The 57,671-nt window shown below is 25.5% G+C and carries 49 protein-coding genes, 1 tRNA gene and 1 pseudogene (2 of these 51 cut by a window edge); 16 read left to right on the top strand and 35 right to left on the bottom strand.

The genetic code is table 11. The annotated features are described in order from the left end of the window. From nuoH to ndhC, 7 genes are all read right to left on the bottom strand, one after another. Window positions 1-682, bottom strand: the 5' portion of a protein-coding gene (gene nuoH / locus G4A98_00790) for an NADH-quinone oxidoreductase subunit NuoH (GenBank protein ID QIQ41762.1). Its footprint begins 287 nt before the window's first position; the window shows 682 of its 969 coding nt (coding positions 1-682); the start codon lies at window positions 680-682; its stop codon lies off the left edge, out of view. Then, window positions 679-3,414: an NADH-quinone oxidoreductase subunit NuoG gene (gene nuoG, locus G4A98_00785; protein QIQ41761.1), complete on the bottom strand. Its 2,736-nt coding sequence runs from the start codon at window positions 3,412-3,414 to the stop codon at window positions 679-681. Before nuoG ends, nuoH begins: the two co-directional genes overlap by 4 nt. An 81-nt stretch (window positions 3,415-3,495) precedes the next feature. Beyond that, window positions 3,496-4,830, bottom strand: coding sequence for an NADH-quinone oxidoreductase subunit NuoF (gene nuoF / locus G4A98_00780; protein QIQ41760.1), 1,335 nt, complete (start codon window positions 4,828-4,830; stop codon window positions 3,496-3,498). Then, a complete protein-coding gene (gene nuoE / locus G4A98_00775) occupies window positions 4,827-5,315 on the bottom strand; it encodes an NADH-quinone oxidoreductase subunit NuoE (protein QIQ42163.1) in 489 nt (162 codons plus the stop codon). Before nuoE ends, nuoF begins: the two co-directional genes overlap by 4 nt. A gap of 22 nt (window positions 5,316-5,337) precedes the next feature. Then, entirely contained in the window at window positions 5,338-7,140 is a 1,803-nt protein-coding gene (nuoC, locus tag G4A98_00770) for an NADH-quinone oxidoreductase subunit C/D (GenBank protein QIQ41759.1), read from the bottom strand. Window positions 7,141-7,237: 97 nt separating this feature from the next. Then, on the bottom strand, window positions 7,238-7,912 hold the full coding sequence (locus G4A98_00765; GenBank protein ID QIQ41758.1) for an NADH-quinone oxidoreductase subunit B: 675 nt from the start codon (window positions 7,910-7,912) through the stop codon (window positions 7,238-7,240). A 56-nt stretch (window positions 7,913-7,968) separates the two neighbouring features. Then, the gene (gene ndhC, locus G4A98_00760) at window positions 7,969-8,355 is read right to left on the bottom strand and encodes an NAD(P)H-quinone oxidoreductase subunit 3 (protein ID QIQ41757.1); all 387 of its coding nucleotides are present in this window, start codon (window positions 8,353-8,355) and stop codon (window positions 7,969-7,971) included. A 339-nt stretch (window positions 8,356-8,694) separates the two neighbouring features. On the opposite strand from ndhC, the gene dnaK reads away from it, so the two are divergent. After that, window positions 8,695-10,608 (top strand): molecular chaperone DnaK, encoded by a 1,914-nt coding sequence (dnaK, locus tag G4A98_00755; GenBank protein QIQ41756.1) that lies wholly within the window; start codon window positions 8,695-8,697, stop codon window positions 10,606-10,608. Between the two features lie 112 nt (window positions 10,609-10,720). Continuing rightward, window positions 10,721-11,857 (top strand): molecular chaperone DnaJ, encoded by a 1,137-nt coding sequence (gene dnaJ, locus G4A98_00750; GenBank protein QIQ41755.1) that lies wholly within the window; start codon window positions 10,721-10,723, stop codon window positions 11,855-11,857. 50 nt (window positions 11,858-11,907) lie between these two features. Here the strand turns inward: dnaJ and rpsT are convergent, their stop codons facing one another. Next, on the bottom strand, window positions 11,908-12,177 hold the full coding sequence (gene rpsT / locus G4A98_00745; GenBank protein ID QIQ41754.1) for a 30S ribosomal protein S20: 270 nt from the start codon (window positions 12,175-12,177) through the stop codon (window positions 11,908-11,910). Between the two features lie 128 nt (window positions 12,178-12,305). Here rpsT and ribF point away from each other — a divergent pair, with 128 nt between their 5' ends. The 8 genes from ribF (at window position 12,306) to folA (ending at window position 23,606) form a co-directional block, all read left to right on the top strand. Further along, a complete protein-coding gene (gene ribF, locus G4A98_00740; protein ID QIQ41753.1) occupies window positions 12,306-13,274 on the top strand; it encodes a bifunctional riboflavin kinase/FAD synthetase in 969 nt (322 codons plus the stop codon). After that, window positions 13,267-16,089 (top strand): isoleucine--tRNA ligase, encoded by a 2,823-nt coding sequence (gene ileS / locus G4A98_00735; GenBank protein QIQ41752.1) that lies wholly within the window; start codon window positions 13,267-13,269, stop codon window positions 16,087-16,089. Before ribF ends, ileS begins: the two co-directional genes overlap by 8 nt. Then, window positions 16,089-16,583, top strand: coding sequence for a signal peptidase II (gene lspA / locus G4A98_00730; protein QIQ41751.1), 495 nt, complete (start codon window positions 16,089-16,091; stop codon window positions 16,581-16,583). The genes ileS and lspA overlap by 1 nt, the downstream gene beginning before the upstream one ends. A 50-nt stretch (window positions 16,584-16,633) precedes the next feature. Beyond that, the gene (ispH, locus tag G4A98_00725) at window positions 16,634-17,605 is read left to right on the top strand and encodes a 4-hydroxy-3-methylbut-2-enyl diphosphate reductase (GenBank protein ID QIQ41750.1); all 972 of its coding nucleotides are present in this window, start codon (window positions 16,634-16,636) and stop codon (window positions 17,603-17,605) included. Then, window positions 17,598-18,407, top strand: coding sequence for a 4-hydroxy-tetrahydrodipicolinate reductase (gene dapB, locus G4A98_00720; GenBank protein QIQ41749.1), 810 nt, complete (start codon window positions 17,598-17,600; stop codon window positions 18,405-18,407). The genes ispH and dapB overlap by 8 nt, the downstream gene beginning before the upstream one ends. 214 nt (window positions 18,408-18,621) lie before the next feature. Further along, a complete protein-coding gene (carA, locus tag G4A98_00715; protein QIQ41748.1) occupies window positions 18,622-19,782 on the top strand; it encodes a glutamine-hydrolyzing carbamoyl-phosphate synthase small subunit in 1,161 nt (386 codons plus the stop codon). 17 nt (window positions 19,783-19,799) lie between these two features. Next, complete coding sequence (gene carB / locus G4A98_00710) at window positions 19,800-23,039, top strand: carbamoyl-phosphate synthase large subunit (GenBank protein ID QIQ41747.1); 3,240 nt, start codon at window positions 19,800-19,802, stop codon at window positions 23,037-23,039. Between the two features lie 84 nt (window positions 23,040-23,123). Beyond that, window positions 23,124-23,606, top strand: a complete 483-nt coding sequence (folA, locus tag G4A98_00705) for a type 3 dihydrofolate reductase (GenBank protein ID QIQ41746.1) — start codon at window positions 23,124-23,126, stop codon at window positions 23,604-23,606. A 35-nt stretch (window positions 23,607-23,641) separates the two neighbouring features. On the opposite strand, the gene apaH is transcribed toward folA, so the two are convergent. Genes apaH through G4A98_00690 form a run of 3 tightly spaced genes read right to left on the bottom strand, consistent with a single transcriptional unit; the run spans window position 23,642 to window position 26,671 of the window. Further along, window positions 23,642-24,460 carry a bis(5'-nucleosyl)-tetraphosphatase (symmetrical) gene (gene apaH, locus G4A98_00700; protein QIQ41745.1) on the bottom strand — a complete coding sequence of 273 codons (819 nt, stop codon included), beginning with the start codon at window positions 24,458-24,460 and terminating at the stop codon, window positions 23,642-23,644. Window positions 24,461-24,503: 43 nt separating this feature from the next. Beyond that, a complete protein-coding gene (rsmA, locus tag G4A98_00695) occupies window positions 24,504-25,325 on the bottom strand; it encodes a 16S rRNA (adenine(1518)-N(6)/adenine(1519)-N(6))-dimethyltransferase RsmA (protein QIQ42162.1) in 822 nt (273 codons plus the stop codon). A gap of 53 nt (window positions 25,326-25,378) precedes the next feature. After that, on the bottom strand, window positions 25,379-26,671 hold the full coding sequence (locus G4A98_00690; protein ID QIQ41744.1) for a peptidylprolyl isomerase: 1,293 nt from the start codon (window positions 26,669-26,671) through the stop codon (window positions 25,379-25,381). Window positions 26,672-26,890: 219 nt separating this feature from the next. Between G4A98_00690 and G4A98_00685 the strand changes: the two genes are divergently transcribed. Next, entirely contained in the window at window positions 26,891-27,661 is a 771-nt protein-coding gene (locus G4A98_00685) for a DedA family protein (protein ID QIQ41743.1), read from the top strand. 83 nt (window positions 27,662-27,744) lie between these two features. Here the strand turns inward: G4A98_00685 and rplY are convergent, their stop codons facing one another. Further along, complete coding sequence (rplY, locus tag G4A98_00680; GenBank protein ID QIQ41742.1) at window positions 27,745-28,032, bottom strand: 50S ribosomal protein L25; 288 nt, start codon at window positions 28,030-28,032, stop codon at window positions 27,745-27,747. 34 nt (window positions 28,033-28,066) lie between these two features. Then, a complete protein-coding gene (nfo, locus tag G4A98_00675) occupies window positions 28,067-28,912 on the bottom strand; it encodes a deoxyribonuclease IV (protein QIQ41741.1) in 846 nt (281 codons plus the stop codon). A 989-nt stretch (window positions 28,913-29,901) separates the two neighbouring features. On the opposite strand from nfo, the gene glyQ reads away from it, so the two are divergent. Both glyQ and G4A98_00665 read left to right on the top strand, forming a co-directional pair. Further along, entirely contained in the window at window positions 29,902-30,840 is a 939-nt protein-coding gene (gene glyQ, locus G4A98_00670; GenBank protein QIQ41740.1) for a glycine--tRNA ligase subunit alpha, read from the top strand. Then, window positions 30,815-32,887 carry a glycine--tRNA ligase subunit beta gene (locus G4A98_00665; protein QIQ41739.1) on the top strand — a complete coding sequence of 691 codons (2,073 nt, stop codon included), beginning with the start codon at window positions 30,815-30,817 and terminating at the stop codon, window positions 32,885-32,887. Before glyQ ends, G4A98_00665 begins: the two co-directional genes overlap by 26 nt. A 60-nt stretch (window positions 32,888-32,947) precedes the next feature. Here the strand turns inward: G4A98_00665 and yajC are convergent, their stop codons facing one another. The 11 genes from yajC to ydiK form a co-directional block, all read right to left on the bottom strand. Beyond that, window positions 32,948-33,283 (bottom strand): preprotein translocase subunit YajC, encoded by a 336-nt coding sequence (yajC, locus tag G4A98_00660; GenBank protein ID QIQ41738.1) that lies wholly within the window; start codon window positions 33,281-33,283, stop codon window positions 32,948-32,950. Between the two features lie 974 nt (window positions 33,284-34,257). After that, on the bottom strand, window positions 34,258-34,440 hold the full coding sequence (locus G4A98_00655) for an S-adenosylmethionine:tRNA ribosyltransferase-isomerase (protein QIQ42161.1): 183 nt from the start codon (window positions 34,438-34,440) through the stop codon (window positions 34,258-34,260). A gap of 617 nt (window positions 34,441-35,057) precedes the next feature. Further along, window positions 35,058-35,366, bottom strand: coding sequence for an integration host factor subunit alpha (locus tag G4A98_00650; protein QIQ41737.1), 309 nt, complete (start codon window positions 35,364-35,366; stop codon window positions 35,058-35,060). Between the two features lie 4 nt (window positions 35,367-35,370). Further along, window positions 35,371-37,755 (bottom strand): phenylalanine--tRNA ligase subunit beta, encoded by a 2,385-nt coding sequence (locus G4A98_00645; GenBank protein ID QIQ41736.1) that lies wholly within the window; start codon window positions 37,753-37,755, stop codon window positions 35,371-35,373. Between the two features lie 9 nt (window positions 37,756-37,764). Next, window positions 37,765-38,754, bottom strand: coding sequence for a phenylalanine--tRNA ligase subunit alpha (gene pheS, locus G4A98_00640; GenBank protein QIQ42160.1), 990 nt, complete (start codon window positions 38,752-38,754; stop codon window positions 37,765-37,767). Between the two features lie 211 nt (window positions 38,755-38,965). Further along, complete coding sequence (rplT, locus tag G4A98_00635) at window positions 38,966-39,322, bottom strand: 50S ribosomal protein L20 (GenBank protein QIQ41735.1); 357 nt, start codon at window positions 39,320-39,322, stop codon at window positions 38,966-38,968. Window positions 39,323-39,363: 41 nt separating this feature from the next. Beyond that, window positions 39,364-39,561 carry a 50S ribosomal protein L35 gene (gene rpmI / locus G4A98_00630; protein QIQ41734.1) on the bottom strand — a complete coding sequence of 66 codons (198 nt, stop codon included), beginning with the start codon at window positions 39,559-39,561 and terminating at the stop codon, window positions 39,364-39,366. A gap of 89 nt (window positions 39,562-39,650) precedes the next feature. Beyond that, entirely contained in the window at window positions 39,651-40,190 is a 540-nt protein-coding gene (infC, locus tag G4A98_00625) for a translation initiation factor IF-3 (protein QIQ42159.1), read from the bottom strand. Window positions 40,191-40,193: 3 nt separating this feature from the next. After that, window positions 40,194-42,122, bottom strand: a complete 1,929-nt coding sequence (thrS, locus tag G4A98_00620) for a threonine--tRNA ligase (protein ID QIQ41733.1) — start codon at window positions 42,120-42,122, stop codon at window positions 40,194-40,196. Between the two features lie 191 nt (window positions 42,123-42,313). Continuing rightward, window positions 42,314-43,360 (bottom strand): 3-deoxy-7-phosphoheptulonate synthase, encoded by a 1,047-nt coding sequence (locus tag G4A98_00615; protein ID QIQ41732.1) that lies wholly within the window; start codon window positions 43,358-43,360, stop codon window positions 42,314-42,316. A gap of 358 nt (window positions 43,361-43,718) precedes the next feature. Next, on the bottom strand, window positions 43,719-44,801 hold the full coding sequence (gene ydiK, locus G4A98_00610; protein QIQ41731.1) for an AI-2E family transporter YdiK: 1,083 nt from the start codon (window positions 44,799-44,801) through the stop codon (window positions 43,719-43,721). A gap of 236 nt (window positions 44,802-45,037) precedes the next feature. On the opposite strand from ydiK, the gene G4A98_00605 reads away from it, so the two are divergent. Further along, window positions 45,038-45,430 carry an iron-sulfur cluster assembly accessory protein gene (locus G4A98_00605; protein QIQ41730.1) on the top strand — a complete coding sequence of 131 codons (393 nt, stop codon included), beginning with the start codon at window positions 45,038-45,040 and terminating at the stop codon, window positions 45,428-45,430. A 7-nt stretch (window positions 45,431-45,437) separates the two neighbouring features. Here G4A98_00605 and tyrS read toward each other — a convergent pair whose 3' ends face one another. The 10 genes from tyrS to G4A98_00555 all read right to left on the bottom strand — a co-directional run bounded on the left by tyrS (window position 45,438) and on the right by G4A98_00555 (window position 55,516). Beyond that, on the bottom strand, window positions 45,438-46,706 hold the full coding sequence (gene tyrS / locus G4A98_00600; GenBank protein QIQ41729.1) for a tyrosine--tRNA ligase: 1,269 nt from the start codon (window positions 46,704-46,706) through the stop codon (window positions 45,438-45,440). 165 nt (window positions 46,707-46,871) lie between these two features. Further along, window positions 46,872-49,049: a primosomal protein N' gene (gene priA / locus G4A98_00595; protein ID QIQ41728.1), complete on the bottom strand. Its 2,178-nt coding sequence runs from the start codon at window positions 49,047-49,049 to the stop codon at window positions 46,872-46,874. Between the two features lie 21 nt (window positions 49,050-49,070). Further along, complete coding sequence (nth, locus tag G4A98_00590) at window positions 49,071-49,703, bottom strand: endonuclease III (protein ID QIQ41727.1); 633 nt, start codon at window positions 49,701-49,703, stop codon at window positions 49,071-49,073. Continuing rightward, window positions 49,703-50,398: an electron transport complex subunit E gene (locus G4A98_00585; GenBank protein ID QIQ41726.1), complete on the bottom strand. Its 696-nt coding sequence runs from the start codon at window positions 50,396-50,398 to the stop codon at window positions 49,703-49,705. Before G4A98_00585 ends, nth begins: the two co-directional genes overlap by 1 nt. Further along, window positions 50,388-51,020: an electron transport complex subunit RsxG gene (gene rsxG, locus G4A98_00580; GenBank protein ID QIQ41725.1), complete on the bottom strand. Its 633-nt coding sequence runs from the start codon at window positions 51,018-51,020 to the stop codon at window positions 50,388-50,390. Before rsxG ends, G4A98_00585 begins: the two co-directional genes overlap by 11 nt. Next, window positions 51,017-52,078, bottom strand: coding sequence for an RnfABCDGE type electron transport complex subunit D (locus tag G4A98_00575; GenBank protein QIQ41724.1), 1,062 nt, complete (start codon window positions 52,076-52,078; stop codon window positions 51,017-51,019). The genes rsxG and G4A98_00575 overlap by 4 nt, the downstream gene beginning before the upstream one ends. Window positions 52,079-52,112: 34 nt before the next feature. Then, window positions 52,113-53,669: an electron transport complex subunit RsxC gene (gene rsxC, locus G4A98_00570; GenBank protein QIQ42158.1), complete on the bottom strand. Its 1,557-nt coding sequence runs from the start codon at window positions 53,667-53,669 to the stop codon at window positions 52,113-52,115. Window positions 53,670-53,732: 63 nt separating this feature from the next. Further along, complete coding sequence (locus tag G4A98_00565) at window positions 53,733-54,236, bottom strand: RnfABCDGE type electron transport complex subunit B (protein QIQ41723.1); 504 nt, start codon at window positions 54,234-54,236, stop codon at window positions 53,733-53,735. A 2-nt stretch (window positions 54,237-54,238) separates the two neighbouring features. After that, window positions 54,239-54,820, bottom strand: a complete 582-nt coding sequence (gene rsxA / locus G4A98_00560) for an electron transport complex subunit RsxA (GenBank protein QIQ41722.1) — start codon at window positions 54,818-54,820, stop codon at window positions 54,239-54,241. Window positions 54,821-54,907: 87 nt separating this feature from the next. Further along, complete coding sequence (locus G4A98_00555) at window positions 54,908-55,516, bottom strand: riboflavin synthase subunit alpha (protein QIQ41721.1); 609 nt, start codon at window positions 55,514-55,516, stop codon at window positions 54,908-54,910. A gap of 168 nt (window positions 55,517-55,684) precedes the next feature. On the opposite strand from G4A98_00555, the gene G4A98_00550 reads away from it, so the two are divergent. Next, window positions 55,685-55,758, top strand: a tRNA-Val gene (locus tag G4A98_00550). Between the two features lie 32 nt (window positions 55,759-55,790). Then, window positions 55,791-57,112, top strand: a pseudogene (gene tilS, locus G4A98_00545) (tRNA lysidine(34) synthetase TilS). Window positions 57,113-57,157: 45 nt separating this feature from the next. Here tilS and G4A98_00540 read toward each other — a convergent pair. After that, window positions 57,158-57,671: the final stretch of a methionine--tRNA ligase gene (locus tag G4A98_00540; protein QIQ41720.1), read on the bottom strand. The gene runs 1,133 nt beyond the window's last position; only the last 514 of its 1,647 coding nucleotides appear in the window; its start codon lies off the right edge, out of view; the stop codon is at window positions 57,158-57,160.

Here is a 57,671-nt window from a genome sequence, read left to right as displayed (position 1 = left end):
CAATATGATAACCATCAGCTAATTCTTGTTCAGATTCAGGTTGATCGAAAGGATGTCTGTGACAAACTGCTAAACCTGCTATAAAAAATGTTAAAAAACCAAAAAACTGCGGGAAAATATTCCACATATATTTTTGACTATTTATAATATCAAATATTTTAAAAGAACCCGATTGAGCTACTACACCCATCAGTGATAAACCTAAAAATACTTCATAACTTAATGTTTGAACACATGCACGCATAGCTCCTAACAACGCATACTTATTATTACTAGACCAACCAGCAAATAAAACAGCATAAACAGATAAACTAGCCATCATTAAAAAAAATAAAATTCCTATATTTAAGTTAATAATAACAAAATGAGGAGTAAAAGGAATAATTGGAATAACACATAATAAAGAAGTAAAAGCTATTACTGGTGATAAGATGAAAATAAATTTTCTACTAAAGGGCGGAACCCAATCTTCTTTAAAAAAAATTTTAATCATATCAGCACATAATTGTAAACTACCCATCCAACCAACTCGATTCGGTCCATGTCTATTTTGGAAAAAAGCTAATAATCTTCGTTCAATTACACTTAACATAGCACCAGAAAAAACCGTTAAAAATAAAATAAAAATAACTTTTAAAAAACAAAAAATTATTTTAATAATATTGATATCTAACCAAATCATTTAATGAATTCCTGTAAAAATTTAATTTTTTTACCAACGAGTGCAATGGGAAAACCTTTTCTTCCAATCGGTAAACCTATCTGTTTTTCATTTAAATATTTTGATAATTGTATTGTTAAACGATAATCTGTATTTAAACAATTAAATTCTACTATAGAATGTTTTTTTAGCCCTAACTTAAGGCTGTCTTTTAGACTGATTAAGGCATATTCCAAAGGAATATTTTCTTGTATAGTAAGAGAATATTGAGTTAATTCTTCATTCCCAAAAAGATGATAATAAGGAATTATATTCCAGTAGTTTTCTTTTATGGAATTATTTGAAATTAACTTTTCATAAACATCTACTTTACTTTTATTTTTTTTAAAGATATGTATGCCTGAATCACCAGATATTAAATTCTTTCCTACTTCTTTTTGAAATTTATTCCATGCTTGAGGTGAATTCCATCCAGGAAACCAAGCAAAGGGAATATGAGATATAGACGCGTTGGGTTGATTATATCCTTCCATAGAAAACGCAAACATACTATTAACATCCTTGGGCTGACAAGGTTCATGAACATTAATATCAGCACGTAAAGCTGTTCTGCCACTAGAACGAATAGGAGAACGAGCAATTTTTTGACCATGTACGCGAAAATTAGAATTTAATTCTTTTATTTTTATTTGCTTGAAAATTGAATATTTTTTAGAATAAGAATCTACTACATCATCTAAATTAAACCAACATACTTCTTTATTATCAATTTTTGATTTAATAAAATGTAACCATTTCCAACTATCAAAAAGACAATTACTTTTATCATAAAAATTAGGATCATAAACTTGAAAAAAACGTTGTGCCCTGCCTTCAAAATTTATTACTGTTCCAGAACTTTCAGTAAAATTTGTTGAAGGAAAAGATAACCCAGATTTTTTGTAGGTATCTGTATACTGATGATCTATAGTAATTATATTTTTTTTATTTTTAAAAAAATGATCGCAGTCGTATTGAGACATAAAACGATATAAATCGTATTCCATAAAAATTACAGCATCTGCTGTTTCTTTTTTAATTTCATTTAACGCACACTCTATAGACATACCTCCAAGTAGTTCTAAACCTAGAGAATTAGAAGTAGATGTTAAAAAAGTAACACCAACATGATGATTAGGAGTATAAATTTTAATAGCTTTAGCTATATTTATAGATGCTTGTATAGTAGAACTGCTAAAGGAATGAGAACCTGAAATAATTAATGTTTTTTTAGATGAAATTAATCGATTAGCAATTAATAATGCTTTTTCTTTTAATATAGAATTTAAATTTAAAACTTTTGGTAGACTATTATCTATTGCACAAGCAATAGCAGATGCAAAATATACTTGTTTTTCAATCGATGCAAAATAACACCATTCAGCAATATCATCTAATTTACTTTCATGTGTATGCATAATATACAAAGAATTTTTGAACTTTTCTGCAATATGAATATTAGAGGAAACATTCCATTCTGGTATTCCATGTAACTTTGTTATTTCTTTTGCCTTATTCTTAACTGCTTGACGAACAGCTAAAGCGACGCGAGGAGAAGTATGTGTTAAATCTTCTCCTAAAACTAAAATTACATCATAACTTTCAATTTCTTTTAATGTTGGAGTATATATATAGTTATTTTTTAAAAATTCTAAAATTAATCTAATACATGCCTGTTCTTTTGTAGACATTCCATTAGAAAAATTCTCTTTTCCTACTAATTCTTGCAATGCAAAATTGTTTTCTATACTTGATCGAGTTGAACCCACTCCAATTATACGATTATATTTTTTAAAAAAATCAACTCCAATTTTGATAGCTTCATCAAAATTTAATATAGTTAAATTATTACTATTATTAATATAGGTAGGCTTTTTAGGACGTGTATTTAAATTAGTATGTAAATACCCAAAACGACCAAGATCACAAAGTAAATAATGATTGATATTTTCATGATATCTATTTTCTATACGACGTATTTCACCATAACGTTCACCAATACTAATATTACATCCAACACTACAATTCTGACATATTCCTGGAGCATATTGCATATCCCATTTACGATTATATTTTTTAGAATGAGTTTTATCAGTAAATACACCAGTAGGACATAATTCTATTAAATTACCTGAATGTTCGCTTTCTAAGACACCATCTTCTACACGACCAAAGTAAACATTGTTATTAGCACCATAAACTCCAAAATCAATACCATCTGCATAATCATTATAGTATCGAACACAACGATAGCATGCAATACATCGATTCATTTCATGTTTAATAAAAGAACCTAGATATTGATTTTTATGTGTTCTTTTTTTAAATCTATAATTCCGTATACTATGTTTTGTCATTACAGTCATATCTTGTAAATGACAATGACCGCCCTCTTCACATACTGGACAATCATGTGGATGATTTGTTAATAATAGTTCAATGATAGAACTTCTAAAAATCTCTGATTCAGTACTCTTAATAGAAATTATAGCTCCATCAGTTACAGGAGTCATGCAAGACATGATTAATCGACCTTTACGATCTTCAAAACTATTATACTGTGTCACTGCACATTGACGACATGCTCCTACACTTCCCAATAAAGGATGCCAACAAAAATAAGGAATATTAACCCCTGCTGATAAACACGCCTGCAATAAATTGTCTGATTTATTAACATTGTAAATTTTACGATCTATATAAATTTTAGCCATAAGAGAATAATTCCAAAAACTTCTATTTTTAAATAAATTTATTTCAAAATAAATATTTTCTATAATAATTTCAATATTAAACTAAATATTATTAGATTGAATTCCAATAATTGTTTTATTCGAACTTACTTTATTTACATTAATTCCAGATTCAAATTCAGATCGAAAATATTTAATGGCACTTTGTAACGGTTCTATCGCTCCTGGTGCATGAGCACAAAATGTTTTTCCCGGACTTAAATGAGAACATAATCGTTCTAGATTTTGTATATCATTTTTATATCCTTGATTTTGTTCTAAACTTTTTAATATTTTTACAATCCATGGCAATCCATCTCTACATGGAGTACATAAACCACATGATTCTCGAGCAAAAAATTTCTCTATATTATATACAAGAGAAACCATATTAGTTTTATTGTCAACAGCCATAGCAAGAGCAGTACCTAAACGACTACCAGCTTGACTGATACTACTAAAATCCATGGGTAAATCTAAATGTTTTTCAATTAAAAAATCTGTACCTGCACCACCTGGCTGCCAAGCTTTTAAAGAAAAACCAGACTTCATGCCACATGCATAATCTTCTAAAATCTCACGAGCAGTAATGCCAAAAGGTAATTCCCAAACACCAGGTTTTTTTACTTTTCCTGAAAAACCCATTAATTTAGTTCCTGTATCAGAACTTTTCGACAAATTTTTATACCAATCGACGCCATGTAATATAATAGATGGAACATTAGATAATGTTTCAACATTATTTACACAAGTAGGTTTTCCCCATAAACCAAATACTGCTGGAAATGGTGGTTTAGATCTAGGATTAGCTCTGCGACCTTCTAAAGAATTAATTAAAGCTGTCTCTTCTCCACAAATATAACGTCCAGCTCCCGTATGCAAAACTAATTCAAAATTAAATTGACTTTCTAAAATATTCATACCAATATAACCAAAATTTATTGCCTCTTGTATAGATTTTTTTAAAATATATTCTGCTTGAATGTATTCTCCTCTTAAAAAAATATAGGCACGAGAAACATTTAATGCATATGATGCTAATATAATTCCTTCAATTAATTGATGAGGAATTTTTTCAATTAATAATCTATCTTTATATGTTCCAGGCTCCATTTCATCAGCATTACATACTAAATAAGAACATTGTGTAATATGAGATTTATTTTGAGACATTAAACTCCATTTTAAACCAGTAGAAAATCCTGCTCCCCCTCTTCCTTTCAAACCAGAGTTTTTTACTATGTTAACAACATCTTCTGGAAGCATATCTTTTAATGCTTTTTTTAAAGCTGCATAACCATTTTTATTACAATATTCTTTAATCCAAATAGTTTTTTGATCATCTCTTAACCGCCAAGTTAAAGGATGCGTCTCTGCAACACGTAAAATTTTATTCATTTGTATGATTCCAACAAATTTGGTATAGATTCTGGGGTTAAAAAAGAATATGTATCTTCATTAATCATAATTGTTGGACTTTTATCACAATTTCCTAAACAACAAACTGGCAACAAAGTAAATCTATTATCTTTAGTAGTTTCTCCTATTTTTATTTTTAAATAATTTTCTAAAGCTGTTTTAATTTTTTTATAACCAGTTAAGAAACAAACTACACTATCGCAATAACGAATAATATTACGACCAACAGGTTGACGAAAAATTTGACTATAAAAAGTAGCCACTCCTTCGACATCACTTGGGTTAATTTGAAGTATTTCAGCAATGGCATAAATGGCTTGATCGGAAATCCAGCCTCGTTTTTTTTGAACAATTTTTAATGCTTCTATCGAAATAGAACGAAAATTTTCATAATATTTTTTTTGATTTTCTATTTCTCTTATTTCTTCATTAGTTAATGTAAATTTTATAGAAATTTCTCGAATTTGACTTTTTTTTTATACATAATTATCTATCCACGTCAGACATGACAAAATCTATACTGCCTAAGTATACAATTAAATCTGATATTAAACTTCCACGGATTACTGAGGGTATTTGTTGTAAATGTGGAAAGCTAGGTGTACGTATTCTTGTACGATAACTCATCGTACCACCATCACTAATTAAATAATAACTATTAATCCCTTTAGTTGCTTCAATCATCTGAAAACTTTCATTCGCTGGAATAATTGGGCCCCAAGATACTTGTAAAAAATGAGTAATCATAGTTTCAATATTTTGCAAAACATATTCTTTAGAAGGAGGTGTAGTTAATGAATGTTCAGATTTAAAAGGACCTTTTGGCATATTATATAAACATTGTTTTAAAATAATAAGACTTTGATAAATTTCTTCTACTTTAATCATTACTCTTGAATAACAATCACTTATTCCCCCACCTATTGGTACTTCAAAAGTATAGTTTTGATATCCAGAATACGGACGCCATTTTCTCACATCAAAATTTAATCCTGTCGCACGTAAACCTGCTCCAGTAATGCCCCATTTTAATGCTTCTTTTTTATTATATTCAGCAATTCCCCTTGACCGATTAATTAAGATACTATTTTTTAGAGCAGTGGTTGTATAATATTTCAATCGTTTTGGCATCCAATCAAGAAATTCTTTTAATAAAATATTCCAACCATATGGTAAATCATTAGCTACTCCACCAATACGAAACCAAGCAGGATGCATGCGAGCACCTGTAATTGCTTCAACTAAATCATATATTTTTTGACGATCAGTGAAAGCAAAAAAAACAGGGGTCATACAACCTACATCCTGAATAAAAGTAGAAATATATAATAAATGACTATTTATTCGAAATAATTCTGACATCATTACTCTAATAACTTCTGCTTTTTCTGGAACTGAGATATTAGCTAATTTTTCTACAGCTAAAATATAAGGAAGTTCATTTACACAACCACCAAGATATTCAATTCGATCAGTATATGGAATATAACTATGCCATGACTGACGTTCTGCCATTTTTTCAGCTCCACGATGATGATATCCAATATCTGGAACACAATCTACAATGTTCTCGCCATCTAATTGTAAAATAATTCTAAAAGCACCATGCGCAGAGGGATGATTAGGTCCTAAATTTAAAAACATAAATTCTACATTATCATTTTTACGCTTCATACCCCATAACTCAGGTTTAAATTTTAATCCTGTCATTTCAAAATCTTCTTTCTGTTCATCTAAGAAAAAAGGTTCATACTCAGTAGCTCTTGCGGAATAATTTTTTCTTAATGGATGCCCCTTCCATGTACTAGGCATAATAATACGAGTCAAATTAGGATGTTTATCAAAAACAATACCAAACATATCCCAAGTTTCACGTTCATACCAATTGGCATTAGGAAAGATACTAGTCAACGTTGGCACGATCAAATCATGTTCTGATAATGGCACTTTAATCATAATGTCAGAATTACGTTCAATCGATATTAAATGATAAAAAACCGAAAAATCAGCTTGTGGTAAATTTTCACGATGTAATCTCACACGTTCATCTACACCATGTAAATCATAAAGCATAATATAAGGATGAGATATATTACATAAAAATTTCACTACGTCTGTTAATAATTTCTTATTAATCCAAATAACAGGAAAACCAGTCAAAGTAGTCTGATGAAAAAAAAATTCTTCACCAAAAATATTAAATAAATTTTTAATTACTGAATTAATTGATTGTTCTTCAGATTGTTTTTTCAATAAAAATGAATTTTCTTTTGGAATTAAATCTATCATGAATCTCTCACTATACTTAGTTTAAAAATATGATAATATTATTATCTAAGCAAAAGTTAGTCATATTAAAGCAATTTATATTTTTTTAATTATACAATTAAATTTTCTCTGGAGTTGGAAGATTAACAATCTTAATGATTTTACTTCTTTTTTTAACTTTTTCAGATAACATTTTTTTATGATACACACCTTGTTCGCCAATTATCCAAGATAATGGTCTTCTTTCTTCATGAATTAATTTTTGCAATAACATTAAAGCTTGCATATATGCTTCCGGACGAGGCGGACAACCAGGAATATAAATATCAACTGGCAAAAATTTATCAACTCCTTGAACAACAGAATAAATATCATACATACCTCCAGAATTAGCACATGCACCCATAGAAATAACCCATTTTGGTTCTAACATTTGATCATATAATCTTTGTATGACGGGAGCCATTTTGATAAATGGTGTACCTGCAATTACCATTACATCAGCTTGTCTAGGAGACGCACGCAATACCTCGGATCCAAAACGTGCAATATCATGTACAGAAGTAAAAGCAGAAACCATTTCTACATAGCAACAAGATAAGCCAAAATTATAAGGCCATAGAGAATTTTTACGTCCCCAATTAACTAATTTATGCAACAATTGAGCTATTTTACCCATAAAAATATTTTTTTTTAAATATTCTTTGATGGGATCTGAAACAGACTCAACAGTTTGTTTTGGATATTTTTTATTGTTTTTATTAGTATCTACTTTAGTCAAAGTATAATTCATTTTATACCTCATGAAAGTAAAATATATTATTATATTATTAATATCATAAAATATTATTAGTAATTTGAAGATGCCCAACTTAATGCCTTAATACGGATTAAATAAAATAATCCTAGTAAAAGAGACATTGTAAACATAAAAGCTTCACTAAATCCAACCCATCCAGTTTCTTTTATACTAACAGACCAAGCATACAAATAAAGTGCTTCAACATCAAAAATAACAAAAAACATAGCAATTAAATAAAATTTTACAGAAAAATAAATACGATCGCTTCCCGTTGATACAATCCCTGATTCAAAAGGAGTGTTTTTATATCTTGATGAAGATTTACCACCTAGAATCCAACTAAACAAAAGCATAAAACAACATAACCCTAAAGCAAAAATGATAAAAATAAAAAAGGCTAAACATTCATTAACTGTTTCTGTGTGTATCAACATAAATTTCTCCTGAAAACTTAAAAATTATTCTAAAATATAAATTATTTTATCTACTTAAACTGTATAAAAATAAAATTTACTATAACATTAAATATGTTATCGAATATGTTATTTTTAACAAATAAAAAAACTTATATTTAAATTATAGTTTGCTAAAACTTTATTTTTTTTGCTCTTAACCCTTGATGAGCGAAAAAGCGACCCCATCTAATAATCATTCAACATCGTAGATGTAAAGAACAATACAAACTCATGTAACTTATTAACAGCCAAAAAAATGGCCGCATAAAGGTTGCAAACCCAATTTATCAAAATATTAAATTAGGAGAAATTTTAATAATGGGTAAAATTATTGGTATTGACTTGGGAACAACCAACTCTTGTGTTGCCATTATGGATGGCAACAAACCACGTGTTTTAGAAAATGCAGAAGGTGACCGTACTACACCATCGATTATTGCGTATACTCAAGAAGGAGAAGTTTTAGTAGGACAACCCGCTAAACGTCAAGCTATAACTAATCCAAAGAATACACTGTTTGCCATAAAACGTTTAATTGGTAGAAAATTTCAAGATGATGAAGTACAACGTGATATAAAAATTATGCCCTATAGAATTGTAAATTCTGACAATGGTGATGCATGGATTGATGTAAAAAACAAAAAAATGGCACCTCCTCAAATTTCTGCAGAAGTATTGAAAAAAATGAAAAAAACTGCAGAAGATTATTTAGGAGAAACAATAAAAGAAGCTGTTATTACTGTTCCTGCATATTTTAATGATGCTCAACGTCAAGCTACTAAAGACGCTGGAAGAATTGCAGGACTAGAAGTAAAACGAATTATCAACGAACCAACAGCCGCAGCACTTGCTTATGGTTTAGATAAAGGACAAGGAAATAGAACAATAGCTGTTTATGATTTAGGTGGTGGAACTTTTGATATATCTATTATTGAAATTGATGATGTTGATAAAGAAAAAACATTTGAAGTACTTGCTACTAATGGAGACACACATCTTGGAGGAGAAGATTTTGATAGTAGATTAATTAATTATTTAGTAACAGAATTTAAAAAAGAACAAGGAATAGATTTAAGAAACGATCCATTATCTATGCAACGATTAAAAGAATCTGCAGAAAAAGCAAAGATAGAATTATCATCTGCACAACAAACAGATGTAAATCTTCCGTATATTACAGCAGATGCTCATGGTCCTAAACATTTAAACATCAAAGTCACTCGAGCAAAATTAGAATCTTTAGTAGAAGATTTAATAATTCGTTCTATTAAACCATTAGAAGTTGCATTAAAAGATGCAGGATTATCAATATCAGATATTCATGATGTAATATTAGTTGGTGGTCAAACTAGAATGCCTATGGTTCAAGCTAAAGTAGCAGATTTTTTCGGCAAAGAACCTAGAAAAGATGTCAATCCAGATGAAGCTGTCGCAGTTGGAGCTGCAGTACAAGGTGGAGTACTTTCTGGCGATGTTAAAGACGTCTTATTACTAGATGTGACTCCTTTATCACTAGGAATTGAAACTATGGGTGGTATAATGACTTCACTCATAACTAAAAACACTACTATTCCTACTAAACATAGTCAGATATTTTCAACAGCAGAAGATAATCAATCAGCAGTAACTATACATGTATTACAAGGTGAACGTAAAAGATCATTAGACAATAAATCGTTAGGACAATTCAACTTAGATGGAATTGAACCAGCACCTAGAGGAACAGCACAAATTGAAGTGACATTTGATATTGATTCTGATGGAATATTACATGTATCTGCAAAAGATAAAAAAACAGGAAAAGAACAAAAAATTACTATAAAAGCATCTTCTGGACTAAATGAAGAAGAAATTAAAAAAATGGTAAATGATGCAGAAGCTAATTCTGAAGCCGATCAAAAATTTGAAGAATTGATTCAAACAAGAAACCAAGGTGATCAATTAGTTCATAGTGTGAAGAAACAATTAAATGACAATAAAGATACAATCGAAGAAGAAAATAAAAAAAATATTCAATTAGCTTTAGATGAATTAGAAAAAACGTTAAAAGGAGAAAATAAATCTGATATTGAAAAAAATATACAAAATCTTCTAAAATTATCCTCTATGCTCACAGAAATCAATCAAAAAAAATCAGAAGAAAACAAAAAAAATGAAGATACATCGTCTAGTAAAAAAGACGAAAACGTTGTAGATGCAGAGTTTGAAGAAATAAAAGATCCCAAAAAATAATCAATTTTAATAAAATATTAAAAAGTAATTATTACAGACTTTAAACTAGCACGGGCGTAGAATCTTATCTACGCCCGTGTAATTATTTTTAAATCAGGAAGAGTAAGTAAGAATGGCAAAAAAAGACTACTATCAAATTTTGGGAGTTCCAAAATCAGCTGAAGAACGTGAAATTAAAAAAGCGTATAAACGACTTGCAATGAAGTATCATCCTGATCGCAACCAAGGAGATAAAACTGCTGAGGGAAAATTTAAAGAAATAAAAGAAGCTTACGAAATTTTGATTAATGATGAAAAAAGAAGCGCATATGATCAATACGGACATGCAGCTTTTGAAAATGGTCAGTCTAATAACACATATAGCAGTACTTTTACCAGTTCCGCAGATTTTGGAGATATTTTTGGAGATGTTTTTGGAGATATTTTTGGTGGAAATAGAACTCAAAGATCTAAAAAAGGAGCTGATTTATGCTATAATATAGAAATATTATTAGAAGAAGCAGTAAAAGGAATAAAAAAGGAAATTCATATTCCAACTCTTCAAAAATGTAAAACATGTTATGGGAGTGGTGCAAGAGTAGGAACTAAACCTCGTGCATGTTCTACATGTCATAGTAAAGGTCAAATACATATTAGAAAAGGTTTTTTTACCGTACAACAATCATGCCCTACATGTCATGGTAAAGGTTCAGTGATTACTGATCCCTGCAATTTATGCCGTGGACAAGGACGAATTGAAACATATAAAACATTATCAGTTAAAATCCCACCAGGTGTCGATACTAATGATCGAATTCGTTTGAATAATGAAGGAGAAGCTGGTTCCAATGGTGCACAATCCGGTGACCTTTATGTGCAAATTACAGTTAAAAAACATCCTATTTTTGAACGAGAAGAAAATAATTTATATTGTGAAGTACCAATAAATTTTACAATGGCTGCATTAGGAGGAGAAATAGAGGTTCCTACACTAGATGGTAGAGTGAAACTAAAAATACCACATGAAACACAATCAGGAAAGCTCTTCCGAATTCGTGGAAGAGGAGTAAAATCTGTACAAAATAGAAATCAAGGTGATTTATTATGTCGTGTTGTTGTGGAAACACCTGTAAATCTTAATGAACAACAAAAACATCTTTTACATGAATTAGGTAATAGTTTTAATGGTTTCCGAGGTGAAAAAAATAGCCCTCGTTCTAAAAGATTTTTTGATGGAGTCAAAAGATTCTTTGATGACTTAACAAGATAAAATATTATAAAGTATTGCTTCTAATATTAGAAGCAATATTATTAAAAAAGTTATATTTTACATATTCTGCTAATTTTTAATGAAAAATTAGATTTATATCGTGCAGCTTTATTTTTATGTATTAAACCTTTATTTACATGACTGTCAATAATAGGTTGCATTTTTTTAAATGCATCTTCTGCTTTTTCTTTATTTCCAGATATGATAGCTGTTCGTACTTTTTTTATAAAAGTACGAATCATAGAACGTCGACTAGCATTTTGTTTCCGACGTTTTTCAGATGTTGCTGCATCTTTTTTAGCAGATTTTATATTAGCCAATTTCTACCTCTAAAATTTTAAAAAATTAAACATTTATTTGAAAAAAAGACATTAATGAATATACTAAAAATATTATATAAAAAAAATTTTCAATGTAATTTACTTTATTTAATAAGGTTAACTTAACAATGAAGATTATACGAGGTATTCACAATATTAAGGAAATAAATACTAATTCAGTTATTACTATTGGAAACTTTGATGGAGTACACTTAGGACATCAAGAATTATTTTTACACACAAATGAAACAGGTAAAAAATATAAATTATCAACTATAATTATTTTATTTGAACCCCAACCACTAGAATTTTTAAGAAAAAATGATGCTCCTTTCCGAATTACACAATTCCGTGAAAAAGTCAAACGTATTGCTTCTTATAATTTTAATAAAATATTATGTATTAGATTTAATAAATCTTTCAAATCTCTAAGTGCAGAAGATTTTATCATAAATATACTAATAAATAAACTACATGTAAAATTTATAGTAATAGGAGATGATTTTAGATTTGGATTTCAAAAAAACGGAGATATTAATCTTTTAAAAAAATTAGCCAATCAATATCAATTTGATGTTATAAAAATCAAATCCTTGTATAAAAAAAATATAAAAATTAGTAGTACGAATATCAGAAAAGCTCTCTCTGAAAACAATATAAAACTAGCTTCTCTTTTTCTTGGTCGTACATTTAGTATATCTGGAAGAGTTATTCATGGAAATAAAATAGGAAGAACAATAAATTGTCCTACGGCTAATATACTTTTAAAAAAAAATTTTCCATTAACTAATGGAGTATATGCAGTCAAAATCAGCTATTTTTTAAATAAAAATGCTATAGGAATATCTAATATTGGAATTAAACCTAGTTTTTCAAATACTAAAAAACACACATTACTTGAAGTTCACTTATTCGATATAGAAATAAATTTATATGGAAAAGATATAGAAGTTTTTATATATAAAAAAATACGTGATGAACAAGTTTTTTCTTCAACAAAAAAACTAAAAAATCAAATTGTTAAAGATATTTTAATAGTTAAGAAATATTTTAAAACTCATGAACACTATATAGAAAAAAGAGAAAAAAATGGATAATTATAAAAAAACTTTAAACTTACCTAAAACAAAATTTTCTATGCGAGGAAATCTTGCACAAAAAGAACCAGAAATATTGAAAGATTGGTATCAAAAAAATTTGTATGAATTAATAAGAAAAAAAAATAAAGAAAAAAAAATATTTTTTCTACACGATGGTCCACCATATGCTAACGGAAATATTCATATTGGACATGCAGTAAATAAAATTTTAAAAGACATTATTATAAAATCTAAAAATCTGTCAGGTTTTGACGCACCTTATATTCCATCTTGGGATTGTCATGGATTACCGATCGAACAAAAAGTTGAAGAAAAAATTAACCTTAATCAGAAAAAAATATCGACTTCAAAGTTTCAAAAAAAATGTAGAGAATATGCACAAGATCAAGTTGAAAAACAAAAAAAAGACTTTATTAGATTAGGAGTGATAGGTGATTGGAAAAATGCTCATCTTACGATGAACTTTAAAAATGAAGCAAATATAATCAGAACCCTATCTAAAATTATCAAAAAAAAATATTTATATCAAGATTTTAAACCTATACACTGGTGTCTTCAATGTTCTTCATCACTATCAGAAGCAGAAATTGAATATTCTAAGAAACAATCAGACGCAATTATAGTTGGTTTTAAATTTAAAAAAAAAACAATTATAGAAAAGTTATTTCACTTTCAAATATTTAATAAAAAAGAAACCTATCTACTTATTTGGACAACAACACCATGGACTCTTCCATCTAGTAAAGCTATTTCAATACATCCAAATTTCAAATACCAATTAATAGAAACTGAAAAATTTAATTTAATTATAGCAAAAGAGTTAGTTAAAAATATACTAGATATATTAAAAATAAAAAAATGGATAAAAATAAGTTCTATTGAAGGAAAGAATTTAGAAAAAATAAAAGTTTTACATCCATTTTTAAAAAATATTGACTTGCCTATTATTTTAGGAAAACACGTAACTCTTGAAGCAGGTACAGGAGCTGTTCATACAGCACCAGATCATGGAGTAGATGATTATATAGTTAGTCAGAAATATAATATAAAAACAAGTAATTTAGTAGATTTTAAAGGAGATTACATCCCTGACATACATCCTAAATTAAATGGTCTAAATGTTTTAAAAGCAAATCCAATTATTATAGAACTACTTATTGAAAATAATACATTATTTCATCATGAATCTCTACTGCACAGTTATCCACATTGTTGGAGACATAAGAGTCCAATTATATATAGAGCTACTCCACAGTGGTTTATAAACATAGATCAAAAAAAATTACGTTATAAATTATTAAAAGAAATAAAAACAGTATCCTGGATACCTGCATGGGGGGAATTAAGAATAGGAGAAATGATTAGAAAAAGACCCGATTGGTGCATTTCAAGACAAAGAAAATGGGGTGTTCCAATGTCAATTTTTATACACAAGAAAACAGGAAAGATTCATCCTGATACTTTTTTTTTAATGGAAAAAGTAGCAAAAAAAGTAGAATTAGAGGGAATACAAGCATGGTGGAATATAAATGTAAAAGAAGTACTAGGTGAAGAATATCAGTCATATGAAAAAGTTTTAGATATATTAGATGTATGGTTTGAATCAGGAAATACACATACTTCGATAACATATCACAATCAAAACTATACTAAAAAAAATGCAGACATGTATTTAGAAGGATCAGATCAACATAGAGGTTGGTTTATGTCTTCATTAATAATATCAACATTAATTAATAAAAAAGCACCATATTCTCAAGTATTAACGCATGGATTCGTTGTAGATGGAAAAGGACAAAAGATGTCTAAATCTATAGGTAATACTATTAGTCCTAATGATGTAGTCAACACATTAGGAGCTGATATTTTAAGATTATGGGTCGCTGCTTCTAACTACTCTAATGACATTTCAATTTCTCATGAAATATTAAAGAGTTCATCAGATATATATAGAAGAATTAGAAATACAGCACGTTTTATGTTAGCAAATATTAGTGATTTTGATCCCAAAAAAAATATAATACCTAAAGATGATATGATTTTTTTAGATAAGTGGGCTATAGGACAAACTAAAATAGTTCAAGAAGAAATTATTGAGTTATATAAAAATTACAATTTTCATGCAGTAGTACAACGTTTAATGTATTTTTGTTCTATAGAGATGAGCTCTTTTTACCTTGATATTATAAAAGATAGACAATACACATTAAAAGAAAATAGTCAAGAAAGACGTAGTTCTCAAACAGCTATATATTATATAATTAATTCGCTTGTAAGATGGATAGCACCAATACTATCTTTTACTGCTAATGAAATATGGAGTTACTTACCAGAAAACCATTCTCAATACGTATTTATGGAAGAGTGGTTTGACAAATTATTTCATTTAGATCAAGATGAATTATTTAATTATCAATTTTGGAATGAAATTATTAATATAAAAAGCGAAATAAATAAATTTTTAGAAGAAGAAATACAAAAAAAAACCATTAATAATTCACTTGAAGCTTCAATTGTTTTATATGTTTTACCTGAATTATTCAATAAATTAAAAATATTAGGAAAAGAGATAAAATTTATCTTTTTAACATCTAAGACAAAAATAAAATTGTATTATACAGCTCCTAAAAATGTTAAAAAAAGTAAAACTATTCCATATTTAAAAATATTTTTAGAAAAAATAAAAGGAGAAAAATGTCTAAGATGTTGGCACTACTTTAATTTTTCTAAAAACCATATAAAAAATAGTAAGATTTGTAATCGCTGTGTTTCAAACACTACAGGAACTGGTGAAAAACGTATATTTATATAATGAAAAATAAATATTTTAAAAAATCAAAAAACTGGATTTATATAACTATAATAATTCTTATTCTTATTATAGATAGATCTACCAAATATTGGGTTGCAAAATCTATTAAAATATATGAAATAAAACATATTTTTTCAATATTAAATTTTTTTCATGTACATAATTATGGTGCAGCATTTAGTTTTTTGTCTGATCAACGAGGTTGGCAAATATGGTTTTTATGCATCATTAGTTTTGTTACTATATTTGTAATAATCAGAATTATTGTCAAATTAAAAGATAAAGACATCAAAAAAATCACTGCGTATTCTTTCATTCTTGCAGGTGCAATCGGTAATTTAATAGATCGAATTATTTATGGATTCGTAATAGATTTTATTGATGTACATATCAATAATTGGCATTTTGCTACATTTAATATAGCTGATTGTAGTATTTTTATTGGAATTATGATGCTTATACGAATAAATTCTTCAATATCAAGAATCAAATAGTTTTATATAATATTTAATCACTATTAATATATATTCTGGAGATCACGACAGTGAATATTATATTAACTAACCCCCGAGGTTTTTGTGCAGGTGTTAAAAGAGCAATTTTAATAGTCGAAAACGCATTAAACATTTATAAAAAAACAGTTTATATCAGACATGAACTTGTACACAATGAATATGTTGTAAATGAATTACGTCGAAAAGGCGCTATTTTTGTTGAACAGATTACACAAATTCCAGATCATTCCATAGTCATTTTTTCTGCACATGGTGTATCAAAACAAATTATACAAGAAGCAATAAAAAAAAAATTAATTATACTCGATGCCACGTGTCCATTAGTAAAAAAAGTACATATAGAAGTATCAAAATCTAGCAATAAAGGAATAGAAACAATTCTCATTGGTCATAAGGGACATCCTGAAGTAGAAGGTACATTAGGACAATACGATAATAAAAATGGAAAAATATATCTTGTTGAATCTGTAGAAGATGTAAATAATTTATCTGTTAAAAATCATCAAAAATTAAATTTTGTTACACAAACTACTTTGTCTATTACCAATACAAAAAATATTATTACTGCTTTAAAAAACAAGTTTCCAAGAATTTCTGGTCCTATTAAAGAAGATATATGTTATGCAACAACTAATCGTCAAATAGCAGTTCGTCAACTATCTCGAATAACTGATATAATATTTGTAGTAGGTTCACAAAATTCCTCTAATGCTAACCGACTTGCAGAATTAGGGAAAGAAACTGGTACATTTACTAAGCTTATCAATTCTTTTTTTGATATCAAAAAAAAATGGTTAAAAAATAGAAATTATATTGGTATTACAGCTGGTGCTTCTACACCAGAAATATTAGTCACAGAAGTAATTCAATATTTACAAACACTAGGTGCTAAAAAAGCAATAGAAATGATAGGTATTAAAGAGAAAAAAGTTTTTAAAATACCCAAAAAACTATTAAATATAAAAACAATTTTAGATTATACGGATAAAAAAAATGAATAAGAAAACTCGTATTGCAGTTACTGGTCCTATGGGTCGCATGGGTCAAATGCTCGTTAAAGAAATACAAAAAAATAAACATGCATATTTGACAACAGCTTTAGTTAAAACAAGTCACCCACTAATTGGAAAAGATATTGGTGAAATTCTTAAAATAGGAAAAATGGATGTCCTCATTAGCGACATATTAAATATAAAAAAACATGATTTTGATGTTTTAATTGATTTTACTAAACCTAGTAGTACATTACAGTATTTGCAATATTGTAATAAATTTAAAAAAAATATTATTATTGGTACAACTGGATTTTCAAGAGAAGAAATGAATACTGTAAAGTCATACTCTCAAAACATTGCTATGATTATATCATCCAATTTTAGTATAGGAATAAATTTACTGTTTCAATTAATTGAAAAAACCGCTCAAATTATAGGAAAAAATTCTGATATCGATATTATTGAATATCATCATCGAAATAAAATCGATGCCCCTTCAGGTACAGCTTTAGCAATGGGAGAAGTAATATCAAAAGTAATGCATTGGGATTTAAATAAACACTCTATATATTACAAAAAAGGAATAACTGGAATCAGAGAAACAAAAAAAATTGGGTTTTCTATTGTACGTGCAGGAAATATTATTGGAAAACATACTATTATGTTTTCTAGTTCTGGTGAAGAAATTAAAATTACTCACACCGCGTCGAATAGAATATCTTTTGCTCAAGGTGCTATACAATCAGCTATATGGATTCACAAAAAAAACCTCGGTCTATTTGAAATGAAAGATGTACTATCATTGTAAAAAAAATAATTGAATAAAAATCATCTTATTTATAATCTTTATTACGTTGAATACATACTTAGAATTAAAAAATATATATATTAAATTAGATATTAATTTTCTAAGAAAATATAAATTTTTATCTTGATAATAGACAAAAATATTAATTTTAGTTAAAATAATACGTAATTAATACAGCATTAATAACAATTCACGTATCAAAGCAAGTTTTTTAATGGAGGATGTTTTGAGTCAATCAGCAGTACTAGTTTTAGAAGATGGGACTAGATTTCACGGACGAGCTATTGGAGCTAAAGGAGTGACTGTAGGGGAAGTTGTTTTTAATACATCAATAACTGGTTACCAAGAAATAATTACTGATCCCTCTTATTCACATCAGATTGTCACATTAACTCATCCCCACATTGGAAATGTTGGAACTAATCCTCATGATGCAGAATCATCTAAAATTTATGTAAAGGGTCTTATTATCCGTGATTTATCACCAATTGCAAGTAATTACCGAAATAAAAAAAGTTTATCATCTTACTTAAAAGATAATAATATTGTTGCTATATCCGATATTGATACAAGAAAACTAACCCGTATTTTACGAATAAAGGGTTCACAAAATGGATGTATTATAGAAGATAAAAAAGAGAATTATACTATAGCACATCAAAAAGCTAGAAACTTTCTAAGTTTGCAAGGATTAGATTTAGCAAAAAAAGTATCTACTAAATCTATTTATAATTGGGATCAAGGAAGTTTTACTTTTAATAAAAAAAATTTTATTTCTATTAAAAAACAAAAATTTTTATTTCATGTTATTGTGTATGACTTTGGAGTTAAAAGAAATATACTTCGTATGCTTGTAGATAGAGGATGCCGTTTAACAATTGTTCCTGCTACAACTGATCCAAAAATTGTTTTAAATTTATTCCCAGATGGAATTTTCTTATCTAATGGTCCAGGTGATCCTAGACCTTGTGATTATGCGATTAATGCTATTCAATATTTTTTAAAAATCAATATTCCTATTTTTGGAATATGTTTGGGACATCAACTTCTCGCTTTAGCTAGCGGAGCTAAAATTATAAAAATGAAATTTGGACATCATGGAGCTAATCATCCTGTCAAAGAAATTCAAAGTAACCGAGTTATCATTACTTCTCAAAACCATAGTTTTACTGTGGATACTAACAATATGCCAAATAATATAGAAATTACACATAGTTCTCTTTTTGATGGAACATTACAAGGACTATCTTTAACTAATAAATTAGCATTTAGTTTTCAAGGTCATCCAGAAGCAAGCCCTGGACCACATGACGCTTCATCTTTATTTGATCGTTTCATTAAATTAATCATTTATAAAAAAACTAAAACTCAGTAATTAATTAGGGAAAAAAAATGCCTAAATCTACTGATATAAAATCAATTTTAATTCTTGGAGCAGGTCCAATAGTAATTGGACAAGCATGTGAATTTGACTATTCGGGTGCACAAGCTTGTAAAGCTTTAAAAGAAGAAGGATATAAAATAATACTTGTAAATTCTAATCCTGCAACTATTATGACAGATCCTTGTATGGCTGATGCTACATATGTTGAACCAATTCATTGGAAAATAGTAGAAAAAATTATTCAAAAAGAAAAACCAGATGCACTGCTTCCAACTATGGGAGGTCAAACAGCTTTAAACTGTGTCTTAGAATTAGATCATCAAGGTATTTTGGATACATATGGTGTCAAAATAATAGGAGCAACAGTTGATGCAATCAAAAAAGCTGAGAATAGAAAATTATTTGATTATTCAATGAAAAAATTAAATTTAGAAACTGCTAAATGTGGTATTGCACATAATATGCAAGAAGCATTTTCAGTTTTAGACAATGTAGGTTTTCCATGTATTATTCGTCCCTCTTTTACCATGGGTGGACATGGAGGAGGAATTGCCTATAATCACGAAGAATTTGAAATAATCTGTGAAAGAGGTCTTAAATTGTCTCCTAGCACAGAACTTCTAATTGATGAATCACTGATTGGTTGGAAAGAGTATGAAATGGAAGTTGTTCGAGATAAAAATGATAATTGTATTATAGTATGTTCAATTGAGAATTTAGATCCAATGGGTATTCATACAGGAGATTCAATTACTGTAGCACCTGCTCAAACTCTCACGGATAAAGAATATCAAATAATGAGAAATGCATCTATGTCAATTTTACGAGAGATAGGTGTAGAAACAGGTGGCTCTAATGTGCAATTTTCAATTAACCCGAAAAATGGTCGAATGATTGTTATTGAAATGAATCCTAGAGTTTCTCGTTCTTCTGCTTTAGCATCTAAAGCCACAGGATTTCCTATTGCAAAAATAGCAGCCAAATTAGCTGTTGGATATACACTAGATGAACTTGCAAATGACATAACAGGCACGAATACTACTGCATCGTTTGAACCATCAATAGATTATATAGTTACAAAAATTCCTAGATTTAATTTTGAAAAATTTCCAGGATGCGATGATAGACTTACTACACAAATGAAGTCTGTTGGAGAAGTAATGGCAATAGGTCGTACTTTCCAAGAATCTATACAAAAAGCTATACGTGGATTAGAAGTAGGTGCTAGTGGTTTTGATTCAAAAATATGTCATCTGGATCCAGAATGTTTAATAAAAATTAGACATGAATTAAAAGATGCTGGTGCCGAACGTATTTGGTACATAGGTGATGCATTCCGATCTGGTATGTCTGTTAATGATGTATTTAATTTAACATCTATTGATCCATGGTTTCTCGTACAAATTGAAGAAATTATTCTTCTAGAGAAAAAAATCATAAAAAATGGATTTATTGGATTAAAATATGACTTCTTTTATTTTATTAAAAGAAAAGGTTTTTCTGATCAACGTATTGCAATACTGACTCAGAAAAATGAAAGTGAAATCAGAAAATTACGTTATAAATTAAATTTACATCCTGTGTACAAAAGAATTGATACGTGTTCAGCTGAATTTTCAACTGAAACAGCATATATGTATTCAACATGGGAAGATGAATGTGAATCACATCCAAATAAAAATGATAAGAAAATTATTATATTAGGAGGTGGTCCCAATAGAATAGGACAGGGTATAGAATTTGACTATTGCTGTGTGCATGCAGCTCAAGCTTTGAGAGAAGATGGTTTCGAAGCAATTATGATTAACTGTAATCCAGAAACAGTATCTACTGATTATGATATTTCAGATAGACTATATTTTGAACCAATTACATTAGAAAATGTTTTAGAAATCGTCAGAATAGAAAAACCAAAAGGAATTATTATTCAGTATGGAGGACAAACCCCGTTAAAATTAGCGCGTGAATTTGAAAAAGAAGGTGTTCCTATAATAGGAACAAGTCCAGATGCTATTGATAACGCAGAAGATCGTCATCGTTTTCAAAAAACTGTTAGTAAATTACAACTAAAACAACCTTTAAATGCAACCGTCCTGAATTTAGATGAAGCTTATAAAAAAGCTGATATTATTGGATATCCAATAATGGTACGACCGTCTTATGTTTTAGGTGGTAGAGCAATGGAAATTGTTTATGGACCAGATGGTTTAGAAAATTATTTTAAAATAGCATTAAAAGAAAACAATACTACACCGATTTTATTAGACCAATATTTAGATTATGCAACAGAAGTAGATGTAGATGCTGTCTGTGATGGAAAAACAGTTTTAATTGGAGGAATTATGGAGCATATTGAACAAGCTGGAGTTCATTCTGGCGATTCTGCATGCTCATTACCAGTATATACTTTAACTAATCAGATTCAAAATACAATTAGAAAACAAGTAATAAAACTAGCTTTTGAATTATCTATAAAAGGACTAATGAATGTACAATTTGCTATTAAAAAAAATATAATCTATATTATTGAAGCAAATCCAAGAGCAGCACGAACAGTCCCATTTATTTCAAAAGCAACTGGTCTTGCATTAGCAAAAATTTCTGCACGAGTAATGTATGGTAAAACATTATTAGAACAAGGTTATATGCAGGAAATAATTCCTCCATATTTTTCAGTGAAAGAAGCTATTCTCCCATTTGATAAATTTCAAGGTGTTGATCCTATACTAGGTCCAGAAATGCGTTCTACAGGAGAAGTAATGGGTATTGGAAAGAACTTTTCTGAAGCTTTTTCAAAAGCCATGTTAGGCGCTCATACAAACATGAAAACATCAGGTCGTGTTCTTCTTTCAGTAAGAGATGATGATAAAAATAATATTATAAATCTAGCTGTTAAATTAAAAAAAATCGGATTTAAAATAGATGCAACAAAGGGTACATCTATGGCTTTAAAAAAATCTGGAATTGCATCTAGATTAGTAAATAAAGTACATGAAGGACGTCCTCACATACAAGATCGTTTAAAAAATGGAGAATATTCTTATATCGTTAACACTGCATCTTGTCATCAAGGAATAAAAGATTCAAAATTAATATGTCGTAGTGCTCTGCAATATAAAGTACACTATGATACGACAGTGAATGGAGCTTTTGCAACTGTTATAGCATTAAATGAAAATCCAATAAAAAATATTAATTCTCTACAAGAGATGCATAAAAAAATAAAATTATTTTATAATAAAAAATAATTTAATTTTACTTAAATCACATAAATGTTTATAAATATGTTGTAAAACATATTTATAATGCATATAAAGGATCTTTATCTGTTCATGAATATAAGTTTAATTGCGGCCATATCTAATAACCTAGTTATTGGGTACAATAATAAAATACCTTGGTATATTCCAGAAGATTTGAAATGGTTCAAAGAAAAAACAATAAATAAAAATATAATTATGGGTCGTATAACTTGGGAATCTATTCGAAATCCTTTACCAATGCGTAAAAATATAGTCATTAGTAGTAATGAAATTAAAACAGAAGGTATAATTTGGGCTAATTCAATATCTAATGCGATTATCTCTGCTCAATGTAATCAAGAAATTATGGTAATTGGAGGTTCTAAAATATATAAAAAAATGTTATTTTATGCTAATAAATTATATTTAACTCATATAGATATTAATATTATTGGTGATGCTTATTTTCCTGAATATAGATTATATCCATATTGGAAAGTATTATTTAGAAAAAAAATTACTAAAAATTCAAAAAATCCATATAATTATTCTTTTGAAATTTTATCTAGATAAAATAGATATTTATTAAAATATATAATTTATATCAACTATTTTGATAAAAAAGGTTGTGAAAACCATTTTTTGTCTTCCCATCGCAACATAATTAATTCTTCCCCCCAACAACAACCACCATCTAATGAAAAAAAAGGTTTCGGAACATATGTTCCTTTTAAGGAAGACCAGTGTCCAAAAAAAATAGAATAAACTTTTGAAATATTAGATGGCATTAAAAACCATGGTCGTAAAGGATCTTTAACAAGATTAGGAGATTGTTTATAAAACATGTTCAATCGAGTATCAGGATAACAATATCTCATTCTTGTAAGAGAATTTATAGCATATCGAAGTCTATCTAATTGATTTAAATTTAATCTCCAAAAATTTACATTATTATTATAATACATTTCTTTAAGAAATAAAGAATAATTTTTATGAGATAAAGAATCTTCGATTTCTAATGCACAAACTCTTGCGGTATTAATATCCCATTGCGGACTCATTCCAGCATGTGACATGATTATTTTTCGTTTTTCATCAATTTTTAAAAGAGATTGAGAACGAAGCCAATTTATTAATTCAACACTATCTGATGAAGAAAGAAATTCATCAAAACAGTTTTCTTTTTTATTTTTTTTTACACCAGCATGTACTGCAATTAAATTTATATCATGATTACCTAAAACTATTTGAACTCTATTTTGTAAAGAATAAAGATACCTGAGCACATGAAGAGAATCAGGACCTCTAGATACTAAATCACCTGCAATCCATAAGTAATCTTTTTTATTATTAAAAGATGATTTTTCTAATAGCATCCTAAATTCTTTATAACAACCATGTATATCGCTTATAAAATAAGTACTCATATTTTATACCTCTGTAAAATGAACATCAAGCATTAAAAATTTATTAATTGACTGTTAAACCAGAATTAGATTTTGTATATAAATAATTAGATAATTGACAATACTGAGAAATAGAAATATTTTCAGCTCGTAATTTGGGATTAATTTTTAACTGAATTAATTCTTTTTCAGAAAATAAATTTTTTAAACTATGACGCAAAGTTTTTCTTCTATTCTGAAAAGAATTTTTGGTAATTAAGCTTAAAATATTGATGTCATATACAAAATAAGGAAAATTAATGTGGGGAGTTAAATTCACAAAAACAGAATGGACTTTAGGAATAGGTCGAAAATCTTCAGGTATAACTTTTAATAATATTTTAATATTACAATGATATTGAGATATAATACTTAAACGACAATAAGATTTATTCCCGGGAACAGCAATTAATCTTTCTGCAACTTCTTTTTGTAACATAAAATTCATATCTTGAATCACTGTAATTTGTTTAAATAATAAAATGATTAGAGAAGTAGAAATATTATACGGTAAATTCCCAAAAATACGAATTAATTGTTTTTTTTTGTCAAATAAATCTATATAATTAAAATTTAAAGCATCTTGATGAAAAACTATTAATTTTGAATAAAATGCATACTTTTGTAAGAAGAATAATAAATTAGAATCTAATTCAATAACAATTAGTTCGTTTAATAATTGACAGATGGGTTTTGTTAATGCACCTAATCCTGGTCCAATTTCTACTAATGTTTGTTTTATATTTGGATTAATTATTTTAATGATATTTTGAATAATATTTTGATTTATCAGAAAATTTTGCCCATACCTTTTCGAAGGACGATATTTTTTAGAATGTTTTATTATCATGAATTTACAGTAAATTATTTAATGTTTAAATTTTATTGAGGAAAATATTTTTACGGTCTTATAATTTTTATATAAGAATTTTTTTTAAGTTCTTCGACCCAATGATGCTTTTCTAATATTATTTTGTGATTCAATATAATATTATAAACTTGTTGCTTTTGAAAACTATCAAATTGATGTACTTGACGCTTATCTAATAACTTAAATATATGCCAACCAATATTCGACTTAATAGGTCTACTAATTTCATTTGTATTTAAATGTAAAAATTCTTTATTCAAATTAAGATTAAGTGAGTTTTGTGAAATCCATCCTATATCACCTTTTTTATTAGATGAATAAGAATCATGAGATAAATTTTTGACTGCATCATCGAAACTATAAATACCTTGCTTAATATTTTTATATATATTAAAAATATGTTTTTTTGCTTCTAAATCTGTTAAAATAACAGAAGGTTTTATGAGACAATGTTGCATATAAAATTCAGTTTTAATATTTTCTTTATTGTTTTTAATGTCATTTACTTTTAAAATATAAAATCCTTTATTTTCTCTAAACGGACCTAAAATTTGATTTTTTTTAACAATATTTACAGTTTTAGAAAAACTATTTTGTATATTTAACCAATTCATCCAAAACATTTTTTTTACTAAAAAAACAGATTTATGTTTTTTATAATCTATCAAAAGTTTTTCAAAATCATAACCTTTCTGCAGTTTATTTACGATTCTTTCTGCTATTTTTTTTCTACTTTTAATGGTATTATCGGAATCGTTTTTAAAAACAGGTAATAAAATATAACTTAAATTTATCTTTTGAAATTTTTTATTGTCTTGTATAAATTTTTTAAAAATCACATTGACTTCTTCTTCTGAAATGTTAATTCGTTTGCGAAGCTCATAATCTTGCACTATTTTTATTTTTATTGATCTTTCAATGTTTTTTATATAATTGTCATAATAAAAATGGGTATTAAAATCATGTAATAAAATATAATTTTTTAACTGATTAACACTAATATTTTTTTTTAAAGCAATATTTTTAACAACAGAATTAATTTGTTCTTTAGTAATAGTAATATGCATTCTATTTGCTTCTTGTAATATTAAAGAATCTAAAATTAACTTTTGAATTACTTTTTCTTTTAAAAAATTATCTTTTACAGGGGTTCTAAAATTTTTCTCGTCTTTTTTTAGTAAAAAAAGAATCTCATTTAGATCGCTATTCAATATAACTTCATCATTTACAATTGCTACAATATTATCTATTTCTTTATCTTTAGCTAAAACATAGGAAACGCTAGTAAAAATATAAAAAATTAAAAAAATACATACTTTCATTACAATTCTTCTTTTTATAAATAAGTGTTTTATACTAAAATATTTTTATTATAGATTATATAATAGAAAATATTTTTTATACTTGGTTTTAAAAGTCTTTTAAAAAGTTAAAATAAATTTACAATATTTTCTTGAGGTTATTTTAAAAAAAATATAAAGTATAAAATATTTATGTAAAAATTTAGTCTTAATATAAAAAACTTAAAATGATGAAAATTTATGGAATCTTGGTTAATATCTTTTATAACACAATCTTTAACATACTCTCTCTTAGTAGTTGGAACCATTTCTTTTTTAGAATCTCTTGCATTAGTAGGATTATTGCTTCCCGGTATTATTTTAATGACTACGTTAGGCACATTCATAGGTGATGGAAGATTATTATTTTATCCAGCTTGGGCATCTGGTACAATCGGATGTTTACTAGGCGATTGGATTTCATACTATATTGGCTTGTATTTTAAAAATTGGCTATATACATTTAATTTTTTGAAAAAAAATCAAAAATTACTCGATAAAACTAAATCTATATTACATAAACATAGCATGATTACTATTATTATCGGACGATTTATAGGGCCAACTAGACCTTTAATACCAATGGTTTCTGGAATGTTAAAACTACCATTAAAAAAATTTATTTTTCCTAGTATTATTGGATGTATATTATGGCCTCCAGTATATTTTTTCCCTGGCATAGTCACGGGAATTGCTATAAAAATACCACAAAGTTCACCCAATGATTATTTTAAATGGTTTTTGTTGCTTATTTCAATTTTGATATGGTTAGGAATTTGGCTAATATCAAAATGGTGGAAAATAAGAAAAAATCATATAAATTATACTGCTTCTTTTTTTACTAAGAAAAAGATTGGATGGTTAGCTATTTTAACTATGTCATCTGGCATTTTGAGTTTTATTGCTATACAATTTCATCCTACAATGTTCATTTTTAGAAAAGTTTTTTCTACTATATTATTAGGAATATAAAAAATAATAAATAAATATTATAGTTTTAAAAAATATTTTAAAAATAAATAAAAACTTATAATATTAGATCATATTTCTTGTATTTAAGAAACATACAAAAAATCAATATGCAATAATTTTAATTTAAATGAATGTCTTTGAATAGCTTGCACTTTAACTTTATATTTTGCATCTTTAACAAGTAAGAAAAAATTTTCTCTATAAAATTCTACTTTTTTTTGCAAATTAAAAACAGAATTATGATCTAATATAAGTAAAATTTCAGTTTGATCAATTCCATATAACACTCCTGGTAATTTATTATTAATACGTAATCGTCTACTAAAACTTTTACCTTTTTCTTTTCGTATTTCTACTGGAAGCGTTAACATATTTAAACCTCTTTTATCGTAATACAGTGTTTAATTATACTTTTGATTGTGATCTTAACCAATAAATTTCTTCTTCCCAGATAACAGGATTAACTGTTTCTAAGATTATTGGAATATTACAGAAATTTTTATTTCTTATAATCCATCTAAAAGCAAATTTTCCTATTTCACCTAATCCCAAACTTTCATGACGATCAACACGACTATTAATTTTTCTTTTAGAATCGTTTAAGTGTATTCCTCTTAAATATTTTAATCCTATTATATTATTAAATTTTTCAAACGTATTTTCACAGTCTTGTTTAGTACGTAAATCATATCCTGATGCAAACAAATGACACGTATCAATACAAACTCCGACTCTAGATTTATCATCAACATTTTTAACAATTTCAGATAAATGTTCAAAAGAATATCCTACATTAGTCCCTTGTCCTGCTGTATTTTCTATCACTGCTATGACATTTTTAGTTTTTTCTAAAGCCATATTAATAGAATCAGAAATTCTTAATAAACAAGAATCTTCAGTAATTCTATTCAAATGACTTCCCGGATGAAAATTTAAAAATATCAAACCGAGCTGACTGCATCGAGTTATTTCATCAATAAAAGCAACTCTAGATTTTTTTAGTAAATTATTATCGGGATGACCTAAATTAATTAAATAACTACTATGAGGTAAAATCTGTTGAGGTGTAAATGTATATTTAATACATAATTCTTTGAAATAATCTATTTTTTTTTGAATTAATGGAGGAGATAGCCATTGACGCTGATTTCTAGTAAAAAAAGAAAAAGCTGTTGCTTTTATTTGAACAGCACGTAAAACTACTTTTTCTAAACCACCAGAAGAACTAATATGTGCGCCAATATAGTTCATTTTTTTATTTTTTTCCTATAAAAATAATTTCTATTTTAATATTGTTATATATATTTAAAAAATTAAAAAATTATGAATTAATAAGAATATATTTTTAGTAAAAATTTACTTTTTAATATAAATACAAATTTTTTTATATTATCATAATATGATACTGAGAAAGTATATTTTAATCAATAAAAATCACTTGAATATATTTGATTTATTATTTAATATTTTTTTTAATAAAAAAACTTGTTCAAAAAGATTTTTATTACATTTAAATAAATATTATGAATAAAAATTAATAAAAATTGCTATTTATGTAATACAATTAATATTTGTAAAAATAATTTAATTTTTATATTAATTACAATGTTGTGACCTTCTAATAAAATTTACATGCAATTACTATTGATTGTATAAAATGCTTTTTTTTTAAAATAATTTCCTAGCATAAAATTATGTAATTTTATTTTTTTAGATAGTTATATCGTTGTATTTTAGAAATATATAAGTATTTTTTTTTCTATATAAAAGTTATAAAGTAATATTAATTAAAAATTATTAATATAATCTCTTGCTAAGATAATAATTTTTTTACTTTTATTATATTATGTTATTTATTAATATAGTTTTTAGAAAGTTTCTATTCACTTAATTAAATAAAATTATAAGATATGTTTTTTATGCATTTTTAATTGTATTCGTTATACTGTTATTTTTTAAATTTAAATGAAGTAGAATTATAATTTACTATATATATTGAGTGATCAATAATTTTCTTTCTTTTTCATTTATATCATTGTATTCTTTTTTAATAAGATAGTTTAATTTTTTCTAATTATGCATTATATTCTAAATTCAGTTCTTTGTTAAATTTTATTATTATTTTTATTTAAAAAAAATATATTTTTAAAACATATACAATATTTAAAATATACAAAAAAAAAAGAAAAGAATTATTATAAAATATACAGTGTATCCCTATTATCCTTTCTGGATGTAAAATGAAAAATCATCATAATAATTTTTATAATTTAATTACAATTTTACAAGAATACTGGTTAAAACAAGGATGTACTATTTTTCAACCATTAGATCTGCCAATAGGAGCAGGTACATTTCATAATATTACCTTTTTGGGTACTATTGGACCAGAACCAATTAATGCCGCATATGTTCAAGCTTGTCGTCGTCCTTCTGATGGAAGATATGGAAAAAACCCTAATCGTTTACAATATTACTACCAATTTCAAGTTATTATAAAACCTCCTCTAGATAACATTCAAAATCTTTATTTAAACTCATTAAATTTATTAAATATAGACGAAAAAATACATGACATACGTTTTGTAGAAGACAATTGGGAAAATCCTACGTTAGGTGCTTGGGGTATTGGATGGGAGGTTTGGTTAAATGGAATGGAAATTACTCAATTCACTTATTTTCAACAAGTAGGTGGATTAGAATGTAATCCTATAACTGTAGAAATAACATATGGTTTAGAAAGAATTGCTATGCATATGCAAAATAAATCAAATGTATATGATCTAATTTGGAATACACATAATAAAAAAAAAATAACTTATGGTGATATTTTCCAACAAAATGAAATAGAACATTCACAATATAATTTTCAATATTCTGATGTTAATTTTTTATTCAATTCCTTTAAAGAATATGAACTAGAAGCAAAAAAATTAATAGATTTAAAAAAACCATTATTATTAGTATCATATGAAAAAATATTACAAGCAAATCATATATTTAATTTATTAGATGCAAGAAAAGCTATATCTTCCAATGAACGTCAAAATTATATTTTTCGAATTCGACAATTAACTACTCAAATAGCAATAAGATACTTGAATGCAAGAGAAAAATTAGGCTTTCCATTATGTCATAAAAAGAGAGAAAAAAATGAAAAAAAAAACATTATTAATTGAAATAGGAACCGAAGAACTACCTTCTAGATTACTTTGGAAAATATCTTTATCTTTTCATGAAAATTTTACTGAAGAATTAAATTCTTATAATATTTTATATAAAAAAATTAATCATTTTTCTACTCCAAGAAGATTAGCATTAAAAGTTATAGATATTGATACAACAGATCAATTTATAGAAAAAACAAACAGAGGTCCATCAATAAAAAATACTTACGATAAAAATGGATGCTTAACAAAAGCAGCTATTAGTTGGTTAAAAAATTTTGGAATTAATATAAATCAAGCTAGTCGTTTAAAAAATGAAAAAGGTGAATGGTTATTATATCGAACAAGAAAAAAACAAGAAAAAATTGAACTACTAATTCCTAAAATTACTGAAATAGCTCTAAAAAATATTTCGATAAAAAAAAGTATGCGTTGGGAAATACACAATCAAAAATTTTTTCGTCCTATTCGTAATATTGTAATATTATTAGATAATCAAACTATTATAGGAGATATATTTAATATTTCTTCTAATAATCTTCTTCATAACCATCTTTCTTCAAAAGAAAATCAAATAGAAATTAAAGATGCAAAAGACTACCCGACGATTCTTTTTCAAAAAAATAATATCGTGGCTAATTATATAACTCGTAAAGAAATAATTATAAAAAAAATTAAAGAAATTGCGCAAAAAATTAACGGATATATAAAAAATAGTGATTTTTTAATTGAAGAAGTGACTGCTTTAGTAGAATCACCTGAAGTACTTTTAGCTACTTTTAAAAAAAAATTTCTTAAAATACCTGAAAAAATACTAATACATACTATAGAAAAACAACAAAAATGTTTTCCAGTATATAATTTTCAAAACAAACTTCTTCCATATTTTATCTTTGTTTCTAATATTAACTCAAAAGAACCAAAAAAAATTATTATAGGAAATCAAAAAGTAATGCATGCACGACTTTCAGATGCTGAATTTTTTTTTAAAAATGATAGAATGGTAAAATTAGAAAGCCATCTTTTATCTTTAAAAAAAGTTTTGTTTCAAAACAAGCTTGGTTCATTGTATGAAAAAACATTGCGTCTTAAATTACTTGTTAAATGGATTGCTAAGTATAATTGTAGTAACATACAAGATGCAATTAGAGCAGCACTTCTATCTAAATGTGATCTGATTACTCATGTTGTATGCGAATTTCCAGAATTACAAGGCACTATAGGCATGTATTATTCTTTAAAAGACAAAGAACAAAAAAATGTTGCTATTGCTCTTGAAGAACAATATTTACCGTCTTTTTCAGGTGATAGACTTCCGTGTACTGCTATAGGTTGTGCATTATCAATTGCTGATAAAATGGATACTTTATCAGGAATGTTTTATATTGGAAACACCCCCAGTGCAGATAAAGATCCATTTGCGTTAAGACGTTTAGCAATAGGAATAATACGTATTATTATCGTAAAAAATATACCATTAGATTTAAACGATTTAATTAATAAAAGCCTCAATCTATATAATAAAAAAAATACTAATAATTTATTAATATCAAGTGAAATTTTTAAATTTTTAATCAAAAGATTATTTCATTGGTATGAAGAAACAGGATATAAAATAAAAACTATTAAATCAATACTAACGTATAAATCAACACAACTAATAGATATTGATCAAAAAATACAAGCTATATCTTCTTTTCAAAAACTAGAAGGTTCAAAATCAATAATATTATCTATTAAAAGAATATCGAACATTTTAGACAAAGAAAGTAAAAAAATTTCTGGACGTATTAATATCAAATTAATACAAAAAGAAGAAGAAATGATATTATTTAACCAAATAAAAAAATTTAAAGTTGATACAAAAAAATTATTTTTAGAAAAAAAATATCAAGATATTTTAATAAAAATCAAAGAACTTGAAAAACCTATATGTAATTTTTTTAACAAAGTTAAAATAAATGATTCTAATTCTAAAATACGATTAAACCGATTACTTTTACTTAATGCCTTAAAAAAAATTTTTTTTTCAATAGCAGATTTCTCTTATTTATATTAAATATATTTAAAAAAAATAAGCATTCAGTATAAATATATTACACTTTTTTAGTAATAACAATTATAACGATTTTAAAGTGCCTTTAGGTAATGACGATGCTATAAAATCTTGTTTTATAAAGACTTCAGTTGTATCGTTCAATTGAAGTAAAATATATCCATTTTTTGTAATTTTTTTTATGCGTCCTAATAATCCACTAGTTGTTATAACTTCATCTCCTGAAACAAGAGAATGCATGAGATTTTTATGTTCTTTATCTTTCTTTTGTTGAGGACGAAAAAGCATAAAATAAAAAACTAATAAAAATATTATAACCATAAATATTAAAGAATACGAATTTCCACTTTCTGATGTTTCATGTGCTATAGCATTAGCATTTTGAATTAAAAAATTCATTTGTTTTTCCTTAAAATTATACTACTGAAAATTAATTTTATTTTTTTATAAAAATTTAATATACATTAGAGAATGTATTATTTTTTATTGAAATTCTTACATTAGACATTAATGTCTGATAACAATCTAAATTATGTATTGATATTTTAAACGAGCTACTAATAATGTAAACACGATGTATAAATAAGAACGAGTATAATATTAAAGAGTGCAACAAGTACGTATACTATCTAAAATAAGATTAAACTTCATTATATCTTTTATTTCTATACTTTTTTTATCAACTATTCATATAAAAATCTTATAGATTACCTATTCTTATAAAACACGAGGTTTATTTTTTAGTATTTGAGAATAAATATAATATAATACTCTATATATTTATTTTTGAGTCTTCAACAAATCAATTACCTAATACATATTAATAAAAATTTATTTTTATTGATTTTTTTAGCACAATATTACTTTAAAATAAATATATTTTTATGAACAATACCAAATAATAAATTTTTTTATAAAAATAAAAAAGAACTTTTTTAGCGAAAATAATAAACTTCCATGTATTTTTTTAGATATTTAATATATATAATATATTCATCAAAAATTATGACAATATTCGAATCTAAATCTAATTAAAATTTTATATAATTTTCTAGATATAAATTTTTTTCGTTAATATAATTTAAAAAAAGAACTCTGTTTTTAATAACTTGACAAAATTCTAAACAATTAAAAATCACAATATTCAAAAATAAGTCAGAATAAATCCTGATCAATTTATAAAATTATACAATGTTTTATATAATTTTATTCTTTTGTATCTAGTTCTAAAATACAAATGAAACACATCAGTAGAATACTCTCACCTCCTGTATTTTGAATTTCTTCTCTATAATCCTGTAATTTTTTAAAGGATTCTAATTTAAAACAGACTAAATGATGCACTTTTATTACATCATCATAATAAAAAAACTCTATTCGTTTATTATTTTTTTATGATAAGTGCTCATTGTATTGTTACATCTTTTAAAAACAGCAAATAACATGATTAATGTTAGTTTAGAAAAATAAAAATTAGTAATTAACATATGAATGTGATTATATTTGCAACTAAAATATACAAAAATATTAGCATGTCTTAATAAAACGTTTGATATATTAGATTATATGAGCAAGTGATAAGCACTTTCTACAAAAAAAGTGTACTCGGTACTCATCAAAATAATACAACTGCTATTTTTTACAAGATTTAATCTTTTTAATTATTAAAGAAAACACTTTAACTAATGCAGAATTTATAATAAATTCTCTAATTTTTAACTTTGTAATTAATGAAAAATATACTAAAACCTATCTAAAAAATCATATAATTTATACCTGCACTCTTATTATAAGATATATCTAAAAAAGGTAAACTCAAAATATAATTTAGCAGTAGATACAAGAACAACATTTATTTTTTTATATACAGTGTAATATTAATTAACATCTAAATTTTTTAATTAAAAACAGATCTTTTTGTTTTATTTATATACCAAAAAAACGAATAAGAATAACTTTAGTATTATTTAGAACAAAATATATCAACACAATTAATTTTATTTTAAAAATTTTAAAAAAAAGTTCTAGAATAATACTCTAGTATATCTGTACATAACTATTACACAATATGTACTACGAATATAATAAGGATCTCAGTGATTGCTGGTAAATAAAAAATAAAAATTAGATAATTATATATTATTAATTTTTTTAAAAAATGATTCTAGTAATACTAAACATCATTATTTTTTTTTATTAAATTAATATCAATTTTACTTTTCAGTTTTTGTCCAGCTTTAAAAGTAACTACTCTTCTAGCTGTTATAAGACAAAATTCTCCTGTTCTAGGATTTCTACCAGGACGAGATTTTTTATTCTTGATTTGAAAATTTCCAAATCCAGATAATTTAACATCTTCTCCCTGTTCTAAGGATTTTTTAACTTCTTCAAAAAAAAATTCTACAAATTTCTTTGATTCTTTTTTAGTTAATTGTAATTTCTCAAATAAATTTTCTGAAATTTCGGATTTTGTAAGTACCATAAGTTTATTTCCTTAAGATAGCTTGAAATTTGTTCTTTAATACTCCTATAAGATCGTTCATCTTTAAATTAATTTCATTATCTTGTAAAGTTCTTTTTTTATTCTGAAAAATAAAACTAATCCCTAAACTTTTTTTCTTATTATAAAATTCTTCACAAGAGTATATATCAAATATATTAATTTCTACTTTTTGATTAATAAAAAACTTTTTACATTCTTTAATAACAGTATAAACTGAAATCTCTTCTGAGATTAGTATTGCAATATCACGTCGAATAGTAGGAAATTTTGAAATTTCTTGAATTTTTAATGGTTTAATATATGAAAAATGATTTAATGATATTTCAAATAAAAATGTAGCACTATTTATATTTAATTCTTTTTCTAGTCTTGGGTCAATGGCTCCAATACTACCAATTAAATGATTTCTAAAATAAACTGATGCACTTTGTTCTGGATGTAGTCCAGATATTATTTCACGCCGAAATTCTATATGATTCAATTGACATAACGATTCTAATATAGATTCCAAATCACCTTTTAAATCATAAAAATCCATTTTTCTTGTTTTATCATACCAATTTTCTTTAATATAATTTCCACTAATTGCTGCTGCTAAAAAAAATTCTTGCTTCACACCAAGATTTTCTTTTTCATCCTCTGCAAAACAAAGTCCACTTTCAAAAATACGGATACTATGTTGCTGACGATTTTTATTAAAAGAAATATTTTTAAGCAAACCAGGCCATAAAGATAAGCGCATACATGACATATCTTGAGAAATAGGATTAGATAACAATAAATTTTTTTTATTCGGAAAAATTAAATTTTGTATTTTAGGATCAATAAAACCATAGTTTATAACTTCATAATAACCTTGATTAATTAATATAATCGCAGATTTATTTAATAAAAAATCTATCAATTCACTTTTTTTATTACAATCTGAAAACTCTTTTAATGGAGTCAAACAAACATTTTTATATCCGTAAATTCGAAGTATATCACTAATTACATCTTCCTCAATAAGTATATCGAATCGCCAGCTAGGAGGAATAACGTTCCAAAATTTTTTTTGAAAATTTAACTGATAATCAAGACTACATAAAATATTTGAAATAACAATTGTATCAACAAAAAAACCTATCACTTTATTTACTGTTTTATGATGCAATCTTATTGCATTTTTATGTATAGAAGAATCAACTTTTTTACTATTAACTGGACCAGGAGTACCACCACATATTTTTATAATTAAATCAGTTGCATACTCAATAGCATAATTTTGAAGTAACGGATCAACACCATAATTGTAATATTCTAATATTTTATTAGAATTCATTTTTTTGAGAATATAAAAAATTGAATGTCTGTTAATTAAAGATGAAGTTAAAAATATGTTTTTAGTATTTTTATTAACATCAACAATATTAGAATTAATATTTCCAGGAAGGAATAAGATTTTACTAGTATCAGAAAAAACTAATATATTTTTATTTAAACTTATATTTATATTATTCTTTAAAAATATATTTTCTTTATCTTTTGCCAGACGAACTATAACAGAACCATCAATATTATCTGAATTTAGTGCATTTAATGGTTGTCCAATTTCAATTAAGACGTAATTAAGAATATTTGTTATCACATTTTCTGTTAAAAGATCAGAAAAAAATAATTTTTTTTTCATCTGAAAAGGAATATCAACATCTATATTAATATTTTCTATCATTCTCCCTAAAAAATTAATACAATCTTTTTTTGCTTGAATATCAATATCAATTTTTTTCTCAACAATTACAGGAATGGATTTATATATTAAAGGTGGTATTCTTAAATTATTTATAGCTGCTATATTGCGAGACAAACCTAAAATACTCATGCTATCTGGACGATTCGACGTCATAGCAACTTTAATAATATTATCATTTAATGATAAATAATCATGCACATCAATCCCTATCATTGTTTCTTTAGGAAATTCAATAATGTTATTGTCATCAAAAAAAATACCTAATTCAAAAAAAGAACACAGCATTCCTTCAGATAATTCTCCCAAGAATATTTTTTTACTAATTATTATATTTTTAGGTAAAGTAGAACCGATGGTAGCTACTGCAACTTTCATACCATTATAACAATTAGGTGCTCCACATATAATATTTAATAATTTTTTATCTCCTATATCTACTTTCAGTATCTTTAAATTATGAGATTGAGAATGGGAAACACATTGAACTATTTCACCAACTACAACACCATCAAATGTAACTTTAAAATTATTAATATGTTCTACTTCAATACCAGAACTAGAAATTTGTTCGTATAAAATCTCACTATTAATTTTTGGATTTATCCATTCACGCAACCATTTTTCACTAAATTTCATTTTATCCTGCTAATTATATTTAAATTGATCTAAAAATCTTATGTCGTTTTCAAAAAAAGATCGAATATCAGAGATTCCATAGCGTAGCATTGTAATTCTTTCAATACCTATTCCAAAAGCACAAGCAGAATATATCTTTGAATTAATATTAACATTTTTCAAGACATTAGGATGTACCATTCCACATCCTAATATTTCTAAAGATTTTCCATCATGATTAATAATATCTACTTCTGCAGAAGGTACAGTAAAAGGAAAATACGATGGACGAAATTTAATAGAAACTTCTTCTCCAAAAAAATTATATAAAAATTTATATATAATCCATTTTAAATTGGAAAAATTAATATTTTTATCAACTATCAAACCTTCAATTTGATGAAACATAGGTGTATGTGTAATATCGTAATCATTACGGTACACTTTACCAGGAAAAATAAATCTAATTGGTGGCTTTTCTTTTTTCATAATGCGAATTTGCATACTTGAAGTTTGTGTTCTTAATAATCGCACATCATCAAACCAAAAAGTATCATGACTATCTCGAGCTGGATGATTTTTAGAAATATTTAAAGCATCAAAATTATGATATTCATCTTCTATTTCAGGACTATTTATTGATTGAAATCCTAATGTTAAAAAAAAATTTTTTATATGATTAATAGTATGTGTTATAGGATGTAAACAACCGCGTTCCATCCGACGTCCAGGTAAAGATACATCAATAGTTTCTTTCTTAATACGTTGTTCTAAAATCTCTATAGTTACTTTTTGTTTTTTTTGATTAATTTGTTCAATAATTTCTTGTTTTTTTTGATTAATAAAAATACTATATTGCTTTTTTTCTTCAAAAGAAAAATTTTTTAAATTTTTCATATAAGCAGTAAAAATACCTTTTTTTCCTAAATATTTCACACGAATTTTATCTAATTCTTCTATTGTTTTTGAATTTTTTATATCTATTTTAACAGTTTTGAATAACTGATTTAAATTTAACATATTATATTCTTTTTTTATTTTATTTGTATTTAAGAATGTATTTAACATACTAAAAAGCTTCCATAAAGGAAGCTTATTTTTATTCAGACGAATAAATCTAAAATTGAAATATAAAAAAAAACTCTATTAGATATAGTAATTTTTTTAAAATGGAGGGGAGATTAATTTTCCCCTCGTAATATACTTATCTTAATATACTAAAATGTAATATTTACAATAAAGCTTCTTTTGCTTTTTTTACTAATGCATTAAATGAAAATATATCAAATATTGCAATATCAGATAATATTTTTCGATCAATATTAATTGAAGCTTTTTTTAAACCAAATATAAAATTACTATAAGACATTTTACTTTGTCGAACAGCAGCATTAATACGTGAAATCCATAATTGACGGAATTGTCGTTTTCGTTGTCGTCTATCACGATAAGCATATTGACCAGCTTTAATTACTGCTTGACAAGCAACTCTATAAATACGCGATCGAGCTCCATAGTAACCTTTTGCTTGTTTTAAGATTTTTTTGTGACGAGCGTGGGCAATTACTCCACGTTTTACACGAGCCATTTATGCTCTCCTATTCGTAAAATCTTCATAAAAAAGTGAATTTACGCATATGGTAAAAAAGATTTAACTCTATCTATATCTCCTTTAGATACTAGAATCTTAGGACGAAGATGACGTTTTTTAGTTGTTGTTTTTTTCGTTAAAATATGACGTAAGTTTGCTTGTTTACGTTTAAATTTACCAGATGCAGTTTTTTTAAAACGTTTAGCTGCACTTTTTAAAGTTTTAATTTTTGGCATAAACTATTTCATTTAAATTATAAAAAAAAATATAAAAAATTGTTTAAATAATTTACATATATATTCTAAAAAAATATAATTAAACATTATTATTTTTTCTTTGGTGCTAAAATCATTATCATTTGTCGACCTTCAATTTTCGATGGAAAAGATTCTACAGTTGCTAATTCAATCAAGTCATTTTTAACTCTATTCAAAACATCCACACCAATTTTTTGATGTGCCATTTCTCGACCTCTAAATCGTAGAGTAATTTTAGTTTTATCGCCATCACCTAAAAAACGTATTAAATTACGTAATTTAACTTGATAATCGCCTTCATCAGTTCCTGGACGAAATTTTATTTCTTTTATCTGAATCACTTTTTGTTTTTTTTTCTGTTCCTTGGAAGATTTACTTTTTTCATAAAGAAACTTTCCATAATCCATAATACGACAAACGGGAGGTTCAGCATTTGGACTAATTTCAACTAAATCTAATCCTAACTCCTCAGATTTTTCTAAAGCTTCACGTAAATTAACTATACCAATTTGATCGCCTTCGACGCCTGTAAGACGAACTTTAACGGCACGTATCTCACTGTTAACTCGATTAGGACGTATCAATTGAATTCTTTTTCCACCTTTAATACTTTATTCCTCCATTTGATAAAAGTTACGAGTAATAATTTCTTTTTGTAACTTTTCAATAAAAAAATCAATATCAATCATGCCGAAATTATAACCATTTCTATTTCGAACAGATATTTTTCTAGAACTAATTTCTTTTTTACCGCAAATTAGTATATAAGGAATGCGACGTAGTGTATGTTCACGAATTTTAAAACCAATTTTTTCATTTCTTAAATCAGATTCTATACGAATGTTAACATCAGAAAATCTTATAAATAATTCTTTAACATAATCTGAGCTAATATCAGTAATACCAATAATTACTACTTGTATCGGAGATAACCATGTTGGCAAATTACCTGAACATTCTTCAATGAGTATACCAATAAATCGTTCTATTGAACCTAATATCGCTCGATGAATAATTACAGGAACTTGACGTTCATTATTTTCATTTATATAGAACGAATTTAAACGTAATGGCAAATAAAAATCAAGTTGAATTGTTCCACATTGCCAATTTCGATCTAAAGAATCTTGTAAAATAAATTCAATTTTAGGTCCGTAGAAAGCACCTTCTCCTGATTGATATTCAAATGATAAATGATTTTCTAGTAACATATCAGATAAATCTTTTTCTGATTCATCCCATAAAGAATCGGTTCCAATACGTTTTTCTGGACGAGTAGATAGTTTAACTAATATTTTTTTAAAATTAAATATGCTGTACATATCATATATCATTTTAATACAATCATTAATTTCGGCGCGTACTTGTTCTCTAGTACAAAATATATGAGCATCATCTTGAGTAAAATTTCGCACTCGCATGAGTCCATGTAAAGAACCTGAAGGTTCATTACGATGACAACTTCCAAATTCTGCCATACGAATAGGTAAATCTCGATAAGATTTTAATCTGCTATTAAAAACTTGTACATGTCCAGGACAATTCATTGGTTTAATACAATATTCTCGATGTTCTGATGATGTAGTAAAAATAGCATTTTTATAATTATCCCAATGTCCGCTTTTTTCCCAAATTGATTTATCTATCAATAATGGTGTTTTAACTTCTTTATATTGATACTCTTTTAGCTTTAATCGAACAAAATTTTGCAGTTCATTAAAAATAATCCAACCTTTATTATGCCAGAAAATCATACCCGGAGATTCTTCTTGCATATGATACAATTGAAGAAATTTTCCAATTCTTCTATGATCTCTTTTTTCGAGCTCATTTAAATAATTAAGATGTTTATCTAGTTCCTCCTTACTAGACCAAGCTGTACCATAAATACGATGTAGCATTTTATTTTTTTTATTCTTCTCCCAGTAAACCCCCCCAATTTTCTGAAGTTTAAAATATTTACAAAATTTTATATTAGAAACTTGCATTCCCATATCAAGATCTACATAATTTTCATGGTAATACAAAGAAATTTTCTTTTCACAATTGTTTTTTTTATCAATTAAAGAAATTTTATATCTCTCAAAAAATTTTTGAAAAATTTTTCTCGCTTCAGCATGAGAGACTAATTTATTTAAAATATTATATTCTTTTTTTATAAGAATATTCATATTTTTTTCTAATAAGATAAGATCTTGTTCTGAAATTTTGTTTTCGCAATCTACATCACAATAAAAACCATTTTCTATAATATTGCTTGTCGCAATTTGTGAAAAGGACCATATATTTTTTATCGCATAACTTAAAAGTTGTGCACAAGAATATCGAATAATATTTAATGTTTTATGATCTGTTTGATTAAAAAATTCTATAAAAGAATCTTCTTCTATTAAATCGTTAAAATTTGCAAAATGATTATTCACAGAAACTGCAACAAGAGATTTTATAATATTAGGTTTTTTATTTTTAATAATCTCTATCAATGGAACAGAATGCTCGTACACCTGCTGACTTCCATCAAAAAATCTTATTACAGGCATTCTTAAGTCCTTAATTAAAAATCTTAATCGTTTTTTAATATAAAAAAATCAATTATTTATAAAACATTTATATAGTATGTATTCTGATATAAAAAAAAGTTTCTATATACAAGAATATAAAGATAAATTTCGCACAACAAACTTTCAAAAAAAAAACCATGCTAGTCAATTTTTTTTGACTAGCATATAAATTAAAAACGAGCATCTACAGCATCTGCTAATTGTTTAATAATTAACGTGCTATCCTTCCAATTTAAACAAGCATCAGTAATTGATTTACCATATATTAATGGTTGAGTATTAGTTACTGTTTGAAAACCTTCTTCTAAAAAGCTTTCAATCATAACACCAAATATAGCTCGAGAACCATGAGAAATTTGATATGAAACAGAATTAGAAACATTTTTTTGACGAAGATGTTCTTTCAAACAATTACCGTGACTAAAATCAATCATTAAATGTTCTACTAGATTAAACTCACGTAAATGTTTTACTGCTAAATTAATATCATCAGCATGGTAATTAGGAGAACGACCACCTCGCATAATTATATGCCCATATGGATTACCACTAGTATGATTAATGGTCATTTGTCCATCTTTATTAGGGGCTAAAAATAAATGTCGAACTTTTGCTGCGCGAATCGCGTCAATTGCAATTCGTATATTACCATCAGTACCATTTTTAAAACCTACTGGACAAGACAATGCAGAAGCCATTTCTCTATGAATTTGACTTTCTGTTGTTCTTGCTCCAATAGCGCCCCAACTAATTAAATCTGCAATAAACTGACCTATAACCATATCGAGAAATTCTGTTGCTGCAGGCATACCTAATGCATTAATATCTAACAATAATTTACGAGCTACAGCTAATCCATGATTAACTCGAAAAGTCCCGTTTAAATCTGGATCTGAAATCAGTCCTTTCCATCCAACAACTGTTCTCGGTTTTTCGAAATATGTACGCATTACAATTTCAAGACGATCTTTGTATTTTACTCGTAATTCATATAATCGATGTGCATATTCTACTGCAGCAATGGGATCATGAACTGAACATGGACCTATTATAACAAGTAATCGCAAATCTTTTCCAGTCATAATGCGAGCAATATTTTGTCTCGTTGCAATAACAGTGTCCATAATTTCCGAAGTAATCACATATTGCTTTGCTAATTCAGCTGGAGTTATTAATGGATCAATTCGTATTGTACGTAGTTCATCTGTTTTTTTCATTTTGTTCTCTAAATGAATTTTTTTATTCTGGAAAGAATATGAAGATTTGATAACAATCATAAAAAAACTAACTAGTCATAATCTTGTTTCTAATAGTTTTTAAAATACTCAATAGAATAATATTCATAATATTAGGAGCAGAATTTTTAATAGTATACTTTAAATAATATGACAGAAGTTTCGAACAGAAAAAAATGAAAATCAAATCCTATAAAAAATTATAGTTGTATAGTATGATTAATTTTCTGTTTAGTAATTTCTAGATATAACTAAATTATTTCTTCTATATTATCATAATTTAGATTATATTTAATTAAAAGTATTTATTTTATCTATTGTCTTGATATCAATTAAAATTTTATTTTAACGATGTATTTTCTAAAAAAGATGTAATTGAAATTCCATACATCCATGATATTATTAAACGATAAAATATTACTAATACTACTGGACCAATAAATAAACCAAGTATTCCAAAAGTCACTAAACCACCCAATACTCCAGATAAAGTCAATAAAATAGGTAAATCAGCTCCTAGACGTATAAAAAACGGTCTAAGTATATGATCAAGTATGAATACCAAACAACTCCAAATTAATAATATTGTGCTCCAAGTAGTATCATCATTCCAATACAGCCATATAATAGAAGGTATTAAAATAGGCAACGGTCCTATCTGTATTAAACAAGAGAAAAAAATTATTATCATTAAAAAAGCCCAAATAGGAATACCAGAAATCAATAATCCTATACCAGACAAAAGAGCTTGTATGAAAGCTGTTACTGCAACACCTAATGCAACAGCTCTCACTGCTTGAGTTGCTAGTAAAATAATAGTATACCCATTTTTTGCACTAATACGATATGCAAAACGATGAATAATATTACTGATTTTTTCACCATTCCAATACAGTAAAGCACTAAAAAATAGCATTAATATTAAATGTACAAAAAACAATCCACAATTTTTAGCTTGCAGTATAACAAATTCAGTTGTACGTCCCATGTAGGGTCTTATTTCACGAATTAACTCACCTCCATCACTATCTAATAATTCTTGATAATTAATGAATATTTTTTTACCAATCAGGGGAATATCTTGAAGCCATACTAATTCTGGAAATTCTAAAATATTTGAGCTAAACCAATGAATAATAGGTATACTTGTTGCAATTAAACTGTTTACTAAAAAAAATATTGGAATAATCAAAAACAGCAGTAAAGTAATAATCATCACCATTACTGCGAGTGAACGCTGTCCACCTAAAAATCTCTGTATTGTTAACATAATAGGCCAAGTAGCAATTACAATCATACTCGCCCAAGAAAATCCCAACATAAATGGATGAATTACTAAAAAACTTATTACACCTATAGAAATAATAAATATTAGTGATAAAATAGACTGCGATAAATCCATTTTCTCTTTTGGATTTTGCATATAATGTTTGTACCTCAATATTTTTATATTATAAATAATTTCTTGTAAAATTAATGTAGTTTTATAAAAAAATTTTATATTTCTATAGAAATATAAAATAATTATAACATCAAAATTTATAAAAATAATTAATAAAAAATAATATTGTTTAATATACAAATACTCATTGACAATAGAAGCATATCTCAATTCATTTTTTTTATTTCTATAAATATATTTTACAAAAAGAGGACATTATGAATAAAGATAAGGCTAGTACTTATTTACCAAATCAAAATATATGGAATAATATTTTAATAACTAACAATGCCATAAAACAAATATTATTTCTAATTAATTTAAATTCTGATAATATAGGGATAAGATTAAGTGTAAAAAAATCAGGATGTGCAGGCTTCCGCTATACTATGAAATTAGTAAAATCTTCAGATTTTAAAAAAGAAAAAGATAAAAAAGAAATAAGTTTTTTTTATAAAAATATTCTCGTATATATATATTCTAAAGATATACCATTTTTAGCAGGAGTGACAATAGATTTTGTGAAAAATAATATTAATCAAATATTTAAGTTTTACAATTCTAAATTAGAAAATTTTTGCGGTTGTGGCGAAAGTTTTTCAATAAATTAAAAATAAATTACCAACATAACAAAGAATGATTTTTTTTACCTCTAGATAATAAAGTAAACTTCCCAAACAATTTATCTTGGTTATTAAAAATATGATTTTTTCTTATTTTTTGAGTATTGATAGATATAGAATTTGAAATTATCATATTTTTAGCTTGAGTACGAGATTGTGCTAATGAAGTTAATACTAATGCTTCTTGTAAATCTTTCATTTGATTGACTTTAATAAATGGTATACCATCTTTTTTTAATTGCTGAAAATCAGATTCTTGAATATTAGTAATATTTTTAAAAAATAAGAATTCTGTAATTCTTTCTACTGCTAATAAATTTTCTTTTCCATGTACTAACTGAGTAATATTTTTTGCAAGAAAAGACTTGTCATCAATGATTTGATTATTAATGTGCTTTTTTTGTTCTCTTTTATTGATTTCTACTATCTTTATAAAAGTAAAAATCTTTAAAAAATGATAGACGTTTTCATCTTCTATATTCATCCAAAATTGATAAAATTTATAAGGACTAGTTTTATTTGCATCTAACCATATAGTTCCTGATTCTGTTTTACCAAATTTCATGCCATTAGATTGTATAAGAAGAGGTACAGTCAAACCATATACTTCTTTCTTAGATCTACGGTGTATCAAATGCATCCCTGAAGAAATATTGCCCCATTGATCAGCTCCCCCAATTTGCAGAACTACTTCATATTGTTTATTTAAAATAAAAAAATCATATGCTTGTAATAAATTATAAGAAAATTCTGTAAATGAAATACCTTGATCTGGTCTTGTAATACGTTTTTTCACTGCTGCCCGATTGATCATAGTATTAATTGAAAAATATTTTCCAACATCTCGTAAAAAAGATAATATATTAATATTATTAAACCATATATTATTATTTAATAACAAAGCACTATTTTCCCCACAATTAAAATCTAAAAAAGAAGAAATTTGTTTGCTAATTTTTTCTGTCCATTTATTAATATTATTATTAGTATTAAAAATACGTTCTTTTTCTTTAAAACTAGGATCTCCAATTAAACTTGTAGCTCCTCCTACGAGTACTATAGGTCTATGACCTGCTATTTGAAATCTTCTTAAAGTAATTAAAGGTAAAAGATGACCTATATGAAGACTTTCATCTGTAGGATCAAAACCACAATACAAAGAAATTCTTTTATTTTGAATGAGTGTACTTAAATTATCTTCATTAGTAATATGAGATATTAATCCTCTATTGCGTAATCTTTTAATTAAATTAAATTCACTCATTAAAACCTCTTTTTTAATATTAATTTTTTACAAATCAAAAACTATCTATAAATGGATTTAGATTTTATATTTTTTAAAAAATATTTTATTCTAATTTCATTAAAACTTCAATGAGTAAAATATAAAATCAATAATTATTTCTTAACATATGTATTCTATTTAATTTTAATTTGGATCAATATCTAAAAACCAATTAACTCGTTTAGAAATAGTAAAAATATCAATTAAATCAATGGATTCATTTAATATATTATTAAGCAAAATACGTGAAGAGCATTGAATTAATAATTTATGAAAATACTTTTTTTTATTTTTTAATACAAATGTATTATGAGGACCTATAAACCATAAAAAACAATTGTATTTATTAGATTTTTTTTGTAGTATTTTACGAATTAAATTTAAAAAAATTATATTATATTCAGCACGTACACTTTCTGAATAAACGATACTATGAAAACTCCAAGGAGGTAGTAAAAATTGTTTTCGAATTAGTAATATTTTTCTTGCAAACGAATAATATCCGTCATTACATATTTCTTTTAAATTTAGATCATTAGGAAATGATGTTTGTATTAATATTTTAAATGACTCTTTTAAATTTCTAGTTAATTGAGTTAAATTGATGTAAAATTGAGCAAAATATTCTATGGATCGGAAGTTAAAAGATAAAAAATAATTATCAATACAAGTTAAGACAATTAATTTGATATGAGGAAAATAGCAATGTTGAACAATTTCTTCTGTTACAATAATAATACAAGGACTAGAAATAGAAAATTCAAAAATCTTTATATTGAATATTTTTTTATTTATATGTTTTTTATTTAATAAGAAAAATAATGGAATATTTGGGAAAATATCCCGTATTTTATTTTGAATTTTTTCTATATCTATATTTATTGCCACTAAAGAAACATATCCACAATTATAACAAAAAATTGGTTTTTTAATGTAAGTTAAACAAAATTTACAAAACAAAATATTACGATATTGATTAATTTCTAAATAATGATTGCAACTACTACATTCAAATATCCAATGACATTTATTGCATTTTAATACAAAAAAAAATAAACTAAACTTATTAAAAATTAATAAAACTTGTTTCTTTTTAAAGTTTTTATAAATTTCATTTATTAAAGTTAAAGATAAACCAAATTTTATTTTGTCTTTTTTTAAATCAATAATACGATGATTTAATTGATTTATATAATTATATTGTTCTAATTCAATATAAAAACACTTTTTGTGCAAAATATTATACAATGTTTTTAATGATGGAGTTTCTGAGTCTAAAATTATAGGTATATTTTCTTTATATGCTCTCAATATCCCTAAATCTCTAATATTATATCTGCATTGATCCGTACTCTTGTATTGCAAGTTATGTTCTTCAAGAACAATAATAACACCTAATTTTAAAAAAGGTAAAAAAATACTTGTTCCTGTACCAATAACAATAGAATTTTCACCATTTTTTGTTCTAATCCAATTTTTAAAGTGTTTAGTACTAGTTAATTTTGAATGCATTATATCAATAGATACATTAAAATATTTTTTTAAAAAAACTAAAATGATATTTATATTTTTAATGTAAGGAACTAAGATTAAAATTTGCATCTCTTGATATAATACTGAATTAATTAAACCCAAATAAAATTTAACTTTAGAATATAAATTAATTTTGGTTAACAACCAAGATGAAAAACGTTTTCTTATTAAAATATTATCAAGAACAATTGATATTTTTTTATTGAAAAAAACATTCTTTAGTATAAATGTTTTTTTTTTAAAAAATACTTCATAATTAATATTTCTTGTACATAACTCTTGATTTTCTAATTTCTTTAAAATCACATGAGATAAGTTATATTTTTTTAATTCAGTACTTAAAATATTTGTTTTTTTTAAAAAAAGCAAAGTATATAATTGTCTTTTTTTTCTTTTCAAACAATTCAAATCTAATTCTTGACCCTTTTTTGTTATACTCCACTGACAAATATATTTATTTTTTATAACATGACTAGAACGTAAGATCTTTGGTAAAATTGAAAAAAATAAATTCCCAATAGGACAATGACAATGTTTATTGATCCAATTAATAAGATCTAATATAATATTGGTATAAAGTGACTTAGTATCAATCAATGCTTTAACATATTTAAAATTTAGTTTACTTATATCATTTTTTTTATAAAAAGCGACTACGATACCTATAATACATTTAGAATTAAAGGGAACTAAAATTCTTCCTCCAATTACAGGATACATAAAATCAGGCATAAAATATTTAAAATATTGTCTGATAGGAAGAGGTAAAACAACTTTTACAATAATCACTTATACATCCATAAAAAAATATTAAAAAATTTTCTTGTTAAACTCACATAATTTAAATATTAGACATATATTACATTTAATTTTCCGAGCAGTGCAAATATACCTCCCGTGTAAAACAAACCAAGAATGAAAATTTAATTTAAAAATATTAGGAACTACTTTAATTAATTTTTTTTCAACTTCTTTCACATTTTTCCCTTTAGCAAAATTAGTACGATTCGATACCCTAAAAACATGTGTATCTACAGCAATAGTTTTCTTTTTGAATAATATATTTAAAATAATATTAGATGTTTTTCTTCCTACACCAGGTAAAGACTCTAATTCAATACGATTGTTTGGAACTATTCCATTGTATTTATTTAATATTAAAAAAGAAGTACGAATAATATTCAATGCTTTAGTATTATATAAGCCAATATTTCTAATATAATTTTTCAGATTGTTTAATCCTAATAACAAAATACTTTCAGGAGTATTTGCTCTTTGAAATAATATTTTAGTAGTTTTATTTACAGAAAAATCAGTAGATTGAGCGGACAGAATTACAGATAACAATAATTCAAAGTCAGAAGAATAAACTAATTCTATGTTCGGGTCAGGATATTTTTTGTAAAAAAGTGATAAAATATTATAACGTTTTTTGTTATTCATTATTGTATTATTTTTTTTATTTTATTAGTACACAAACATGTAACAGTATTTTTTCTTGTATTTTTTTGATAGTGCAAATCGATAAAATTTTTAATAGCAATTATAAAACCTAATATTAAAAAACCACCAGGAGGGAGAATAGCTAAAATTATTGTATATTGTTTATCTAACAATGTAATATACATAGAATTATCTATATTAGATATAATTTTATTAATCCCAAAAAATAAAGTTCCATTACCTAATATCTCACGCATAGAACCTACTATAAACATAGCAAAAGTTGAACCTAAACCTATAAAAACACCGTCAAAAAAAGATTCTATTATAGAATTTTTATAAGCAATAAGATCTGCTCGTCCTACAATAATACAATTAGTAACTATTAATGGAATAAAAATACCTAAAGATTGATATAAATTAAATTGATAAGCATGAAGCAACATTTCTATCGCTGTAACAGTAGAAGAAACAATCATCATATAAATTGGGATTCTTAAATCATTAGGTATAATTTTTTTACAAATAGAAATTGTCGTATTTGTAAAAGTTAATACTAAAGTAGTTGTTATCCCTAAACCTATAGCATTTACAGAATTTGTTGTCATGGCTAAAACAGGACATAATCCTAATAATTGCACTAAAGAAGAATTTCTTTTCCATAATCTATTATATAGAAAATATTTAATATTCATGAATATCCTTATGTAAAAAATCAAACATTGACGGTATATTTTTAATAAAAATCACTGTTCTTTTAACAGCATTTGTTACTGATTGCGGTGTTATTGTTGCTCCTGTAAACTGTTCAATTTTTCCTCCATATTTCCTCAATGAGAAATCTTTATCTTCTATAGAAGATACGTACATACCAGTAAATTTACTGATCCAATCAGAAATAGACAATTCAATTTTATCTCCAATTCCAGGTGTTTCCCTATGAGATAAAACTCTTACACCAATAATTTTTCCATTAAAATATGCTGCTACTAACATGTAAATAGAGCCCGAATACCCATCAGGGGCTATAGTTTCAACAATTGCTGCTTCAGGTTTTTTATTTTTAAACAATAACCATAAATTATGCGTTTTATAATCTCCTAATAATTTACTTTTAATTTTATATGATATTTTTTTAAATGTATTATATATATTCGAAGGAACAACCTCTTCTAATATTTTTTTTTTTTCTTTTTCTCGTTGACTAATGATTTTATTTTTTGTGATGTCATTTATGAATACTGTTCCAGATATGGATATAATTGAAAAAAAACTTATTAAAAAAGCGTGTTTGAATATTTTTTTGAAAATTTTCATATATTATAATGACCATATCCAGAAGTTTTTGTGTAATGATCTATAAATGGCACTGTCATATTTGCGAATAAAACAGAAAAAGCAATTGCATCAGGATAATCACTATAATTTCGAATAATCCAAACTAAAACGCCAATAATAATGCCAAAAATTATTTTCCCTATATTAGTACAAGAAGTTGTTACTGGATCAGTAGCAATAAAGAATGCACATATCATAGTTCCTCCAGAAAAAAAATGAACTAATGGAGACATAAATAACTCTTGCGAAAAAAAATAAGTTATCATTGACAAAACTCCTAAAGTAGTTAAAAAACTTATCGGAATACGCCAACAAATTATTCGTATAAACAATAAAAAAACACCACCTAAGAAAAAGCTGATATTTATATATTTCCAACTATTTTGAATAGTATTTTTTTTGTTTTTTAATATATATTCTTTTGATAAAAAATTATCTTTCAAATGAGATTTAATCTTAAAATTATCTAAAGGAGTAGCTTCTGTAAAAGCATCTGGAATAATTTTAAAATTAGTATTATCCACACTACTAGTTCCATCAATCATATATGCATCATGTTTTAAAAAAATAGTGTATGTAGATTTTTTAAAATCATCAAAAAAAGATATAGAAAAATCTCTTTCGTGCCAATTATTCATGTAAATTGGAAAAGATATTAATAATACTGCATATCCAACCATAGCTGGATTGAATATATTTTGACCAAGACCACCATATAAATGTTTAGTAACAACGATAGAAAAAAATAACCCGATAATGACTATCCACCAAGGAAGTAAAGAAGGAACACTAACTCCAAATAAAACTGACGTTAAAATCGTAGAATTGTCTTGTAAATTAGTTTTAAGTTTTTTAAAACGCATTTTTAAAATAATAGTCTCTAATAACAAAGCAGTTAATATAGAAAATAAAATTTGTATCAAAGTACCGCTACCAAAAAAATAATATTTAACAAATATTCCTGGAATACAAGCCATAATAACCAAAAACATTATTTTTCTAACGCTGTAAATATGGTATATATAAGTAAAGTTCATTTTTTTTTCTTAAATTATATACTAATATAAAAATTTATTTTTTAGATTGCATACGTTCTATTGCATCTTGAATTATTTTTTTTCGCATATCTTTTTTTATATTATTACTTTTTTCATCTTTTTGTCGCATCAAAAATAAATTACTGTGTTTTACTAAAATATCATTTTTGTGATCCATGTTACTTATTCTTTTATTATCTAACAATCGTTTTTCTCGTTTTTTAAATCGAATTAATGATATTTTTTTACGATCATTCTCTAATTTAATAGTCTTTAAAATTGTTTTCTCTTTTTTAAAATATTTTACTAGTGGAATATGACTCGGACATACCTTTTCACACGCTTTACATTCAATACAATCTAAAATATAGTGTTTTTTTGTTTGTTCATGATTATTTGTTTTACTATACCAATAAAGTTGTTGGGGAAGTAAATTTACAGGACATACATGTGAACAATAACTACAGCGAATACAAATCTGTTCAGGAATATTTTTATATTCTTCTTTTGTCGATTTAATGAAAATACAATTTGTCTTCTTTAATATAGAATAATTGATATTATCAATTCTTTTTCCCATAAATGGTCCGCCTAAATATACAGATTCAAGAAAATGTTTATTCAGTGTATTTTTAGTTAAGAAATACTTTATCGGAGTACCAATTCTGACCCAGAAATTACCAGATAAAAAATTTTTATCTCCTAAAAAAGTTATAACACGTTCTGTTAATGGTTCTCCATTAACAATTGCTTTTTTTATAGAAAATATTGTAGCAACATTAAAAATAAGATATCCGATATCTATAGAATGTTTTTTATGAGGTATTTCTTTTCCTGTTAAGGATTTAATCAGTACTTTACTACTACCTCCAGGATATTTCTTTTTAATAATGCGAATTTTAAATAATGATTCATTTTTAATAAAATTATAAATTTTTAAAATTGATTGAATGCTATCTTCTTGAATAGCAATCAAAACTATTTTAATTTTAGTTATCCAACAAATAATCTTGCATCCTATTAAAATTTCATCTATATGATTATAGATTAAACAATTATCTGCTGTTATATAAGGTTCACTTTCTACAGCATTTACAATTAAAGTATGTGTTTTGTTAAGACTTAACATTAATTTTTTTGCAGAAGAAAATTGACCTCCTCCAAGACCAACAATACCCGATTGATAAATTATTTTAATTAATTTTTCAGGAGTATATTCTTTATAATTTTTGATCTTTTTTAATCTAATCCATTTATCTAAATAATCAGAAGAAATTATAATCCTTATACTGTTTTTATATTTTTCAACAGGATGCGAATCAAAATGAATATTCTCTATCACACCTGAAGTTGGCGCATGAACAGGAACATTAACAATATTACCAAAAACTAAAGGTTGCCCACGTAAAACTTTTTCGTGTAATTTGACACGCAATGTTGTATCACAACAATTATTTTTTATAAGAACAGAAAATTTATCAGGAAGAGGTAAAGATTTTAATGATAAATTACTAGATTGTTTTTTTTTAAAAGAATATTTTAATCCACCCTTAAAATTATATTTTTTTTTATATTGAAAACAAAAAACAATAATTTTTCCCAGAATCTTATAGAAAAAATTTTTTTTAAAAAATTTTTTATGATTAATTTTATATTATTCATACGTCTCTTTTTTTATTTTAATACAATTAGTAGGACAATGTGATAAACAAATATTACAACCAGTACAAAATTCTTCCAGTACTGTATGCATAAAATTAGGAGCTCCAACTATGGCATCTACTGGACAAAAAATAGCGCATTTTGAACATCCAACACAGTTTTTTTCATCAATCTGTACAGTAGTATATTTTTGTTTTTGATTGTTATTAACAATTAAATTCTCTTGAGGGTTTTCTAGGTTCAATACATTAGCTATTTCTAACACAAGATCAGTACCACCAGGAATACATTTATTAATTTTTTCAGAATTTTTAACGATTGCTTTTGCGTAAGGATAACATCCAGAATATCCGCATTGAGCACATTGACTTTGAGGTAATAATGTATTAACTATTTCTATAGCAGGATCTTTTTGTAATTGAAACTTATAAGAGGCAAAGCTTAATACAATACCTAATAGAAAAGATAAAATACCAAAAATAATAAGTATTAACATAATTAAAATTTTATTAAACCTTTGAAACCCATAAATGTAATAGATATTAAACTTACAGTGATTAAAATAATAGGAGCACCTTGAAATGGTAAGGGAATATCAGATAATATTATACGTTCACGAATGCAAGCAAAAATAATCATAACTAAAGTAAATCCTAATGATGCACTTATTCCATAAAATATACATTCTAAAAATGTATGATGTAAATATAAACTAAATAATGGAATAGCTAAAACTGCACAATTAGTCGTAATTAATGGAAGGAAAATTCCAAGTAAACGATACAAAATAGGACTAGTATTACGCAATACTATTTCTAAGAATTGAACGCTAACTGAAATAATCAACATATACGCTATAATTCTTAAATAAACTAAATCAAGAGGTAATAAAATAAAAAAATTAACACACCATAATAATATTGAAGATATAAGTACAACAAAAGTCGTTGCAAAACTCATTCCAAATGCAGTGTTAATTTTACTTGAAGCTCCTAAAAAAGGACATAAACCAAGAAATTTCACTAAAATAAAATTTTCAATTAATATGTTAGAAATAAAAAATAAAATATAATGTTTCATTTATAATTCCTACAATTAAGTATATGAATTTTATTCTTAATCATCAAATCATTGTACATTATTATTCATATAAAATTACGAAATATATTAAATACGTTTATTTATTAATCGTTCAGTAGTATCTACGATTGTTTGAGTATAAAAATCAATTTCAATATTCACAATACTACCATGACTTTTATTTTTTATAGTAGTAGATGAAAAAGTATGAGGTATAATATTTACACAAAATTCATTATTAATAATATCACTAACAGTAAGACTAATCCCATCAACACAAATAAATCCTTTGCAAAAAATATACTTCATTAATAATTTATTTTTCATTTTTAACCATATAATACAAGTATCATGTGACTTTACTATTTTAGAAATCTCAGCAGTATTCATAATATGACCAGAAATAATATGACCACCAATTTCATCACCATATTTTGCTGATCTCTCAATATTAATATCATCTCCAATTTCTAATATTCCTAAATTAGTAATTTTTAATGTTTCTTCTACAACATCACATGTTATATAAGAATTATTAATTAATCTTACAGTTAAACAACATCCATTATGTGATATTGACTCACCTAACTTTAAATTTTTAGATAAAATAGATGGCATCTTAACTGTATAGCTATAATTTTTTTTTTTATCTATAGAAACAATACTCGCAATTCCATTTATGATACCTGTAAACATAATATCTCCTTAAAAATAATATTTTTTAATTTATATGTATATACTTCTAATATAAAAAACAAAAAATTTTTATTAATTTTAAATTTTAAAAAAAAGTATTTTTATGTTATATTAATAATATACAATTGACATTGTAAAACAAAATAAGAAAAATTTTTTTTAATGTTTACGTTCGTAGCTCAATTGGTTAGAGCGCTACCATGACATGGTAGAAGTTGGTGGTTCAAGTCCACTCGAACGTATTAAAAAATATAAATTTATAGGTAATGTTTATTTGATCGAAAAAATTATTAAAAAATATAAAAAAAAATCATTTTTAATAGCTTATAGTGGCGGATTAGATTCTACAGTGCTTCTTTATCAGTTGTTAGAAATAAAAAAAAAAATCGTATTACAATACGCGCCATTCATATTAATCACAATCTTACTTTAATTTCAAAACAATGGACAGAACATTGTAAAAAAATTTGCGATACCAATCATATACCTTTAATTGTTGAAAATATTAACATTGCAAAAGACACAAATAATCTTGAAGAAAGATTAAGAATAAAACGATATAATATTATATACAATCATTTATGTACTAATGAAATATTACTCACTGGTCATCATATGAATGATCAATGCGAAACATTAATTTTATCTTTAAAAAGAGGAAGTGGTCCTACTGGACTTTCTAGTATGTCTTTTGAAACTTCATTTGGAACAAAAAAAATAGTTCGTCCTTTTCTAAAAAAAACAAAAAAAGAATTAAAATTATGGGCTAAAAAAAAAAATTTACATTGGATTGAAGATTTTAGCAATTTTAATATTGATTATGATCGTAATTTTATACGAAATAAAATTATTCCTATATTAGAAAAAAGATGGCCTTACTTTATCAAAAATTGTTTCCGTACAACAAATATATGCCAACAAGAAACTATATTACTAAATTACTTTCTTCATGAAAAAATTCATGTATTTATAAAATTTGATGATTCTTTAAATATTGAAAATTTTAAAAGTATAAAAAAAGAAATATGTACAGCATTAATTAGATATTGGATCTCGTTAAAAAAAATAAAAATGCCATCTTATAAAAATATACAATGTATTTATCATCAAATGATTTTTAGTCGAATAGACGCAGATCCTAAAATAATTTTAGAAAAACATGAAATTAGACGTTATAAGAAATCATTATACTTTATAAAAACACAATCTAATATTAAAAATACTTTATTGTTTTGGCATAACAAAAATAAAAAATTGACACTGCCTAATAATTTAGGAGAATTAATAAAAGATAATAATGGCATGATACTCCCTGCACCTGAAAATAATGAATTAATTAATATTCGTTTTCAATATGAAGGAGACATTCTAATATTAGGAAGAAATAAAAAAAGAAAAATAAAAAAAATTTGGCAAGAAAAAAATATTCCTCCCTGGTTACGTAACCAAATTCCACTTCTGTTTTATAACAATAACTTTATTAGCGCTATAGGAATATTTGTTATTAATATAAAAAATAAAAAAAGAAACACCTGGACAATATCTTGGCGAAATAATTTAAAATTAGATAATAATAACTTATTTTCGTTTTATTAAAATTTTTATTAAATGCAACTATTATGTATTTTAATAAAAAATTTATTACTCTTGACTTAATTTAATTAATTCCAAAATTTTTTTAATACTAATTCTTTTATATAAAGGTATAAATTCATTAATTTGGTGAGATAATAGTGGATTTTTAATATCGTTCCAAGTTAATTTTGATAGTAAAAAAGATTCTGTTTTCATTGCTAAATCAGGTATAATTGGTTTTAAAAAAATCATAACAATTCTAAATAAATTGATACCCATTGTACAAATTTTTTGTAATTCAATAATATTTTTTTCTGTTCGTTCAATTTTCCATGGTTTTTTTTTATTAATATATTGATTAGCTACATCTAATAATCTCATCGATTCTCTTACAACAAAATTAAATTCACGATTTTCTAAGAAACTTTCAATATTACTGCTTGCATTAACAAAATATTGATATAGTTTCATGTCACTTAATGTACTGGATAAATATCCATTAAAATATTTATTAATAAAACTAGCATTTCTTGAGGCTAAATTAACTAATTTATTTACAATATCACTATTTATTTTACAA

The sequence above is a fragment of the Buchnera aphidicola (Microlophium carnosum) genome (genome assembly GCA_011752475.1).
Classification (GTDB): domain Bacteria; phylum Pseudomonadota; class Gammaproteobacteria; order Enterobacterales; family Enterobacteriaceae; genus Buchnera; species Buchnera aphidicola_BG.
This window is presented reverse-complemented; position numbering and strand designations above follow the sequence as displayed.

Coding starts and splice junctions, on each gene's coding strand:
- rsxA (QIQ41722.1), bottom strand. CDS start 54,820: ATGAAACATTATATTTTATTTTTTATTTCTAACATATTAATTGAAAAT.
- G4A98_00605 (QIQ41730.1), top strand. CDS start 45,038: ATGAATAAAGATAAGGCTAGTACTTATTTACCAAATCAAAATATATGG.
- G4A98_00565 (QIQ41723.1), bottom strand. CDS start 54,236: ATGTTAATACTTATTATTTTTGGTATTTTATCTTTTCTATTAGGTATT.
- thrS (QIQ41733.1), bottom strand. CDS start 42,122: ATGCCTGTAATAAGATTTTTTGATGGAAGTCAGCAGGTGTACGAGCAT.
- G4A98_00645 (QIQ41736.1), bottom strand. CDS start 37,755: ATGAAATTTAGTGAAAAATGGTTGCGTGAATGGATAAATCCAAAAATT.
- G4A98_00575 (QIQ41724.1), bottom strand. CDS start 52,078: ATGAACTTTACTTATATATACCATATTTACAGCGTTAGAAAAATAATG.
- G4A98_00665 (QIQ41739.1), top strand. CDS start 30,815: ATGAAAAAAAAAACATTATTAATTGAAATAGGAACCGAAGAACTACCT.
- apaH (QIQ41745.1), bottom strand. CDS start 24,460: ATGAGTACTTATTTTATAAGCGATATACATGGTTGTTATAAAGAATTT.
- ribF (QIQ41753.1), top strand. CDS start 12,306: ATGAAGATTATACGAGGTATTCACAATATTAAGGAAATAAATACTAAT.
- carB (QIQ41747.1), top strand. CDS start 19,800: ATGCCTAAATCTACTGATATAAAATCAATTTTAATTCTTGGAGCAGGT.
- nth (QIQ41727.1), bottom strand. CDS start 49,703: ATGAATAACAAAAAACGTTATAATATTTTATCACTTTTTTACAAAAAA.
- pheS (QIQ42160.1), bottom strand. CDS start 38,754: ATGTTAAATTTAAATCAGTTATTCAAAACTGTTAAAATAGATATAAAA.
- nuoC (QIQ41759.1), bottom strand. CDS start 7,140: ATGATAGATTTAATTCCAAAAGAAAATTCATTTTTATTGAAAAAACAA.
- rplT (QIQ41735.1), bottom strand. CDS start 39,322: ATGGCTCGTGTAAAACGTGGAGTAATTGCCCACGCTCGTCACAAAAAA.
- nfo (QIQ41741.1), bottom strand. CDS start 28,912: ATGAACTATATTGGCGCACATATTAGTTCTTCTGGTGGTTTAGAAAAA.
- ndhC (QIQ41757.1), bottom strand. CDS start 8,355: ATGTTGATACACACAGAAACAGTTAATGAATGTTTAGCCTTTTTTATT.
- G4A98_00690 (QIQ41744.1), bottom strand. CDS start 26,671: ATGAAAGTATGTATTTTTTTAATTTTTTATATTTTTACTAGCGTTTCC.
- folA (QIQ41746.1), top strand. CDS start 23,124: ATGAATATAAGTTTAATTGCGGCCATATCTAATAACCTAGTTATTGGG.
- yajC (QIQ41738.1), bottom strand. CDS start 33,283: ATGAATTTTTTAATTCAAAATGCTAATGCTATAGCACATGAAACATCA.
- G4A98_00765 (QIQ41758.1), bottom strand. CDS start 7,912: ATGAATTATACTTTGACTAAAGTAGATACTAATAAAAACAATAAAAAA.
- ileS (QIQ41752.1), top strand. CDS start 13,267: ATGGATAATTATAAAAAAACTTTAAACTTACCTAAAACAAAATTTTCT.
- G4A98_00685 (QIQ41743.1), top strand. CDS start 26,891: ATGGAATCTTGGTTAATATCTTTTATAACACAATCTTTAACATACTCT.
- G4A98_00555 (QIQ41721.1), bottom strand. CDS start 55,516: ATGTTTACAGGTATCATAAATGGAATTGCGAGTATTGTTTCTATAGAT.
- G4A98_00615 (QIQ41732.1), bottom strand. CDS start 43,360: ATGAAAAAAACAGATGAACTACGTACAATACGAATTGATCCATTAATA.
- nuoG (QIQ41761.1), bottom strand. CDS start 3,414: ATGGCTAAAATTTATATAGATCGTAAAATTTACAATGTTAATAAATCA.
- dnaK (QIQ41756.1), top strand. CDS start 8,695: ATGGGTAAAATTATTGGTATTGACTTGGGAACAACCAACTCTTGTGTT.
- glyQ (QIQ41740.1), top strand. CDS start 29,902: ATGAAAAATCATCATAATAATTTTTATAATTTAATTACAATTTTACAA.
- G4A98_00585 (QIQ41726.1), bottom strand. CDS start 50,398: ATGAATATTAAATATTTTCTATATAATAGATTATGGAAAAGAAATTCT.
- lspA (QIQ41751.1), top strand. CDS start 16,089: ATGAAAAATAAATATTTTAAAAAATCAAAAAACTGGATTTATATAACT.
- dnaJ (QIQ41755.1), top strand. CDS start 10,721: ATGGCAAAAAAAGACTACTATCAAATTTTGGGAGTTCCAAAATCAGCT.
- dapB (QIQ41749.1), top strand. CDS start 17,598: ATGAATAAGAAAACTCGTATTGCAGTTACTGGTCCTATGGGTCGCATG.
- ydiK (QIQ41731.1), bottom strand. CDS start 44,801: ATGCAAAATCCAAAAGAGAAAATGGATTTATCGCAGTCTATTTTATCA.
- G4A98_00650 (QIQ41737.1), bottom strand. CDS start 35,366: ATGGTACTTACAAAATCCGAAATTTCAGAAAATTTATTTGAGAAATTA.
- nuoF (QIQ41760.1), bottom strand. CDS start 4,830: ATGAATAAAATTTTACGTGTTGCAGAGACGCATCCTTTAACTTGGCGG.
- rplY (QIQ41742.1), bottom strand. CDS start 28,032: ATGTTAACGCTTCCAGTAGAAATACGAAAAGAAAAAGGTAAAAGTTTT.
- carA (QIQ41748.1), top strand. CDS start 18,622: ATGGAGGATGTTTTGAGTCAATCAGCAGTACTAGTTTTAGAAGATGGG.
- tyrS (QIQ41729.1), bottom strand. CDS start 46,706: ATGAGTGAATTTAATTTAATTAAAAGATTACGCAATAGAGGATTAATA.
- rpmI (QIQ41734.1), bottom strand. CDS start 39,561: ATGCCAAAAATTAAAACTTTAAAAAGTGCAGCTAAACGTTTTAAAAAA.
- rsxG (QIQ41725.1), bottom strand. CDS start 51,020: ATGAAAATTTTCAAAAAAATATTCAAACACGCTTTTTTAATAAGTTTT.